Genomic DNA, 57,671 nt, shown 5'->3' on the forward strand with positions numbered 1-57,671 from the left:
CTACGTGAATTACAATTTAACACAGGTACAAAAGAAGGCTGTGCTTCTGGCGATTGTGGTGCGTGTACTGTTGTGCTAGCTGAACTAGATAGTGACAATGTTGGACAACTAAATTACAAATCAATCAATTCGTGTATTACCTTTGTTGGTAATTTACATGGTAAGCAATTGATCACGGTTGAAGACTTGAAAGACGGCGCTAAGTTGCATCATGCTCAACAAACCTTGGTTGATAATCACGGCACACAATGTGGTTTCTGTACGCCAGGATTTGTGATGTCAGCATTTGCCTTACACAAGCATAATAGAACCCCCAATCGTGCTCAGGTGCTGGAAGCGTTAGCAGGTAATTTATGCCGTTGTACTGGCTATCGTTCAATTATTGAAGCTGCTATAACATCAAGTGAGAGCGCAGAAGAAGACTCTTTTGCTAAGCACTATCAAGAAACCGTCGCTAAATTAACCGAGTTTCAACAATTACCACCTCCGAGTATAGTGGCAAATGGCCATCATTATGTTGCGCCAAAAAATATCGATGAACTTGCCATTGAATTAACGAATGAACCGACATCAACTTTAGTTGCTGGTGGTACTGATTTAGCGTTATCAGTGACGCAAAATTTAGCGGTAATTGATAAACTGGTATATGTTGGTAATGTTGCCGAACTAACAAGGATTGAAGAAACTGATAATGAGATTATTATTGGTTCGGCATTACCTTACAGCGAATTTATCGAAACCTTACATCATTACTACCCAGATCTAGGTGAGATGATAGAGCGTATAGGTTCAAAGCAAGTCCGTAATAATGGCACGTTAGGTGGCAATATTGGTAATGCATCACCTATTGGAGACATGCCGCCAGCGCTAATTGCACTTGGTGCGACTATGACCTTACATGTCAATGGCAGTGAGCGTACTATCTTAGTTGAAGACTATTTTGTTGATTACAAAAAAACCGTCTTAAAACCGTCAGAATTTATCAAGTCGGTTCAAATCCCTAAACCAAAAGCGGGTCAAAGCTTAAAGCTTTATAAAATTTCTAAGCGTATTGATGATGATATTTCCGCAGTATTAGCGGCAATATTTATTGAGCAACAAGGTCAAGATGTCAGCAATATCCGTATTGCTTTTGGCGGCATGGCAGCAATTCCGAAACGCGCTCCCGCAGCAGAAAGTGTTTTGCTAGGCCATCACTTATCCGAAGAGTTAATTGTTAAAGCAAAACTTGCTTTAACAAGAGATTTTCAACCTATGTCTGATGTTCGTGCTTCAGATAAATACCGTATGACCGTAGCTCAAAACCTGATTGAAAAATGCTATTTAGAGCTGCAAAGCGCCAAATCAAGAAACATTATTGAAACACGAGTGACAAATTATGCGTAGCCTGATCGATGTAAGTAAAGCAAATTCAAACAGCGATAAAAGCGTTGTTAACGGACAAAATAATATCGGCTTAGGCGGCGTTGGTCGCTCGAAAAAGCATGAAAGTTCCGATAAGCAAGTCGCCGGTGAAGCGATTTACGTTGATGACCGTCCTGCACTTCGTGGTGAGTTACATGCTGCAGTCGGGCAAAGTACTATTGCTCACGGCAATATCAAAAGTATGGACTTATCTGCGGTTAAAGCTGCCGAAGGCGTTATTGCGGTAATAACCGTTGAAGATGTGCCAGGACATACCGATATTGGACCGGTATTTCCAGGTGATCCGGTACTGGCTATTGGTAAAGTTGAATATGTTGGTCAACCGCTTTTTGCTGTTGCAGCAACAAGTTACGACTTAGCCCGTAAAGCGATAAAATTAGCGAAAGTCGAATATCAAGAACTAGAAGCGGTATTAACGGTAAAAGATGCGTTAGCTAAACAAAATTTTGTTCGACCGCCATTCACCATGAAACGCGGTGACTCGGCTTCTGCGATTGCCAATGCCGAGCATCAATTATCGGGTGAAATTGTTGTTGGTGGTCAAGAGCATATGTATCTTGAAGGCCAAGTATCCACTGCGGTACCAACAGAAGATGGTGGTATGGAAATTTTTACCTCATCACAACACCCTAGTGAAGTGCAAAAATTGGTTGCGGAAGTACTAGATATTCCCTTAAACAAAGTATTAGTTGATATGCGCCGTATGGGTGGTGGTTTTGGTGGCAAAGAAACTCAAGCCGCACCATGGGCATGTCTTGCGGCATTACTTGCCAATGAAACAGGTCGTCCGGTTAAGTTTAAGTTAGCGCGTATGGACGATATGATCATGACCGGCAAACGTCATCCATTTGAAAATAACTACACCGTTGGCTTTGACAAAAATGGTCAAATCAAAGGCATTAATATTGAAGTTAATGGTAACTGTGGCTATTCACCTGATTTATCTGATGCCATTGTTGATCGAGCAATGTTTCATTCAGATAATGCCTACTTCTTAGACCAAGCAACTGTGAGGGGAAATCGATGTAAGCTAAACACCGTCTCACATACCGCTTATCGTGGTTTTGGTGGTCCTCAAGGCATGATGACTATCGAACTGGTTATGGATGAAATAGCCCGCCATTTAGGTAAAGACCCGTTAGAGATCAGAAAGATAAATTTGTATGGTGACGATGGTCGCAACGAAACTCATTACCATCAACAAGTTGAGCATAATAATTTAGTTGAGATCATCGAGTCATTGGAAGAGAGTTCTGACTACCAAGCTCGACGTAAAGCGGTGACAGAATTTAATGCCAATAACCCTATCCTTAAAAAAGGCCTTGCCTTAACACCGGTTAAATTTGGTATCTCGTTTACCGTACAACATTTAAATCAGGCTGGGGCACTGGTCCATATTTATACCGATGGCACCATTCACTTAAGTCATGGTGGTAGTGAAATGGGACAGGGTTTGAATACTAAGGTCGCGCAAATTGTTGCCGAAGAATTTCAAGTAGACGTTGATACGGTTGCGATATCAGCTGCTCGAACTGATAAAGTACCAAACTCGTCACCAACCGCTGCCTCATCAGGCACAGATCTTAATGGTAAAGCCGCAGAAGCAGCGGCAAAAACGATTAAGCAGCGTTTAATTGATTTTGCATGTGAAAAATATCAAGTATCTGCCGAGCAAGTTAAATTTGAAAGTAATACTATTGTTGTTGGTGAACAAACCTTTAGTTTCGCGGAATTTTCACAAATAGCCTACATGGGGCGGGTGTCTTTATCTTCGACTGGTTTTTATAAAACACCGAAAATACATTTTGATCGGGCAACAGGTAAAGGGCGTCCGTTCTTCTATTTTGCCACGGGGGCTTGTGTATCTGAGGTGATTATTGACACCTTAACCGGTGAGTATAAAACCTTACGTACCGATATTTTACAAGATGTCGGCCACTCGATTAATCCGGCGATAGATATTGGTCAAATTGAAGGTGCCTTTATTCAAGGTATGGGTTGGCTAACCACGGAAGAATTAGTTTGGAACGAACAAGGTCGATTACTTTCTAATAACCCAGCCACTTATAAAATTCCGGCAATTAATGATGCACCAGAAGACTTTCGTGTGGCATTAGTGCCTGATGCACCAAATCGTGAACATACTATTTACAACTCAAAGGCGGTAGGTGAACCACCATTTATGTTAGGAATATCGGTTTGGTCTGCACTTAAGGACGCAATATCGAGTGTTTCTGAGTATAAGTTAAGTCCAAAGCTAGACACACCAGCAACACCAGAGCGCGTGCTTTGGGCGGTTGAAAGTATGAAGGCACAATCGTAAGCAAAGCTTAGGAGCAATGTTATGACAATGGCAACTAAAATGAATTGGAACAGCGCTTCCTATGAGTTAAGCAAAAAAGGTCAAGCTTATGTTTTGGTGACTTTAGTGGGGGTTTCCGGTTCAACGCCGAGAAACAGCGGGACTAAAATGGTGGTCAGTAAAAATGATTTATTTGACACTATTGGTGGTGGACACCTTGAACATAAAGCCGTGAAGTACGCACATAAAATGTTGCTAGAAGGTAAAAATAGTCAGCATTTAGAACACTTCCAATTAGGCAGTAATTTAGGTCAATGTTGTGGCGGTAATGCTAGCGTTTTGTTCGAGTGTTTTGCTGCGGTAGAAGTCAATATTATGTTGTTTGGTGCCGGTCATGTCGGTAAAGCACTATTACCCATTCTGGCGCAATTGCCTTGTCAGGTAACTTGGGTCGATAGCCGGGAAGAGCAGTTTCCAGCGCTTGTTGATGGTTATCATAACGTTCGAAAAGTGGTCGCTGAAGAACCCGAGCTAGAAGTTAAAACTATGCCTGAGAACAGTTACTACATAGTGATGACGCATAACCATCAAATGGACTTTGATATCTCGCAAGCGATTTTAAAGCGTGGTGATTTTTCATATTTAGGCTTAATCGCCTCTGACACTAAGTGGCGTCGCTTTCAACAGCGCTATAAGCATCGTGATATTGATACGCTGCAAGTCGCTCGAATGAACTGTCCCATAGGCCTGTCACAAGTTGGTGGTAAATTGCCGATGGAAGTTGCGGTGTCAATTGCTGGTGAAGTTATTCAGCACTATCAAGATGAAAAACAGCAAGCCGAAAGCCAAAATTGTGCTAACAAAGTTACTAACACTGCCAACACTAAAAAACGTCCGGTTTCGCAGCAGGGCATTCATTGGCAAGAATTTAAACAACTATTAACTAACGAAGAATTAAGCGTTAGTGATAAACCATAGGAGAAGCAAGGTGTCCCATTTTGCTCTACAAAGTAACAATGTCATTATCAACGGTGAGATGATTGCCGCCTGTGTTGAAATAAAAAATGAGTTTATTTTTGCCATTCATCCACACGGTCAAGCGCTATCGTGCCCGATACAAGATTTTGGCGATAAGGTGATCATGCCGGGCTTAGTTGACTCGCATGTGCATATTAATGAACCGGGCCGAACTGAGTGGGAAGGTTTTAATACCGCCACTCAAGCAGCAGCTGCCGGCGGTATTACAGCTCTCGTTGATATGCCGTTAAATTGTATTCCGGTCACAACTACGAAAGCGGCATTTCAAGAAAAACTTGATTCTGTTGATGATAAGTTGTGGGTTGATTGTGGTTTTTGGGGTGGCGTTATTCCAGAAAATATTGCTGACTTAGATGAATTATTAAATGCTGGTGTACTTGGGGTTAAATCATTTTTAATTGACTCTGGCATTGCAGAGTTTCCAAATGTTGAAGCTAAAGATATTAGAGCGGCAATGCCGATATTAGCTAAACACGATGTGCCATATTTAATCCATGCTGAATTAGATTGTGGCAGCTTTAACGATGTTGAGATCACTAAAGAATACAGTAGCTTCCTTGAATCACGGCCGAAAAAATGGGAAAACGATGCTATTTCCTTAATGGTTGATATGGCGCGTGAGTCGCAAGAAAAAGGTGATAACTGCAAAGTTCACATTGTGCATTTATCCAGTGATGAAGCCTTAGATACCATTGCTCAAGCGAAAAAAGAAGGTTTGCGCTTTAGTGCTGAAACTTGTCCTCACTATTTGACCATAGCCGCTGAAACTATCCCTGATGGCAAAACGTTATTTAAATGTTGCCCGCCTATTCGTGAGAATAAAAACCGTGAACACTTATGGCAAGCAGTTACCGATGGTCGATTAGATTTTATTGTTTCTGATCATTCTCCTTGCACGCCAGAGTTAAAACACATTGATACTGGTGATATTGAAAAAGCTTGGGGTGGCATTTCCGCCTTACAGTTTGGCATTTCATTGATTTGGACAGAAGCGAAAGACCGAGGCTTTAGCTTAGTCGATATTACTCGCTTGATGTCAACTGAAACTGCTAAGTTTGCCGGCTTAGACTCGATTAAAGGCGAAATTAAGGTAGGGAACCACGCCGACTTTTTGGTGTTCGATCCCAATGCAGAATTTGTTATTACCAATGAAATGATCAAGCACCGCCACAATATAACGCCTTATGCCGGTCGCAAAGTTACGGGGCAAGTCGAACATACCTTTGTACGTGGTCACCATGTATATCAACAAGATGAATTTATTAATGAGCCTAAAGGGCGTCCCTTGCTAAAAGGTCAACTGTAAAGGGAAAACTGTAATTATCAGTTGGCAGAGATGCTCACCAGCAATAATCGCAGTCATGACGTTAACGATAAAAATTTTGAAGTAGGACAAATTAGCTATGATGTTAGATATAGATACGCAAGAGCAGAATAAGTTAAGCGGCTCTGCGCTTGAATTAGAAAAAAAATTAAAAACTCATTGTGTCGATTTAGCCAGTGAGCGTGTTGGCGGTGAAACACTGTCATGTAGTGATGATTTCTTTGCCGAAATGGAAAACTTGATCAAGCCGGGGCGGGGTATTTTTATTGATGATAAATTTACTGACCGCGGTAAATGGATGGACGGCTGGGAATCTCGTCGCAGCTATGGTCGAGACAATGGCCGAGAATTTGATTGGTGTATTATTCGCTTAGGAATCAAAGGTATTATTCGTGGCTTTGACATCGATACCAATTACTTTCGTGGCAATGCCCCAGAGTCAGTTTCAGTCGAAGCATGTGTCAGTGAAGTAGAGCCAAATGCTGACACGGTTTGGCATACGGTTTTAGCGCAAGTGCCAGTAGAAGCCCATAGTCAAAATGTTTTTGCGGTGAGTGACGATACCGCTTGGACCCATATTCGCCTCAATATGTTTCCTGATGGTGGTGTGGCACGTATTCGTGTTTATGGTGAAGCTGATGTGAATTGGCAACACTTTATCGCTGGGGAGTTAATTGATTTAGCTTACATTAAAAATGGCGGTAAAGCATTGCTAGTTAGCGATATGTTCTTCAGTGATAAAAATAACTTAATTATGCCGGGTCGTGGTAAAGACATGGGTGATGGTTGGGAAACTAAACGTCGTCGTGATCCTGGACCCGACTGGTCAATTGTAAAGCTTGCCAGTGAAGGAAGTATTGAAAAAGTGATTGTTGATACTTGTCATTTTAAAGGTAATTTCCCTGATACTTTTACCCTAGAAGGTATGATGTCGAGCAGTGATGATTTTACCGATGGTCAACAAGAAGAGAAGTGGCAGCCAATTATTGCCAAGACTAAGCTATATGCGCATCGTGAACATTTATTCATTAATGAAATTCTTACCAGTACCAAGCAAACCTTTACTCATGTCAGGTTAAGTATCTTCCCTGACGGTGGCATCTCACGTATGCGAGTTTTTGGTAAGCGTCGCGCTTAAGAGGAAATTGAGATGAATTTAGAGCAATTAAATAATTTTACCGTAGATGAGGCGAGCCATACCTTTATGCAGTGCTGCACCTCATCGACTTGGGTGAATACTATGGTTAAGGCACGACCATTTGCCGATAAGCGCGCACTAGTAAACCAAGCTGATTTAGCCTGGCAAGACCTGGATGAGGCAGATTATTTAGAAGCCTTTGAAGGCCACCCCAAAATTGGTGACGTAAATAGTTTACGTGCTAAGTATGCCAACACCAAAGAATTAGCGGGTAACGAGCAAGGATTGGTTAAGGAAGCTAATGACGAGGTTTTACGTGTACTGGCGCAAGGCAATAGCGATTATGAGCAAAAATTCGGCTTTATTTTTATTGTTTGTGCGACCGGTAAAAGTGCCAAAGAAATGTCGGACTTATTACAAGCACGTCTGCCAAACACCAAAACGCAAGAGTTAATTAATGCAGCAGAAGAGCAGCGAAAAATTTTCCAATTGCGTATTGAAAAAGCACTAGCAGAAGGTTAAACCCGATGGGGCAAGGGCCCCAAATTTTAAGGAATTATTATGAGTCAAATCACAACTCACATACTTGATACCACACGTGGTTTACCAGCACAGAATGTGCCAATCAGCTTATACGTGCAACAAGGGGATGGCTGGCAAGAACTCGGTAGCGGTGTTACCAATGAAGATGGTCGTCTTCCAGGGCTATTAGCTGCTGATGTCAAACTGCTTGCAGGTATTTACCGTATGCATTTTCACACGAGCGACTATTTTAACGCCAATAAAGAAACCGGTTTCTATCCTTATGTCGATATTGTCTTTGAACTTGATGGCAATGGTGCTCACTACCACATTCCGTTGTTATTAACCGCGTTCGGTTATTCAACTTATCGTGGTAGCTAATTAGATCACTGAATGAGAACTTTATGACAGAGTTAAAAACTATCACGCCAAAACCATTAACTAAAGCCGATTTTAGTGCTTTTGGTGATGTGATTGAAGCTGGCGAAGACAGTAAAAAAATAGCCATAAATGATGGTTTTACCCAACGTTATCATGATTTAGCTAAAGTTGATGTCAATGACAATGACGGTCATACCCTGATCAATATTTTTCGCTCAACGCCATTAGCTCAACCCATCGCCATTAAAATGATGGAACGTCACCCGCATGGTAGCCAAGCGTTTATTCCTATAGGGGAAAATCCCTATTTAGTGGTGGTCGCGGCTGCTGGGGAATTCGATATTAACAATATTGAAGTTTTTATCGCCAGTTCAGAGCAAGGGGTCAATTATCATAAAGGCACTTGGCATCACTTCTGTTTAGCATTGGAAAGTGAGAGCGATTTTCTGGTGATCGACCGAGGTGGTAGGGGTGATAACTGTGATGTTATCGAATTGGACGGTTCGTTAGTCATTACCCCAAGTTAAGCTAGTAGCTAGGTGTTTTGGGTAAAAGCGTATGACAGCGAGCAGAAAAAATTTATTAACGGCTTGTCTCGCAGCAAGGCAAAAATGAAACGTCAGCAAGCGAGCAATAAATTAACTTGGTTTGTGAAAACAAGCCAACGAAGATCAATCAATATCGTGCTGCATAACAGTAAGCAAGGATATTAAAAAAGGTGAAAGATAATGTTAAAAGTATTTCGTGGAGAGCTACTGCATTTTTTGGCTGATCCCGCCAAAGTTGCTCTGCAAGACAGCTATCAATATATAGAAGATGGCCTGTTAATCGTTAAAAATGGCTTAGTCGAACAGGTGGGGGAAGCGAGTGAATTGCTAGCGACACTAGATGACAGTGTTAATGTTACGCACTACGAGAATGGCCTAATTATGCCGGGCTTTATTGATACCCATGTACACTATCCTCAAACTGAAATGATAGCCTCATATGGTGAGCAATTACTTGAATGGTTGGAAAATTATACTTTTCCATTTGAGCGCCAATTTTCTGATTTTGAGCATGGTAAAAAAGTAGCTGAGTTCTTTTTAAATCAGCTGCTTGAGTCCGGTACAACCACGGCGTTAGTATTTGGCACTGTGCATAAAGAATCGGTTGAGGCCTTTTTTACTGTCGCCCAGCAGAAAAAATTACGGATGATTTGTGGCAAGGTCTTAATGGATCAAAATTGTCCTGATTATTTATCTGATACCGCGCAAACCGGTTACGATGATAGCAAAGCGCTTATTGAAAAGTGGCACCAAACCGACCGTTTACAGTATGCCATCACACCAAGGTTTGCACCCACTTGTTCAACTGAGCAGTTGAATAAAGCCGGTCAATTACTGGCAGAAAACCCGAGTGTTTATTTACACACCCATTTAAGTGAAAACAAAGCGGAAATTGCTTGGGTGAAAGATCTTTTCCCTGACAGTGATGGTTACTTAGATGTTTATGATAAAAGCAAATTACTAGGGCGCCGCAGTGTTTTTGCCCATGGCGTGCACTTACACGACAGCGAGTGTCAGCGTTTAGGTGAAACCGACTCAGCAATTGCCTTTTGCCCAAGTTCAAACCTGTTTTTAGGCAGTGGTTTATTTAATCTCCAGCAAGCACAAAAGTTTGATGTCAATGTCGGTTACGGCTCTGATATCGGCGCAGGCACCACCTTTTCAATGCTAAGCACTTTAAATGAAGGTTACAAAACTCAGCAACTTCGTGCGGAAAAACTCAGCCCATTTCAATCGTTTTACCTAGCAACATTAGGTGGCGCCGTTGCTTTAGATCTAGAGGGCACTATTGGTAATTTTAGTGTTGGCGCAGAGGCTGACTTTATTGTGCTTGATTATCATGCCACACCTTTAATGGATAGACGCATGCAACATTGTCAGAATTTATCAGAGAAACTTTTTATTTTGAGTATGTTAGGTGATGAGCGTCATGTTAAAGCCACTCATATCATGGGTGAAAAAGTTTAGCTGAAAAGCAATTAAACATTATAAAAGCTTCGATTAGCAGAAGCTAAGAAATATAAAATATTGGGGAATGTTATGGATCCATATCTTAACGAATGGCTAAACCTGATCATTAGGTTTGCCCATCTTATTACCGGTATCGCTTGGATAGGTGCCTCCTTTTACTTCGTTTGGTTAGATAACCATTTGGAAAAGCCGCCACAAGAAAAGCTTGATAAAGGCATTGGCGGAGACTTATGGGCAATTCATGGTGGTGGCTTTTATGAAGTGGCAAAATACAAACTTGCACCGCCTAAAATGCCAAGCACATTACATTGGTTTAAATGGGAAGCTTATACTACTTGGATCACAGGTTTCTTATTATTGACTCTTATGTATTACGTCGGCGCCGAGTCATACTTAATTGATAAACGCGTCGCCGATTTAACACAATTTCAAGCCATAGCGCTTGGTTTAGGCGCAATTATAGTGGGTGTCGGCAGTTACGAAGCACTTGTGCGTACTAAACTAAGAAATCATGGCATTATTCTGGGTTTGATCTTAATTGCGGTTGCCACGGCTTTATCATACGGTTTAACCCAAGTGTTTAGTGCTCGCGGAGCCTACATTCATATGGGCGCCATCATAGGTACCATAATGGCTGGTAATGTATTTTTCGGTATTATGCCGTCGCAGCGAGCATTAGTTAAAGCGGTTGAAGCAGGTAAAGCGCCAGACCCCGCTTTTGGCTTAAATGCGAAAGTGCGTTCAACCCACAATACTTATACAACCTTGCCTATCATTTTTATTATGATCTCCAACCACTATCCGATGACCTACAATCATAGTGCTAACTGGTTGGTGTTAATTGCTATTATTTTAATTACTGCTGCCGTACGACAATATTTTGTTTTACGCCACTTTGGTAAGCAAAAACCACTAGTATTAGTGGCGGCAGTCGTGGCAACAATAGCCTTGGCATTTGCCATAGCGCCACGCTCGACAGAAATTAGTGCCGAGCAAAAGCAGCAAGTTGTCAGTAATGACCAAGTCGTTCAAATTATTGAACAGCGTTGTAATTCATGCCATTCAAATAACAATACCGATGATATTTTCAAGTCAGCGCAGGCCGGCGTTATTTTTAATGACATCGAGGCAATTAAACAATGGGCGCCAAGAATAAAAGCGCGGGTTATCGACGCTAAAGATATGCCATTTATGAATAAAACTGCTATGAGTGATGAAGAGCGCACTAAATTAGCTATTTGGTTAGCGCAGAGTAACTAATCATATTTATAACCAGAACGATGAAAAGCATTTTCAGCAAAGATGCTTTTTACAGTGAAATAAACAGAGTTACCCTATGAATGAACGCGTAATTAAACATGGTTATAAAGTTGCAGAATCTTTGTATAACTTGGTAGAGCATGAAATTCTGCCTGGTACTGGTATTGATGCTGAAGACTTCTGGCAATCTTTTGCCAAAGTATTTGATGAATTCACTCCCAAAAATGAAGCCTTATTAGTTAAGCGTCAATATCTGCAAGAGCAAATAGATGCTTGGCACTTAGATGTTAACAATCAACCTTTCGAGCAAAAGAAATATCAAGAATTTTTAACTGATATTGACTACCTAGTTCAAGAGCAAGAAGATTTTTCAATAAATACATCTTATGTTGATGAAGAAGTGGCAACTGTTGCCGGGCCGCAACTTGTCGTGCCGTTAATGAATGCTCGATTTGCGTTAAATGCCGCCAATGCTCGTTGGGGAAGTTTATATGATGCGCTTTATGGTACGGATGTAATTAGTGAGCATGATGGCGCAGAAATAACCAAGAATTATAATCCCGTTCGTGGTGCGCGAGTACAAGCCTACGCGCGTCAATTTCTAGATGAGATCTTACCGTTTACTCACGGCAGCCATGTCGATGTGATCAGCTATCAAGTAGCTAACGGCAAACTAGTGGTGACCTTAAAAGATAACCAACAAGTTAGTTTAGTTGAGCAAGATAAATTTGTTGCATTTACCGGTGATGAGCAAAACCCGTCTGCCATTTTGTTTAAAAATAACGGCTTGCATATTGAAATTAAAATTGATCCAAGTATGCCCGTGGCGAAAACGGATCCCGCTTCTGTCGCCGATATTATTCTCGAATCCGCATTAAGTGCGATTCAAGATTGTGAAGATTCCATTGCGGCCGTTGATGCCGAAGATAAAACTAAGGTTTATCGCAATTGGTTGGGGTTAATGAAAGGGGATTTAAAGGAAATATTGGAAAAAAATGGTGTCTCAATGACTCGCCAACTTAACCAAGATAGAACTTATAAAACCTGTGATAACCAAGAGCTGATCTTACCGGGCCGTAGTTTACTCTTTATTCGTAATGTCGGCCATTTAATGACCAATGACGCGGTGTTAACGGCTGATAATAAAGAAGTGCCGGAAGGGATTTTAGATGGCTTGATCACAACGCTTATTTCGTTACATGATTTAAAAGGTAACTCAGCATTTAAAAATTCACGCCAAGGCAGCATTTATATTGTCAAACCTAAAATGCATGGCCCAGAGGAAGTTGCCTTTAGTAACCTGTTGTTTACTCGTATTGAGTCATGTTTAGGCTTAGCGGTTAATACCATAAAAATGGGCATTATGGATGAAGAACGTCGTACCTCGGTAAATCTGAAAGAATGTATTCGTATGGCCAAAAACCGTTTGGCCTTTATTAATACTGGCTTTTTAGATAGAACTGGCGATGAAATTCACACTAGTATGCATGCAGGGCCTATTGCTCGAAAAGAGCTAATGAAAAATGAAAGTTGGATCAAAGCCTATGAAAAACGTAATGTCCGTATTGGCTTGCAGGCAGGCTTAAACGGTAAAGCACAAATAGGCAAGGGCATGTGGGCCATTCCTGATGAAATGTTGAATATGGTCAACACTAAAATTGCTCATCCTAAATCGGGAGCCAATTGTGCATGGGTACCATCACCAACTGCCGCCACTTTGCATGTTTTACATTATCATCAGGTCAATGTCGCGAAAATACAAGAGCACATGCTTACTGAGCTGTCAGCGGTTGAACATGATGATTTAACTGATTTACTCACTATCCCGTTACTCAAAAATCCGCAGGCATTGTCTGCGCAAGAGATTCAGCACGAACTTGATAATAACGTACAAGGTTTATTAGGTTATGTTGTGCGTTGGGTTGACCACGGTATTGGATGTTCAAAGGTGCCTGATATTAATAATGTTGCTCGTATGGAAGATAGAGCGACATTGCGTATTTCCAGTCAGCATATTTGTAACTGGCTGCATCACGGTATATTGACTCAATCGCAAGTCATAGAGTCATTGAAACGTATGGCAAAAGTGGTTGATTTACAAAATATAACTGATGCTATGTATCTGCCAATGGCACCAGATTTTGACAATAACATCGCCTTTCAAGCAGCGATGGATTTAATTTTTAAGGGGAAAGAGCAGCCTAGTGGCTATACCGAACCTTTATTACATCAGCGCCGTGTTGAGTTAAAAGCAAGAAATTAAGTGACGAAATAACGCTTGAAATCAAAAATTGTCGGTTGAAAAAAGCTTACATTTACTATTTAATAATCGAAAAATCAGCGACTTCTTGATATAAGTGTCAAGAAGTCGCTGATTTTAGTTTTCATAGATTGTTTCTATAGGAGTTTTTGTGGCAAATACCAAAGTATCCGAAGGTAGTATTCGACAAAGAAATAAAGCACTTATCTTCAATGCAGCGAAAAAAGAGTTTGTTACTTATGGCTTTAAAGGCGCTTCCATTAAACGTATTGCCGAACGTGCAGAAATTGCTCGTGCTAACATTCATTACTATTTTAAAGATAAGACCGACTTATATCAGCAGTTGCTGAGTAATATTATTGAAGTATGGAATAGAGATTACGATACTTTTAATACCGACAATGAGCCAAAACAAGTGCTTAGTGCCTATATTCGGGCGAAAATCATGTACTCTAAAACTGATCCTGATGCCTCAAGAATTTTCGCCAGTGAATTAATTCATGGTGCTCCGGTACTTCATGATTACCTAAATAGTGACTTTAAAGAGTGGTTAAATAGTAAAGTAGCGGTTATTGAAGCATGGATAGCGCAAGGGTTAATCGATAAAGTTAATCCACACCATTTATTATTCTTGATTTGGAGCTCAACACAACATTACGCTGATTTTAATGTGCAAGTTATTGCGGCACTGAATAAAGATGCGATGGACGATGACGATTTCGAGGCCGTTGTTGCGTCATTAACACAAATTATTCTTAAAGGTTGCGGTATTAAATAATCGCCATCTCGGTGCTATTTACTGATATATTTTAGTGTTGTTATCACCTGTGCGATTGTTGTCGCCCACGCATGGGCTGCGGCATCAACTTCCTTAAGTGCATGAATCAACTCTTCATTATGTAGGGTAATATAAGGCTTATTAAGTGCCGCGCAATAACCAGCATCAAAGGCCGCATTCCATTGTTTGTATTTGTCACCAAAACGTATAATCGCGATATCACAATGTTCGATTAATGCCTTGGTTCGCAGCGCGTTTACTTTTGCTGATTTATGATCACGCCAAAATGGTTTTTCTTCAGCACCTAAAATATCGCCGGCACTGTCACTTTCGTCGTGGTCGGTAACGGCGGAGTAAAAAGCCAAATTTAAGCCTTGTTCTTGGCAAGCTTGAATAATTTCATTACGCCAATTTGTGTGGATCTCACCTGAAAGGTAAACCTTGAATTTCATTATTGTGTCCTTAATGCTGTTGTTTGAACTATATTCGTTAATTAGCGCGAAACTATAAGAGAAAACAAGCGACTTATTTTCTCTTAATCATAGCGGCTGTTACAAATTAAAGTAAGTTGCTTGTCCTTGAGCCTCAGCCAATTCTGCAGCAACACTTGCAACGGCCAAATCTTGTAGTCCAACACCTGTACCATCAAAAAGGGTGATTTCATCGTCGCTAGTTCTGCCACTGTGAACACCATTGATGACATCGCCGATGGGAATAATGTCTGCTGCTTTAATGACATTATTGTTCACGGCATGTTGAGCCTCTCCTATGGTGATAGACTGCGCTAGCTCATCGGTGAATACGGTTGCGAGCGCAAATAGTTTCTCATCGACTTCTTGTTTGCCTTTCGTATCGGTTCCCATGCATGCGATATGCGTGCCTGGCTTAATCCAATCCTTGTCGATTAGTGCTTCAAAGGCCGAGGTTATGGTAATAATCACGTCGGCTTGTGAACAAAGTGCTTTACGACTTAATGACTCAAACGGCAGGTTTAACTCTTCACATACGGCGGCAAGATTAATCAATTTTTCAGGATGGAGATTCCAAGCAAGCACTTTTTTGAAATTACCTTGCTCAACGGCGGCTCTTAACTGAAATGTTGATTGATGACCAGCTCCTATGATACCTAAAACCTGAGAATTTTTACGTGCTAAATGCGCTATAGATACCGCAGAAGATGCTGCGGTGCGTAGCGCCGTTAGATAATTGCCACCGACAAGTGACTTTAATTTTCCGCTATCAGGGTCGAATAAAATAACCGTGGATTGATGATTAGTTAAGCCTTTGTCGATATTGCCAGGCCAGTAACCTCCTGACTTTAATCCTAATACCATACCATCGTGATCAAAGCCTGACTTAAAACCATAGAGAGCATTTTCATGGCCAATGGCTTCTCGTATAACAGGAAAATTATAAGCACTATTTTTTGCCATCGCTGAAAATACATTCTCTACGGCGGTGAAGGCACTTGCTCGTCCCATAAGGTTTTGACATACGCTTTCAGAGACAACGGACACGCCTTTATTTTCGTTGTTTGTTGAATGACTCATCTGGTTTCCTCAAGTAATGCCCGATTTTCAATAGTAAAAGAATTGGGCATAACCATAGCAACGGCTTAGGGAGAGTGAGCAAGCCTGTTGCTATAGTTAGGTTGGTTAAAAAGCCCCCAAAGGCGGCTGTAAAAGCAGATACCTCGGCATTGATGGTCGGGAGTAATTCAATATCGGATATCGTAATACTTTTAACATTCGCGCAATGGGAGCAACGTGAAACAATTTAAAGGTTAGCTTTCCTCTTTTCTATAAATGACAATAAACTTAGTACGCCTTGCCTCGTGCAGAAATAGGCCAAAGTTTTTCAACTTTACCGTTGCGAACGCCAACATAATAATCATGAACGTTACAGGTCGGGTCACAATGCCCCGGCACTAGCTTTAACTTTTGATTTATTTGCAACGCACCTGTTGGATCTGAGATGACGCCATGCTCATCTGAACATTTAATATATTCGACATCGTCGCGACCAAAAATATAAGGTAAGCCACTGTCAACCGATTGTGCTTTAAGTCCGGCGTCACAAATCGCTTTGTCTTTTTTTGTATGACTCATCACCGATGTTAAAATAAATAAGGCATTTTCGAACTCAGAAATACGCTGACCGCTTTCATCATGAATGCGTTGATAATCTGCATCCATAAATGCGTACGAACCACATTGCAATTCATTGAATACGCCAGAATTACCTTCAAAGTAATATGAACCCGTTCCGCCACCGCCAACTATGTCACACTCAAGCCCTTCGGTTTTAAGCATTGCTATGGTTCTTGCTACCATGGCTATGGCAATATCAATTTTTTCTTTGCGTTCAAGGTAGCTTTCCATATGCTGCATTGCACCTTGGTAGGCTTGAATACCAGCGAATTTTAAACCAGGCGTTGCGTCTATCGCTTTGGCAATATCAACTACCGGTTGACCTTCGCTAACGCCACAACGTCCGGCGCCACAATCGATTTCTACTAAACATTCAATTTCAGTACCGTGCTTTTTAACTGCTGCCGCTAATTCTGCGACGTTATCAAGGTCGTCAACACAGCAAAGCGTGCGAGCGCCTAATTTAGGCATACGTGCTAGTCGGTCAATTTTGGCAGGGTCACGTACTTGATTGGAAACTAAAACATCTTTAATGCCACCACGAGCAAACACTTCGGCTTCAGATACTTTCTGACAACATACCCCACAACTATCACCTAACTCTTCTTGAAGAAAAGCAATATCAACTGATTTATGCATTTTGCCGTGGACGCGATGACGAACTCCCATATCCTTAGCTAATTGTCCCATAGTGCGAATATTACGCTCTAAGGCATCTAAATCTACGACCAAACAAGGGGTTTGAATATCGGCTTCTGCCATGCCCGGCGTCGCTGGAATGTTATATCCTACTTCTAAATAATCTGATGTTGTCATTGTCTTCTCCAAAATTAAATTTTTCTTTAAATGATGTTCTTAAACACGGCTATTGCGCCTGTGCTTTATTGCTTCATCCACGGCAGTTTGTCTAAATCGACGTTGCCACCGGTCAGGATCACGCCAATTCTTTGGCCTTTAAATACGTCAGGGTTTTTTAGGATAATCGCCAAAGCCACCGCACTGCTTGGCTCTACGACTATTTTCATTCGTAGCCAAATCAGCTTCATTGCTGCAACAATTTCATCTTCCGTTGCCGTTAAAATATCGGTGACATGGTTTCTTACGAAGTGCCAAGTTAGGTTTTTCAGTGGCACTTTCAAGCCATCAGCAACCGTGTTGGGAGCATCGTCGGCAATGATATGACCGGCTTTAAATGAACGAGCGGCGTCGTCAGCATTTAGCGGCTCGGCTGCGTAAATTTTTACCTTAGGAGCAATAGTTGATAATGTCAGACAGGTACCAGAAATCATGCCACCACCACCTATTGGCGCAACAACACTGTCTAAGTCATTAACTTGAGCAACTAGCTCTTTTGAACAGGTTGCTTGGCCAGCAATGACTCTAGGATCGTTATAAGGGTGAACAAAATCCGCACCAGAGGCAGCAACAACATCGTTAAATACAGCTTCACGAGAGCTTGTTGACGGTTCACACTCGATGATAGTACCGCCATAACCTATTACCGCATCTTTCTTCGCTTGCGGTGCTGTTTTAGGCATCACAACCGTAACCGGAATCCCCCGTTGCCCTGCAGCATACGATAGTGATAATGCGTGGTTGCCAGAAGAGTGAGTGGCGACACCTATTTTGGCTTTTTCGTCGCTTAAACCAAAAACCGCATTGCAGGCGCCGCGTACTTTAAAGGCGGCCGCTTTTTGTAGATTCTCACATTTAAAAAATATCTTTGCGCCAGTTAATTCATCTAAAAAGCGCGAGGTTAATATTGGTGTTTTATGAATGTAAGGTTTAATGCGCTCATGGGCTACGATTACATCGTCGTATGTTGGGATATCCATTGCTGTAGCGGTTGAATCGTTCATTACTTCTTCCTCGTATTCGTTAAACGTCGCGAGCTTCTAGGTAGTAACTGCTGTTTGGCTGAAGGCGCGTTTATGCTATGTGGTGTTTACAGAGTGATTTCACTTTATGGAAAATCATTAAGCTGCGCAAACAAGAGGGATTCCACATTGTGAAATTTTTCTTGTTTTTGTTTGCTTGTTTAACCAGAACTTCTTGTTGTTAATAAATAAAAGCACAAGGGATGCCTGTACTATTAAAAAATATTTCACATTGTGAAATGTTTAACCTATGCTTTTAATGGCTAATTAGACGTATATTTGTTTTTGGCTCTTAGGCGCTGTTGAATCGAGGAGTCGAGTAGGGGAGTTAATGTTATGAAAAAGAATAAACCAGAATCTCGCATTCAAGTTATCGATCGAGCGGCAATGTTATTAGATGCAATATCTCGCTACACCATGCCAGTGACGTTAAAAGCATTAAGTGCTGATACTAATTTAGCGCCGTCAACGGCTTTTCGTATTTTACATTCTTTGATTGATAATCACTTTGTTGACAGAGATAGCGTAGGAAAATATCAGCTTAGTGGTCGGTTAATACGACTTACGGGTCACCAAAATGCTGGTATTGATTTTAGAAAAGTCGCTATTCCCTATATGGAAAAGCTGCGTGATCAATTTGGTGAAACCATTAACTTAACAACGCGCGAAGGTGATGTGGTGATCTATGTTGAAAAATCCATCCCTAATAGGATGATGCATGTTCAACAAATTATCGGAAGCCGCGCGCCGTTGCACGTTACTGGCGTTGGTAAAATGATGTTAGGCCGAGAAGGTGAAGAAGGTATCAAAGGTTATGCTCAGCGAACTAATTTACCGACTTATACTCGTAGCACGTTATCAAAACTACCGGAACTCGTTGATGAATGTATGACCTGTGTTGAGCAAGGTTATGCCTATGACAATGAAGAGGCGGAAGTTGGGGTGGGTTGCATTGGCGTACTTATCTTCGATAAATATGGTGAAGTTGTCGCGGGCTTGTCCGTTTCGGCGCCCATACAAAGACGCAAAGATGAATGGGTTAAAGATTTGGTAAAAGCGGGCAAGTCAATTTCAGCGGAACTTGGCTATGTGAAAAGCTCAGCTTAAGTTGGTTAGGCAAAACCAAGCTTGTTCATTAACTCTCGAGCTCATCGGCTATTGCTTCGAATATATTTAATATTAAATAGGATAAGTTATCAGTGCCGCTGCGGGTTAGTGGTGCTAAATATGTGTGTAGATGTCATTTGATAAATAGCACCTAATTTCTTGTTTAATTTAGGAATTTTAAAAACTAAAGAGAGTAAGCTATGTTAACAATAAATAGACTAAATCAAATGGAAGCTAAAATAATTATCGATGGAGCGGTCAATAAGGCAAAAGACTTAGGTATACCCATGTGTATTTCTGTGGTCGATGAATCCGGCAACTTATTAGCATTTGAACGAATGGATGGTGGAAAAATACACAGTATTACCATTTCGCAAGATAAAGCTTTTACCGCCGCTTCCGCTCGCAAAGGAACACATGAGTTCAATCAGGCCTGCATTCCGGGTCATGAAAATAATTTATTTGGTATTCATACTGCTTTAGGTGGGCGAATGTGTATTGTTGGCGGTGGTTTGCCGATCATTTGCAATGGCAACGTTGTTGGCGGCATAGGGGTTAGCTCTGGCTCACCTGAGCAAGACTTAGGTTGTGCTCAAGCAGGGGTAGATAGGTTTGCCAGCATGTCAGCGCTAAAAGCCAGTTAAAACTCTTATCAGTTTAGCAATGCGCTAATGTTGTAAATTGATAAGCAAGGATTACTGGCTAGTTGAACCTTTCCAAGTGGTTTAGGCAATAAAAGCGGTTTATCTCTTTCAGGAGATAAACCGCTTTAGTTTTTTCAGGTAAGTTGATTTATTAGTGGTAACTGTGGCGAGTCATGAGGAAGAGTACGTCGACTCTTTGCACCCAGCTAAATCATGATTTGCAATGAGTTATAAAGCCAATGCTAGGTTGAAGTTTTCTGTTTTAAATACTCTAGTGCCGCTATTCGTGTCGCGAAAATATGCTCTGCAGGCACTTTGTCGAGTAAGTTGAGTTTATTAAAGTCATTACGCACCCGTTCACATACACTCGATAATAATATGTCGCGTCCTTCATTGAGGTAGCTGACAATAATTTCTTCGATGGCTATGGTACTGGTAATGCCGACAAATCGAGCGTCGGTTAAATCTAACAGTAAAGTTTTATTTTGATCTGACTGTGAAACGCTTTGCTTCAAACCTCGCGCAACGCCAAAACCAATCGGACCAGAAATATTAAGTAATATTACACTATCGTCCATCGACGCTAATAATTGCTTTTCTGAGGCGGAAAGGTGATCAGCATCTTTGGCGGTATACAAATTGATATTATCTAATTGAATTTCTGATAAACGTCGAATGGTGACTAAGTTCGCAATAAATACACCAATTAATACCGCTGTGACTAAATCAAAAACGACCGACATTGCCATAGTCGAGAGCATTAAACTAGCACTAAAAAGTGGCACTTGATGAATACGTTTAAGAAAGTTCCAGTCGATAATACTGATGCCAACATGGGTTAATATTGCCGCTAAAACAGCGACTGGAATATAGGCGGTATATTCACCGGCCCAAAGTACAATGGCGAGAATGAATATTGCGTGGAGAATGCCAGATAGCGGTGTTGTTCCACCCGCTCTTAAATTTGTAACTGTGCGCATCGTCGCACCACCACCCGGTAAGGCACCAAATAAGCCAGCGATGATATTACCAATGCCTTGACCAACAAGCTCTTGATCCGAATCATGCAAGTCGTTGCTAATACTATCAACGGTTAAGGATGTCATTAATGAATCTAGGGTACTTAAGGTGGCAATTAATAATGCTGACTTGACCATCTCACCCGCTAAAGCGTTGTCCCAAATGGGCAAGTTAAATGACGGCAACACACTGGAAATGGCGCCAACAACTGGCACACTGCTTTCAGAAAATACGTAAAATAGCGTTGCCCCGATGACAGTGATGATACTAGCAGGTACTATGCGACTGTATTTTTTCGGCCATAAAAAAAGCACCACTAAACAAGCTAAACCAAGCAGAGTATTGGTACTAGTGAATGTGCTTAATGACATTTGCAATTCAGGTAAGGCATGGCCAAATAGTGGTTCAATTTGCGACAGTATGATCAACACGCCAATGCCTGAGGTAAAGCCTGAGATTACCGGATACGAGACTAAAATAAAGTATTTGCCGAGTTTAAAAAAACCAAATAGCAGTTGAAATACCCCCGCTAAGCTTACGACCGTGAAGGCCATCGCAACGCCATTCTCGGGAGATTGAGCAACAAAACTGGTTAATATCGCCACCATAGCAACGGTTAAGCCCGTATTCGGACCGGATATTTGTTGGTTTGTGCCACCAAATAAGGAGGCAAATAGTCCGGTGATAATGGCACAGTAAATACCCGCGCTGGCGCCAGCACCAGAGGTGACACCAAAAGCTAAGGCAAAGGGTAAAGCAACAATTGTCGATGTGAGCGCACCAAAAATGTCACCTTTAATTGTCTGTCGGTTAAAATGTGATAAAGAGAGCATAATGACCTAATGTTAAAAAAATTTAGAAATGGCATTAAATAACGTATAAATGCCTGAAAAATAAACTGGTTAAGTAAAATATAGCAAAGATGGTTACTAATCATTACCAAGCTAGAACTATAGTATACAATAAAAACTAATTTCTTGACACAGTTGACAGGTTTTCTGTTTTAGGTATAGGATGAATTGCTGATTATAAAAAAAGCAATTAAAAGGAAGGGCGCGATATTACCGAAAAATAATTACTGGTTGTTCATGATGATGGCTAGACAGCGTAGTTGTTCATTATACTATTTCGGTGTTTTCATTATGTGAAAAAAAGTATTTATATTTTGCGCTTATTGCTTGTTTACTTTGTTTTTATAGCTATTGGTCTTGGTTCTATAATTTTGATAATTTCATAATGTGAAATTTTTCAAGTGTTTTACCAGTTAACTTTGACTTTTATTTATGCTTTATTAAGTAAGCTACAAAGAATTAGGGTCCAACACAGCCTCTTTCTAATGGTTAGCTAAAGTGAATTACGTTTAGCCGTAGTTCAGCGACATACAGGTCACACTTTAAAAAATATAAAAAGTGGCCTCATTTATAAACAACGAGAGAACTGTAGTTATGGAACAAGCAAGTAAAACTTACGATAAAGAAAAAAGCGGAGTTGGGCTTTTAGAGCGTTTTTTTAAACTGTCTTCGCATAATACCACAGTAAAAACTGAGCTGATGGCGGGTCTCACCACCTTTGTCACCATGTCTTACATTATGTTTTTAAATCCTATTATCATGTCTAAAACAGGCATGCCATTTGATGGGTTATTCCTAGCTACTTGCCTTGGTGCAGCGATCGCAACTATTTTAATGGGGCTTTATGCTAATTGGCCTGTTGGTCTTGCGCCAGGTATGGGGCTGAATGCTTTTTTCACCTTTTCCGTTGTTGGTGCCATGGGCTACAGCTGGGAAATTGCATTAGGTGCTGTTTTCCTCTCTGGTGTTATATTTGTCCTGATGAGTGTCACACGTTTGCGAGAGTGGATGCTAGATAGTATTCCAATGAGTTTGCGGCTGGCAATGACGGCCGGTGTTGGTTTGTTTTTAGGTTTTATTGGACTTCGTTTTACAGGAATTGTCGTACCAAACCCGGATAATATTGTCGCGATTGCAGATCTTACACACTTTGGTTTTGGTGAATTTGGTCCTGAAGCGCCCGCGTTAGGTTTTTTAAGTTTCTTATTAATCGCTATTCTTAGCTATCGTAAGGTCTTTGGCGCTGTGCTTATCGGTATTGCGGCAACCACACTGATAGCCTTTGTCATGACCTGGGTATTACCAACAGACTTCTTTGTTGTTTCTGAAGCAGCGAAATCTTTTGCTCCTGCCTCAGGTTTTGTTACTTATAAAGGCCTGCTAGCTGTGCCTGATTTTTCTGCACTTGAACCTATATTATGGAAAGCTGATGTTGCTGGTGCTTTTCAAGTGGCACTGATTCCGGTGATTGTGACTTTTTTATTCGTTAATATTTTTGATACCGCGGGCACATTAATGGGTGTGGCTGAACGAGCAAATTTACAAGATAAAAATGGTAAAATCCATGGCTTAAGTAAGTCACTTAAAGCCGATTCTATCTCGTCTGTTATCGGTACGGCATTTGGTTGTCCACCCGTGACATCTTATGTTGAGTCTGCGGCGGGTGTTTCTGTCGGTGGTCGCACTGGATTAACGGCGCTGACGATAGGTTTATTATTCGCCGCTGGCATGTTCTTTTTACCGTTGGCGCAAATGCTACCAGGTTTCGCTGTTGATGGTGCGTTAATTTATGTCGCTATGCTAATGATGAGCTCAGTTAGAGGACTTGATTGGGATGATTTAACTGAATATGCTCCGGCTGTGTGTACAACTATCATGATGGCGTTTACATTTTCTATTGCTAACGGCATTGCTTTTGGTTTTATTACGTACACTGTGCTTAAAATTGGTGCGGGCCGCTCTAGTGAAATATCTAAAGGTGTTTGGGCGCTTACCGTTCTTTTCATTGCCAAGTTTATGTTTTTAAATTAATCAGCTTTTAAAGTGAATAGATAAAGGCCTTTCTTTTGAAAGGCCTTTTTTTTGCGTATTCATATCTGCAATGTTATCAAGTCATTATTCACTGCAATAATCAGTGATTGGTTATGGAAATTGATAGAGTCTCGGGTACCTCAATGGTGAATTTTAACGCGATGAAATCAAATGAATTTGTATAAATAATAAGTGACTTAGTGAGCCAAGGAACTCTCGAATAGCTTAACTCTCATTTCCCCCAAGCAGCCACTTGATTGATAGTGTATTCGATTATTGTTAAGGTCTTAAAATAATTAAAGAAAGTGTGATGTTTTTTTTCATTGGCATAAGGAGAGTCTGATGAAGGTTGATGATATTAGAGTTTTTATTCCCAGTAAGGATTACGAATTATCTCAGTCTTTTTATCAAGCGTTAGGTTTTGAAATGGATTATGTCACAGCTGAGTTATCTTTGTTCACCAGTGGCAAATGTACATTTTTCCTTCAAAGGTTTTATAACGAAGAATTTGCTAACAATTTAATGTTGCAACTTTCGGTGTTGGATATCAACGAGGCATTTGAGCTTATCTCTAGTCTAGATAGTTTCGACATAAAGTATGAGCCAATTAAAACAGAACATTGGGGTAAAGTTATTTATTTGTGGGGGCCATCAGGAGAGCTTTGGCACGTCACAGAATTTAGCAACTAACAGGAAAATTTTGCCCTTAAATGGGCGTAGCTTACTTAAGGATGTCTAATGTACCGTATTATAGTTTTAACCTTATCCGTTCTTTTTTCTTGCGCTGTAATAGCTGACGCGGATATTGATAATCAAAATGTAAAAAGGGCGGTGCTCGATTACATGGAGTCACAACACAAAGTTGAATCAAGCTTAATGAAAAGAGGCCTAGATAAAAAGCTCGCTAAAAGAACTTACTGGAAATCTAAAGATGGCTCAGAGTTTATATTGGAAACTGACTTTGAAACTATGGTGTGGGTGGCTGAAAACTATAACAAAGATGGTAACAAATTCCCGTCATCTCCGAAGGTTGATATCAATATACTCGATATTGATAATCGAGTTGCATCGGTAAAATTAACCGTGGATGATTGGATTGATTACCTGCATTTATACAAAAATAAAAATAATGAATGGAAAATAATTAACGTGTTGTGGCAATACCACGATACCACAAAGCATTCTAGTAAACAGTAAGTTAACAAGACAATCAAGCGGAACAAATAACACTTGCTTGTATTCCACTTCACATTTTAGCCGGTTATTATTTTCGCACCTTGATGGTGCGTTTACACTCAATTGTCAGCTGTGGACAAATTACATTATGAACCGGTATGAAATTTATCGAAAAAGAATAAAAAGTGATTTAGAAAATATCAGCACTGCTGAAAAGGCAGAATCTAGTCGTCGTTACTTTCCTAAAGGCATTAACTGTATTGGTGCCACAGCTGCAGATATTAAGTTGATCATTAGTAATTTTCAATGTGAAAATGCTGAACTTTCGGCAAGAGAAATGCTGGCTTTAACTGAATGTATTTTGCAAAAAGCTGAGTTTAGCGAAGAAGTGCTGATTGCTTTCGGCTTAATTAATAAGTTTGTAAAGAATAATTACGATGACAATTTATTATTACGTTTTGAATTTTGGTTAGAAAACTACGCATCCAATTGGTCTCATGTCGATGATTTATGTATAAAAACAATTTACCAATTTTTTGTTGCTCGTCCTCATTTAATTGAAAAAACACAGCATTGGGCATACTCGAAAGTATCTTGGTGTCGGCGGGCTAGTAACGTTGTTTGGGTAAAATTTATCAAACGAAAAATAGGTAAGTCTAGCTACTATTTAGATAAAGAATTAGTCTTTAGAAATTGTGATTTACTCCTTAGTGACGAAGATGAGTGGGTGCAAAAAAGTATAGGTTGGTTATTGAAAGTATGTTCTCTACATCACAACGAAGAGGTCATTATGTATATCGAGAAGAATGTTGAAAAAATGACTCGCCCAACTATAAGATACGCAATCGAAAAAATGGATGTCAGCACAAGAAAGTACCTATTATCTATAGGTAAGGGCATTAGTAAATAACAAACCATTAAAGCTCAAGTAAAAAGTGCTTTGAAAGGGTGGCAAGGCAAAGAAAACCTTATCAAGATTAGTCGAATCCTTAAAACAACACATCAGTAATGCGAGCCATAAATAATTCGAACAAGGGATTAAAGCCTCAGATATTCCAAGCTTTAATACAGAACCTAGACAAAGTTGCAGAATATAAAAAAACCTAAACAATAAGAGCTGTTTAGGCTTTTGGTTTATGCGCGAGCATTTTTATTTCTTTACTTAAACTTCGTCTGCTATTGGCACAACTTTTCCAATGTAGGGTAAATGGCGATATTGTTGCGCGTAATCGATACCGACACCAACAACAAACTCGTCAGGTATTTCAAAGCCAACCCATTTAACGTCTACTTTTACTTCGCGGCGGCTGGGCTTATCTAGCAATGTACAAATTGAAATAGAGTTAGGTGCCCGTAAGTTCAGCACGTCTAGCACCTTACTTAGGGTATTACCCGTATCAATGATATCTTCCACCAGTAATACGTCTTTGCCTTCAATACCGTCATCTAGATCTTTAAGAATATGTACATCTCGAGAGCTTTCAGTGCTATTGCCATAGCTTGAGGCAGTAATAAAATCTACGCTATGATTAACATTAATGGCTCTGGTTAAATCGGCCATAAATACGAACGAGCCTCGTAATAAGCCGACCATGACTAAGTTATCACTATTTTGGTAATGTTGGCTTATTTGCTGTCCTAATTGACTCACTCGCTCTTTTATTGCTTGTTCTGAAATCAAAACTTCAATTGAATGTTTCATTTTGCTCTCTGTGTCGCTTACTATTTAATTCCACATTGTGGGATCTATTATTGGTTTAATGCATCTTCAAGCGCGGTTAAGCATAAGGCAACATTTTCATTTCTTGCCGCGTAGCCCATGATACCTATGCGCCATGCTTTACCGGCAAAATCTCCTAAACCAGCCCCTATTTCAAGGTTGTAATGGTTTAATAAGTAGTTTCGTACTTTAACATCGTCTGCGCCGTCAGGGATATAAATAGCATTTAATTGTGGTAAACGCTCTTCTTCAGGAACAATAAACTTAATACCTAATTTTTTCAAACCTTTAGCAAGGTTTTGATGTTGTGTTTTATGGCGAGCCCACCTGTTTTTAATCCCTTCATTTTGTAATTGAATTAGTGATTCATGTAAGCCATACAGTGAGTTTACCGGCGCGGTATGGTGGTAGCTTCGTTTTCCGTCACCAGACCAATAGCTCATCACTAAAGATTGATCTAAAAACCAGCTTTGTATCGATGTTTTACGATTTTTAATAACATTAACTGCTTTCTCGCTAAATGAAATAGGCGATAGCCCTGGCACACAAGACAAACACTTCTGTGAGCCAGAATAAATAGCATCAATCCCCCAGTCATCTACCTTAAGCTCAATGCCGCCAAGTGTAGTTACTGCATCAACAATAGATAGACAGTTATGTTGCTGCGCTAGAGCACATATGGCTTTTGCGTCTGATACGGCACCAGTCGATGTTTCTGCATGAACAAAGGCAACAAATTTAGCCTCTGGGTTATTTATTAGTGCTTGTTCCACTTTATCAACTTCAACCGCGCGGCCCCAAGGAGAGTCTACAATAATGGCTTCGGCGCCAATTCTGGTAACGTTTTGGATCATACGATCACCAAAGACTCCGTTCCGGCAAACGATCACCTTATCACCAGCTTCTACTAAGTTAACAAAACATGCTTCCATGCCCGCAGAGCCGGGGGCCGACAGTGCAATGGTAAATTCATTTTTTGTTTGAAATGCGTATTGAAGCAAGGCTTTGACTTCATCCATCATACCAACAAATAAGGGATCTAAATGGCCAATTGCGGGTCTTGATAATGCAGCTAAAACTTCTGGACTAATGTCTGAAGGGCCAGGACCCATTAAGATTCTGCGCGGGGGATTAAATGATTGAAAGTTCATTTTGATATGCCTTTATTTGATTAAATAATAATTACTAGTACTTTGATAACAAAACCTGTCACAAGTGTCAAGTTTTGTTATTGTCAAAACCTAGTGAATTTAACAATGCAAATTGTTCATAAAAAATACAAGTTGACATACGTGTCAGGATTTGTAACTTTAATTTAGATTTAATTAATATTTAACCAATTAAAGTAATTTTCTTATCTTGCTCTTATATTGAATAAGGTGAATTGGTTTAGCTTTATGCTGGTTTTATTCATGAATCTTAGACTTCACACAAAGTTAATAATTATAAATATCACTAAATAACATGACATTTAGGAAGGGTAAATAATGAAAATCAATAGAACTCTCAATAAATTTGCTTCAGCAATGATCACAATTGGAGCATTAGCCTCAACACAGGTGTTTGCTGAAACATGGAGCAACACCGAAGTGCAGCTACAAGCATTTGGAGAATTAGAGCGAGTAGGCACAGGTGGTACCGCAGATACAACTATCATCACCTTGCAACATGCTGGGGGCTGGGAATACGGTGATAACTTTTTCTTCATCGACCATAGTCGCTACAGTGTAAATAACGACGCAAATTTTCCTGTTGAAGACAGTAGCGAATTTTATGGCGAATGGTATTCAAATTTTAGCTTAGGTGCGATTACAGGCAATGATTTCTCTTTTGGTATTGTCAAAGATATTGGCGTTGTTGCCGGTGTCAACTTCGCCCCAGAGGTTGATAGTTCATGGTTGTTACCTGGTGTTAGATTTTCATTAGACTTGCCCGGCTTTGCCTTTGCTCAGGTGGATGTGACGAGTTACATACATCAAGGTGGCGGTAGTGCTTCGTCTTCGGTTTTTACCGTTGTTGACGAAGATTCAAGCTTTATGATTGATTTTTCATGGGCTTACCCGTTTAAAATTGGCTCAACGAGTTGGAGTATCGAAGGTCATTTAGAATATATCGATGGTCGTCAGCAAACCAATAACTTTGGCAGCACTGAACTAGAATCTTGGATATTGTTTCAACCGCAAGTGCGTTTAGATTTAGGTGAAGCATTAGGGAATAAAGCTGGGCAATTATTTGTCGGAATTGAATATCAATATTGGCAAAACAAGTTAGGTGAAAAAGACACTGATGACAATACCGTGCAATTTTTAGCGGTTTGGCGTTTCTAAAGTAGGATACTCAAACCACACTTATTCCACGTTCTACACGACAGCTTATTGCGATTTAAGTTGTGCCTAAACTAGCTGTATTTGACATGCAGCTAGCATTTTATCTGATTACTTATTTATCGAGTAATTTTTATTGGTGATTTAGTCACCATCATTATTTAGCTTAACTCAACTCAATAAAGGTTACCTATGAGCGACTTTAAACAACGGGCGTTGAATTATCACGCCTACCCAACGCCTGGAAAAATAGCGGTGGAAATCACTACCCAAGCAGAAACCAGTGACGACTTATCACTAGCCTATAGTCCAGGAGTTGCCGAGCCATGTCGAGCAATTGCTGATAATATCGATGATGTATATAAATATACCGGCAAGGGCAATACCGTTGCCGTGATATCTAATGGTAGTGCCGTATTAGGTTTAGGAAATTTAGGGCCTTTGGCATCAAAACCTGTGATGGAAGGTAAGGCATTATTATTTAAACGGTTTGCCAATATAGACTCTTATGATATTGAAGTGACTCATAAAACCACTGACGAGTTTATTAATACCGTTGCCAGTATTGCCGATACGTTTGGTGGTATCAATTTAGAAGATATTAAAGCGCCAGACTGTTTTATTATTGAAAAAGCTTTACAGCAGCGCTGTAAAATCCCCATTTTTCATGATGATCAACACGGCACAGCCATTGTAACCGCAGCGGCGATGCTAAATGCCTTAGAAGTTCAAGAAAAAGATATTAATACCGCGGTTATTGTTTGCTTGGGGGCAGGTGCGGCCGCGATAGCGTGTATGGAGTTGCTTATTGAATGTGGCGCCCAACGAGAAAAAATATATATGTTAGATACCAAAGGTGTTGTGCATACGCGTCGAACGGATCTAAACGAATATAAATCGTTATTTGCCAATAATACTGATAAACGGACATTAGATGACGCCATTGCTGGCGCCGATGTTTTTGTTGGTGTTTCAGGACCAAATTTATTAACTGAGCAGCAACTATTGACTATGGCGAGTAAGCCGATTGTATTTGCCTGCTCAAATCCCGATCCTGAAATAAAGCCGGAGCTTGCTCACTCGGTGCGTGATGACTTAATCATGGCAACGGGGCGTTCTGACTACCCAAATCAAGTGAATAATGTTTTGTGCTTCCCGTTTATTTTTAGAGGTGCATTAGATGTTCGGGCGAGAAAAATAAATAGTGCTATGAAAATAGCCGCTGTGCACGCGATTGGTCAATTAGCCAAAGAACAAGTGCCAGACAGCGTTTTAAAAGCTACTGGTGAAGAGCATTTAAGCTTTGGAAAAGACTATATTATTCCACGTCCTATGGATCCTAGGTTATGCAACAATGTGGCAAAAGCCGTTGCTCAAGCGGCGGTAGACTCTGGTGTCGCGGCACTAGCAATGCCAGAGCGTTATTGTGAGTAACGATATTTAGTATTTAGCCTTGAATTTGTTTGTGAGTTTTTTGTATATCTGCATTTTATATCCTAGGCTTGAGAAAGTGATTAGGTAAATGTATTGATAATTCATAATGTTAAACTCGCTGCATTAGCAAGGCATTATACATTCATTTTAACTATGACTTGGCAAAATGAACTTTAGGTGATTATTCATGTTATTGAAACAAAAAGTATATGCTGGATTAATCCTAGCCATGCTCCTGCCCTTAACCGTATCAACTTTACTTTTCACCAATAGCATACGTAGCCATACCGAAGAAAAGCTTGCTAGAGTTGATTTACCAACGGCACTAAACGAAGTAAAAAACGGCATTGAATTAGAGCTCGCAATTCCCATCATGGTCTCTAAAGAAATCGCGCAAAATTCATTTGTTAGTAGCTGGCTTAAAAACAATGAAGAGCTAAGTCAACAAGCCGCTTTTATTGACTACTTGTCGGTTATTAAGCAAGAGAATAAAGCCATTAGTGCCTATATCGTGTCGCTTCAGTCGAGCAACTATTACACCGATGCAGGTATTACCCGGCAAGTTGATCAGCAAAATGATAGCTGGTTTTATAATTTTCTAGCATCTGATAAAACCTTTGAGCTAAGTTTGGATGTTGATAAATTGACCAATCAAGTTGTTGTCTTTATTAACTATGTTGTGGTTGTTGATAGCAAGCGAGTTGCTGTCGCTGGCATAGGACTATCTTTAGATTCGATGACCAGCTTAGTTAGTAACCATCGAATTGGTAAGTCAGGGCTAGTTTACTTAGTTTCAAATGATGGCAAGATCATGCTGCATGGTGACAAGACTAAAATAGGTCAGTCTGTTGAACTGTTAGCAATGCAAGCAGGAAAACTGGTAACTAAAAAAATAAATGCTGAAGAGTATGTGATTTCGAGCACCTCTCTCGATTCCTTAGATTGGCATTTAGTTGCCGAGATCCCTGAAGAGCAATTATCTGGGCCGCTTAATAAAGCCATTAATAAAAATATAATTTTTGGTATCGTCATAGCATTAATAGGCTTTGCATTAGTTAGGATTTTGGCGAGGCAAATATTTAAGCCACTAGAAGAAATTACCGATGCGGTAACCGCACTGACCGAAAAGGATGGTGATTTAACGGCAAGATTACCAGCCAATGAGAGTAATGAAGTTGGGATTTTAGCGACAAAATTTAATTTATTTTTACAGCAGCTTCATGAGATGTTTAAGCAAGTGTCTATTTCTGCAACACATGTGCAAGATATCGCCGAACTTGTGCAAGAGAAAGTACAAGGCGCGGCAGGTCTTGCAGAAAGGCAGTCTTCTAATACGCAAACGGTTGCAGCAGCGGTGAATGAAATGGAAGTCACCGTGCAAGATATTTCAAATAATGCCAAAGGCGCTTCTGAAATTGCAATGGCGACTGAAGCAACGACCCAAAATGGCGCTCAGTTTGTTAATGACACCATAGCGCAGATGGGCAATTTAGAGACATCAATGGCAACATCGGTTGAGTCGGTAACTGAACTGTCTGGTGAAATTAAGTCCATTACCAATGTTTTAGATGTTATTAAGGGCATATCTGAGCAGACCAATTTGTTGGCACTCAATGCTGCTATTGAAGCCGCTAGAGCAGGAGAGCAAGGGCGAGGCTTTGCTGTTGTTGCCGATGAAGTGAGAACATTAGCCAAACGCACGGCAGAATCGACAGAACAAATTAATGACATGATAGAAACACTAAATGCCAAAGCTTCTACCACAGTATCTTCGATTGAACTAGGCAGTAAAAATACTCTTGAAAGTGCGGAAAGGCTGAAAGAAACTGGCAGTACGCTGGATAATATTGCCAGCGAAATTGTTAACTTGACCGAAATGAATACCTCTGTTGCATCGGCTACAAAAGAGCAAACATTAGCCACGTCAGAAATAAGTCAAAATATCGTAATGATTGCTAATTCTGCCGATCAAACCAAAGAAAACATGGTCAAGTCAGAAGAATTATGTGATGGCTTACATCAAGAGTCTAATACTCTAAAAGATCTAATCGGCAGATTTACCTTATAAAGCTGGAGGAAAGTCATAATTTTCTTATTTTAAAAGTTAAGCAGAGGACTGACTCTGCTCAAGCTTCTAAAAGAAAATATTAACTGTCGTGAGCTACTCGACATCAAGCGGGGAAATATAACCATCTGGCTTTAATGCCAACACATCGCAGTTTAGCCGATCAATAACATGCTCAGCGGTATTACCAATCAAGGCCGCAGATAATCCCGTTCGGCCTACGGTGCCTAGAATCACTAATTCAGCGTCCAAGTCATTAGCCAGGCTTTCAATAACGTCCTCTGGTAAACCTTCTTTGATATGAGTGTTTTCTTTACTTATATTAAATGCTTTAGCATGTTCAAACATGGCATTTTCATGATGCTTTAACATCGAACGATTATAATCGCTGGCATTAAATTCAGGAATTTCAATGGCGATGTTAACGGGTGTACCAGGGAAAGAATTAACTAAGTGTAAGTTAGCTTTCATTACTTTGGTTAACTGTTTGGCTTCGGCGGTAATTTTATCGTTTAGTGAGCGATGTTCTTCTTCATCACTACCAATATTGAGTGCCGCAACAATATTGCCGTTGTCTGGCCATAAATGTTCTTTCACCAGTAACACTGGACATGGGCATTTACGTAAAATATGCCAATCAGTCGGTGTGAAGATGACTGATTTTAGTTTATCGTGTTGATGCGTGCCCTTAATAACGATGTCGTAGCCATTTTTAAGCACTTGCTCAATGATTTGTTCAAAGGGGCGGTTATGCCAAATAACTTGGCAATCAATACTGAGTTCAGCAACATCAAGCTCTGAGATAATTGACTGTAACCATTGAGTTCTGTCGTTGATCACCGATTGACGCATAGCCTCTCGCTCATCGCTTGAAAGCATGGTGGTCATTTCATAAGAAAAATCATATATGGTCAAAAATGCTGTAATGCTAGCGCCTGTTTTACGGGCCAATTCTAGTGCACGCTCTAAAGCTTTTTGATCTTCTGTTGTTGGGTCAACAATAGCGAGTATTTTTTGATACTTTTCCATATCTAATTCCTTTATCAATTGTCTACTGTAACTATAACAATAGACCACTTTGAGTCAATAATAGTTGTTTTAAATCAAATTATTATCGTCTCTAAGATAAACAACAATTCACGCTAAGCATAGCGTGAATTGTTTCAATAAGGAAATTTAGAAAAGTAAGAAGGGGTTAAAGCGCTGCGCACTCGTTTAATTTATCAATATCTAAAATGGTGATGAGTTTGCCATCAACTTGGATCAAGCCATTTTTATGGAAACGATTAAGCAAACGGCTAATGGTTTCAACCGTTAAACCAATATAGTTGCCAATATCACTGCGAGTCATCGACAAACGAAACTCTGACGCCGATAAACCACGAGCATGGTAACGAGTACTTAAGGTACTAATAAACGTTGCTAATCGTTGTTCGGCATTTTTTCGGTTCAGCAAGGTTAGCATTTCTTGATCGCCACGAATTTCCGTACTCATCATGCGTAAAATTTGTTTTTTTAGTTTCGGCATGCTGTTAGATAAGGTATCAAGTGTGTTGTAAGGGATTTCACAGACCATAGAGGTTTCTAAAGCTTTGGCAAAGCTTGGATGTTCTGCATTGGCAATGGCATCAAAACCCAATAAGTCACCTGCTAAATGAAATCCGGTAATTTGCTCTTCACCTTGCTCGTTTACCGTGTAGGTTTTAAAGGTACCTGAACGGATGGCGTACAATGCATGCATAGGCTGGCCATCATTAAATATTTGCTCACCTTTATGAATAGGTCGCTTACGATCGATAATATTATCTAAGGTATCGAGTTCTTTATCGTTTAAAGAAAACGGTATGCATAGCTCACTAATGCTACAGTTTTGACAGTGAATATGTTGCTGACCTGTACACGATTTATTACTCATAATGACCTATAGTTCATTTGCATTTTAATGATGTGGATCATATTAGATGCGTTATAGATATGCAATAAGTATAGTATAAATACCGTATAAAATCACCAGAATAGCGGCGAGTTTTCTAAAGAGCGTATTGCTCAGTAGGGACTTAATACTGATAGTGCCCAGTGAGACAGAAAGTAATGCTGGCAGGGTACCTAGGCCAAAGAAAAACATAATTAAGGCGCCGTTAATAGTATTAGCGCTGGCTAATGCCCAGGTAAGAGTTGAGTATACCAAACCACAAGGCAACCAGCCCCATAATGCCCCTAAGGCAAATGCACTACGAGTATTTTTAATCGGAATAAACTTCTTGGTATTAGGGGAAATATGGCGCCATAGTTTTTTACCAATATGCTCGACATGGCTTAACCACATTAACCACTGTCCTAGATATAAACCGAGTAAGATAAGAAAGATGCCAGCGACAGTTTTTAACGCTGCAATGGGCAAACCGACATTTTTTGCCGCCATTGAACTGGTAAACGCGACTAATGCGCCAATGAGACTGTAAGAAAAAATTCGTCCGAAATTATAGGCAAAAACAATGCGATATTTGTTATTGCTGACCTCATTCGATATTGCTGTGGTGAGCATGGTACTAATGCCACCACACATCACGATACAATGCCCAGAGCCTAATAAGCCAATAACAAATGCTGAGAAGTAATCTAGGGTCATATTAAGGGTTACTTCTGTGTATCTTGCTCGTTATTTATCGTGGAATTATCGTCGTCGTTATCAACTTGTTCGTCTTTTTTTTCGTTGGCATCGTCATATAAAATACTCATGCCTTGTTTTTCTAGATCATCGAATTGTTCTGTTTTTACCGCCCAAAAGAAGATATAAATACCAACAGCCGTTAACAGAATAGCAATAGGGATCAATACGTAAATTACACTCATTTTCTTAATAGCCTTAACGAATTACTCACCACTAAAATTGAACTGGCAGACATGCCAATAACAGCCATGTATGGTGCAATATAACCCATAACCGCCAAAGGTAATACGATGGCATTGTAACCAAATGCCCAAAGGTAGTTTTGCTTTATAATTTTTGCAGTGCGTATGGAAACATCTCTCAAGGTCTGAACTGATTTGAGTTTATTGTTGAGTAAAATGACATCAGCACCGTTTTTAGCAATGTCAGTGCCGCTGCCCATGGCAATGGATAAATGTGCCGCGCCTAATACTGGACTATCGTTGACGCCGTCACCAATCATAGCAACGGTATGAGACAATTGTTGGGCTTTAATGGCGTTGACTTTATCTTGGGCTGACAAATTTGCTTGTACGTCATTAAGCTTTAGTTGGCTTTGTAGTTTATTGCAACCGACTAAGTGATCGCCAGAAAGCATTAAGGTTTTAACTTGATTGTTATGCAGAAATTCAATCAGTGCTTTGGCGTCATCACGTAAACCGTCATGCAAATAGAATTCTGCTATTAAGGTTTCATTCTCCATCAGCACACATTGGGCGCTATGAGCTTGCTCGCTGTTATTATCAAGTAACCAAGAGTTTTTACCTATTCGGTAATGTTTTTGCTTTATTTCACCCGAAATTCCCGCTCCTGGAGCAACAACAACTTGGCTAGCTGTGTGGTTAAAGTCGCGATAATCGATAAATGCTTTGGCAAGCGGGTGTGCAGAGTGGGCTTCTAGCGCGGCGGCAATGGCCAATACTTGTTCTGGTCCCGCTGGATTATTGTCAAGTGCATAGTCACCGTATGTAACAACATTAGCAATAGTAAACTCGCCAGTGGTTAACGTACCGGTTTTATCAAATGCCATAGCATCAATTTCAGGCATAGTTTCTAAAACATGCCCGGACTTTACCATAATGCCTTCGCGATTAAGGCGAGTGGTTGCGCAGGTTAGGGCGGTTGGCGTTGCCAGTGATAATGCGCAAGGACAAGTCACGACTAATACTGATAATGTGATCCAAAATGCTTCTGTAGGTTGATGTTGCGCCCAATAAAAAGCCGTACAAGAGGCTGTAAAAAGTATCAAAGCAACGAAATACTGCGCTATTTTGTCAGACAATTTCGCTAATTTAGGCTTATGGGTTTGTGACGTTTCACTTAAACGAATTAACTGACTTAAAAATGACTTTTGATTATTGTGTTTTACTTTAGCGGTTAAATTGCCATCGCCGTTTATTGTGCCGGCGTATATAATATCTTGCGGATGCTTATGCAATGGCAATTGCTCGCCCGATAACATGGCTTCATTAATTTGGCTGCTACCTGAGATAATTTCGCTGTCAGCGGGAATAGTTTCACCGGGTTTAATTAAAATAATGTCGCCGGCATTTAAATTGGTGGCAGCGATAAAGCTTTCTTGATGATCAACCAGCTTAGTTGCGGTCATCGGCATTAGTTTTAATAGATTAGCTGAAACATCTGCTGCTCGGGTACGGGCACGAAACTCTAGGAATTTACCGATGAGCAATAAAAAGGTGAACATTGAGACTGACTCAAAATAAACTTCACCTTGTTGAGTAAAGGTTGCCCAGGCACTGGCTAAAAAGGCTAGTCCTATGGCAATCGAAACCGGCACGTCCATTGACAACTGTTTCGCTTTTAGGGCGAAAAAGGCACTTTTGTAAAATGGAAAGGCGCCATAGGTGACAATAGGTATTGTTAAAAACAAACTTGCCCAACGTAAATAAACTAAGTTGTGTGCGGCCATATCGGAAAAGGCGCCGAAATATAAGCCAAACGCGATCATCATTACCTGCATCATTAAAATGCCGGAAATGCCTAAGCGTTTGATAAAGCTCTTTGCTTGTTTTTTATTTATCTCTTCTGCTGTGCTCGCCTTAAATGGCAGGGCATGATAACCAATTTTTTCAATTAGGCTAAGAATTTCGCTAAGCTTTACGTCTTTTTCTCGCCACTGAACGGTTGCTCTTTGGGTAGTGGCGTTAACATTAATTTTGTTAATACCGCCAAGTTTGCTGATCTGCATTTCTATTAACCAGGCACAAGCTGAACAACTTATGCCTTCAACGGTTAATATGGTTTCTTTAAAGCCGTCATGATAGTAGGCAAACTCATTTTGCAAGTTTTCATCGTCGAGAATTTCGTTGCGCAGTAATTGCTCAGGAACTAATACATCACTTTTTTGGGCCGGGGCGCTGCGAAAACGATAGTAATCCGTCAAACAGTTATCGACAATAGTTTGCGCGACAGCCTGACAGCCGACACAGCACATGGGTTGTTTTTTATCATCTATGTCTGTATGCAAGTCAATGCCATTGGGCACAACTTCACCACAATGAAAACAATCTAAACTCATAAATAGATGCTCATTAATACCAGCTCATTACTTAGCGTCAGTTGGATTCGGGGTAATATCAATGAACTCTGATTGTGGCAAATGGATCACTGATTGAATTTTCCAATGGTGTTCAAACGGACTAATTGTCACGCGCCATTTACCTGAAGTATCTTGGTCAGATTCAAAAAAATGGGTGAAATTACCATTACCATCAGCAGTTAATGCTAAATAAAAATCTCGCTCGGCTAAGGTTGGGTGATAAAAATTAACATTTAACAGTGGAAATTCTTTTTCGATACCAGTGGGGCGAATCGTCAGTTGGTCACCGACAAGTTTTAAACCAAAGCGCATTCCCAACTTTTGCGCCTGTTTAACTTTACTTAGTTCAAGGTTAATAGCTTTACCTTTTTTATAATAATCGTCAATAACTAAGGTATCTGGGTCTGTATTAGCAATAATGAAAGTTGCAATACCGGCAACTACTGCGGTAAAAGGCAATATAAATACAAGCCATGCCCAGGGCTCTTGGTACCAAGATGTTTTCATAAAAATTTCTTATTTGCAGATAGTGCGCACATTATACGACCTTTCTGATATTGGCACTATTAAAAAAGCGTTAATTTGATGAAGTTTAATTTTGCTATCGGCATAAAAAAGCCTTGCTGTAATGAAACACCAAGGCTTTGTTTTTAGTAATAAACTAATTCGTTAGAATAGTGCTTTTACTTTTGCGATAAGCTATAAACATAAGCGCTGATCACGTGAACTTTTTGTTCGCCTAGGATTTTATCCCAAGCAGGCATTACACCAGCACGACCATTAGCAATTGATGTTTCAACAGCGCGTGGAGAGCCGCCGTATAACCAAGTGTTATCGGTTAAGTTTGGCGCGCCTAATGGAATACCCATTTCCGCACTACCTTTACCTTCTGCGCCGTGACAAGCCGCACACATAGCAAATTTAGCTTTACCCGCTTCAGCGGCTGTAGCGTCAACTTCACGACCACTTAAACTCAGTACGAAAGCTGCAACTTCTTTCACGCCTTGCTCACCACCTAATGCTGCACTCCATGCCATCATGCCATTAGCCTTACGGCCGTGCATAATACTTGCCTTGATCATTTCAGGTGAACCACCGTATAACCAATCTTTATCGGCTAGGTTAGGGAAGCCTGTCGTACCACGAGCATCAGAGCCATGACATTGCGAACAGTTTTGTAAAAATAGGCGTTGACCTACTTTTAATGCTTCTTCATCACCCGCTAATGTTTCAATGCTTTGCGCCGCATAAGCTTCAAATATTGGACCATATTTAGCGTCAGCCGCTGCAACTTCACGGTCATACTGAACTAGCATGCCAGCTTCTTTTGCGTCAGCAATACTTGCTTTTGACTCTGATAAATTCAAAATACCTTGGTTAGAACTTTTCCAACCTAAAAGCCCTTGGAAGTTACCTAAACCTGGGTAAAGCAATAAATAGCCGAAGCCCCAAATGATTGTTAATAAGAAGAATGTACTCCACCATTTTGGTAGTGGGTTGTTCAATTCTTCAATGCCGTCAAAGGTGTGGCCCATAGACTCACCTTCTTCAACGCCTGCAAAGTTCTTTAAACACCAGCGTAATAGTAAGTAACAACCTACTAATGTGCCTAAGGTAAGAACCGAAATCCAAATACTCCAGAAGCTAGACATTATTATTAGTCTCCTGTTTGTTATTTTTGTCAGTGTGTTTTATTTCGTCTTTTTCTTCGAAAATTGAATTTGCCGCTTCATCAAACGCGCCTTTACGTTTTTTTGAATATGACCAAACCACAATGACAATAAATAATGCCAATATTAATAGGGCAATTAACCCTCTAAGCGTGCCGTAATCCATAGTCATTATTTCAACGCATGACCAAGAGACTGTAAATATGCAATCAATGCATCCATTTCTGTTTTACCTTTAACTGCCGCTTTTGCACCAGCAATATCAGTTTCAGAGTAAAGAGGAATAGCATTACCTTGCTCGTCTTTATGGCTACGATTACGTGTTAAGAAATTAAATGTTGATAATTTCTTAGCGGTTAACTCACCGTCAAGGGTATTTTCAGCTAACCACTTAAATGAAGGCATATTTGACTCAGGAACAACTGAACGAGGGTCAAGTAAATGCGCACGGTGCCAATCGTCACTATAACGACCACCAACACGGGCTAAATCTGGCCCTGTACGTTTTGAACCCCATAAATGAGGATGTTCCCAAACTTGTTCACCGGCAACTGAGTAATGTCCGTAACGCTCAGTTTCTGCGCGGAAAGGACGAATCATTTGGCTATGACATACGTTACAACCTTCGCGAATGTAAATATCACGACCTTCCATTTCTAGGGCCGTGTATGGACGTAAGTCATCAACAGGTGTTGTTGTGGCTTTTTGGAAGAAAAGCGGCGTAATTTCAACTAAACCACCGATGCTGATAGCAAAGATAGTAAAGATAAAGAATAAGCCAACGCTTTTTTCAACTTTTTCATGTTTGTTGATCATGGTATGGCTCCTTAAGCTACTTCAACTGGCTTAAGACTTCCGTCTTTAGCACCAATAGTTTTGAACATGTTGTAAGCCATTAATACAAAGCCTGCAACCACTAACACACCACCAACAAAGCGGATGAAATAGAACGGGTAAGACGCAGTTAAACTTTCAACAAAGCTGTAAGTTAAAGTACCGTCGGTATTTACCGCGCGCCACATTAACCCTTGCATTACACCAGAAATCCACATCGCAACTATGTATAAAACGATACCAGCAGTGTGCATCCAGAAGTGAATGTTAATTAAGCGAATGCTGTACATGCGGCCTTGATTAAATAGCACAGGAATTAAGTGATACATGGCACCAATTGAAACCATAGCAACCCAACCTAACGCACCAGAGTGCACGTGACCAACGGTCCAGTCAGTGTAGTGAGAAAGTGCGTTTACAGATTTAATCGCCATCATTGGACCTTCAAAGGTAGACATACCGTAGAAAGATAATGAAACGATTAGGAAACGTAGAATTGGGTCATGACGAAGTTTATGCCACGCGCCAGATAACGTCATAATACCGTTGATCATACCACCCCAAGATGGCAAGAATAAAACGATAGACATTACCATACCAACAGATTGTGCCCAATCTGGCAGTGCAGTGTAATGTAAGTGATGCGGACCCGCCCAAATATATAGAGAAACAAGCGCCCAAAAGTGAACGATTGATAAACGGTAAGAATAAACCGGACGTTCAGCTTGTTTTGGTACAAAGTAGTACATCATACCTAAGAAACCAGCAGTAAGAAGGAAACCTACGGCATTGTGTCCGTACCACCACTGCATCATGGCATCAATCGCGCCTGAATATAGTGAGTAAGACTTCATCATGGATACTGGAATAACCATGCTGTTACCTATGTGTAATACCGCAACTGTGATAATAAAACCACCAAAGAACCAGTTGGCAACATAAATGTGTGAAGTTTTACGCTTAACTAAAGTACCAAAAAATACAATAGCGTAACTTACCCATACCACCGCGATTAAAATATCAATCGGCCATTCTAATTCAGCGTATTCTTTACTTGAGGTATAACCCAACGGCAATGTAATCGCCGCAAGAACAATAACCGCTTGCCAACCCCAAAAGGTAAATGACGCTAACTTGCCGCCAAAAAGGGCTGTTTTACATGTGCGCTGAACAACATAATATGAAGTAGCAAACAGAGCACTGGTACCAAAAGCGAAAATTACCGCATTGGTATGCAGTGGACGAAGACGAGAATATGTTAACCAAGGTGTGTCAAAGTTTAATGCCGGCCAAATTAATTGTGCCGCAATAAGAACACCTACTAGAGTACCAACGATCCCCCAAATAACTGTCATTACGGTGAATTGACGCACCACATTGAAGTTATAGGACGGATGATCAAGCGTTGTTGTCATTTTTATTGTTCCGTTACTAGGTTAGATTTTGCAATTTTTAATAAGAAAAACTACTTTTTCAGTAAAAATTGCTGAGAAGCAGTGATAAATGTCACACTCTGTTACGAGCTGTTTCAAATTCCATGTAATTTTACCTTTCGCCTATGACATAAATCAACTGCAAAGCTTGATTTAAATCAACAAAAAAAACGAAGTTACCCTAATCTTATACAATAATCCTAAGATAAAAATTGCCAGAAAAATGATTGTGTTAAAAAGTTACTCTTAAAGGTAGGCGAGTTTATGGAAAACAGCGAGTTAACTATTGTTTGAAATTTATTTTATTACTATCCGAGTGTAAATGAATTTATGCTGAGGAATTATCTCAGCATAATATTAAAATCCTTTATTATCAGTTGTATGCAACGTCTTGTAAGCCAACTAAATCTAATATTTCAATATCTTTAGCGTGAATAGAAAGTAAGCCTTTTTGTTGGAACTTGGAAAATATACGGCTTAAGGTTTCACGACGAAAACCTAAATGGTTGGCGATGACATCTCGGCCAACCGGCAAATGTAGTTTTGATTCGCTTTCTTGATACAGGGCATTTCTTTTTAGCATATTGAGAATAAATGCCGCTAATAGACTTTCAGCTGTGTGTTTAGCAACCACTGAGCTAAATTCTTCACGTAACATAGAGTTTTGTTTACTCAATAACGAAATTAGACTGAGCTGTAACTCAGGCATTAATTTACCACATTCATTTAGCTCATCTAAGTCAACTCGACATACCGTAGTATTTCCGACCGCAACGGCATTGTAATTGTAATGTTGAGTGTGAATGGCATCTTCACCAATTAACTCTCCAGGAAAACGAAAACCTATGACTTTCTCTTTACCTTCAGGAGATGTTTCAGTCAGCTTGAAACTACCAGAACATACGGCATAAATAGCACCGGCGGTTTCTTTTTCTTGGAAGAGTGGTGTAGAAATAGTGACAATATTACGTTTAGACAAGTAGCTATCCATAATTGACACTTCAGTTTTCCCTGCTTTTAAAGGCACACAAACTGGTTGCATTGAACAATTATCACAGTCTACGTATTTAGTGTTAGGTTGTTTAACCTTAATGCATGTTGTCATTTCGTTGCCTACTGTCACTTTATTAATATATTAAAAATCGGGGGTTTAATATTGAGTAAAATTATAGCAACAGCGAATGAAGCGAGTTTTGTTTCAAATCAAAAATAGTGCTTAAAAAAGTGATAAATATCACCGTGTTTTCGGTATTATAAAGAACAAGTAATTTACCTGTATGCATTGCAAATGATAAATATAAGAAAACTAACTAAGTCTATTTTACTTATAGCACTGACAACCTCGTTAGCGGCTTGTAATGGAGAAAGTACTGACGCGAGCAAGAAAAGTAAACAGCCAGAACGTAAGATGCAATGTCTTGAACAACAAAGTCAGTGCTATTTTGAGCTTGAACATGGTCGTGTAGAAGTCTTATTTGATGTTAATAAAATTCTTGCTGAGCAGGCATTTAATATTTCGGTTAGCTATACCGGCACGAACCACATTGAAGCAGTAACTGGTTATATGGAAGGGGTTGAGATGTTTATGGGAAAAATCCCATTATTTTTAGAAAATATTGCTTCCAGTGCGTCGTCATCGATTAATCAAAAACCTCAAATATTTCAAGGAGAAGTATTAGTGGGCAGTTGCTCTGCAGAAACGATGACCTGGAGAATATGGTTAACATTCACCATGGCCGATCAGCAAACACATAGTAAAATGCTTACTATTGTTAGCCATCGCAGTTAATACACTCTTTACTAGCGACAGAGTTAACTACTTGCCAGCCAAATGGCGACTAAAATCATTAAACTACCCGATACTTTGTTGAGCAATTGCACGTTATTACGTTGCGTTAATGCTTTTCCAATCGTTTTTCCGCCGGTGGCATAAATGGTCATGCAAATAAACTCTGATAGTAATATTACTGCCACTAACATGCTCAATTGTGGTGCCAATTGTAAAGTAGGGTTGATAAAGGGCGGCAATAGCGACACCATAAAGGCCCAGCCCTTAGGGTTAGCAATAGCGGTAAAAAATCCTTGTTGAAATAAACTTAACTTATTTATTCGTTGGTTATTCTCTGCCGCTGAAACGACAAGCTTACCTTTAGCTCGCCACATATTGACACCCACATACATTAGGTAAAGTGCACCCAGTATTTTAAAACCTTGAAATAGTTGTGGAAATTTATTCATTAAGGTTGCTACGCCTAATACAGCAGCGATGGCCACGGTTGCAACGCCTAGTAGTTCTCCGTACATCATCCAAAATGTTTTTCTGACGCCTATAGTAATACCTAAGCTCATGGCTAATGTCATACACATGCCTGGCGTTATACTTACGATCAAAAATGTCGGGATAAAAATGCTGAGCAGGGTAAAGTCAATCAATGTCTAAATTACCTATAAAAGGGATATATCTGTCAAGATCCTAACCTGATATATTACCTCAGTTTATATGGGATTCGTAGCAAAAATTATTTAGTCATTGCTGGGGGAAATGGATTGACTGCTGGAAAATAAAAAACGTGGTAATGACCACGTTTTTTTATCGTATTTTTGCAAATCAACTTTTATTGTTCTTGATAAAAGCCAATATGTTGATGGAAGCGTACGGTTAATTCTTCCTTATCATTAACATAAGCAAGCTTTTCAGCAATGCTATGCAAAGCATGTTCTATTTGAGTGAGAAACTTACCATAACCATGACTGGTTTTATCTTGCTCGCTAGCGACAAAAACAAATTGAACACTATCTACAAGTTGATCGGCGGCCCATTTGCAGATGTAGCCACCGCTGGTGTTTTTCGGGTTATATCCCAACATGATGAGTTCACCTTTTGCTATGGTATTTTCATCCTCGCTTTTACGAACAATTGGTACCAATCCATTAGCGATAACCGCACCATTATTTAAATGGTGCTTTTTAGCGGCACTAATAAAAGCATCGGCAATGTAATTGTATAGTGGGCTGTAGTTTTCACCTTCACTGTGATCGAGTTCAACTATATTTCGTAGGCGGCGGTTAATCGGCATGTCAACAACCGCATAGGTTAATTCATCGGTATTTTCTGGAATTGAAATGTCATCAGGAGCATAACGATTCGAAATACTACGCAGCTTATGAACCTGGTTGCCTTGAACACCTTTATCTTTAGCAAATAAATCATAAGTTAGATGTTGATGATCACAGATACGCATATCATCGGTGCTAATACCTGTTTGCTCAGCAAACTTGGCAATGGCGCTAACCACCTTTTGGTGGAAAATTGCCGAGTTGTGCCTAACTTCATCGCCGTTAGCTAAAAATACCAAGTGAATTTTGCGAGCTTGTTTCTTAGCATCATAATGGGCACTTTGGCTAAAATGATAACGGGAGTTATAAAGAAATAAAATTTGCTGTTCGGTTTGCGCGGTGATTTTTTCAGGGCTAAAGCGAATACGGGTAAATTTGTCATTGGCAACAAATTGACCACTTTCAATATCCAATTCTTCATTAATTTTAAAAAAAAATTCAGATAATTTTTTATAAAATGCTTGAAATGGTTGCTCGCTATTTAAATCGATAGCACCGGCAATTCTTTCTATTAACTGCTCAGTGATATTAAACTTGGCAAGTAAATATTGGTTTTCTCGAGCTGAAGATGGAATGTATACTTTGTGTTGAGCGCTTCTTTTACGGGAAAGTGGCATAGCAATTAACCTATTGATTGAAAACATTAGCATAGTAGCAACAATATTTGTGGTCAAATATGATTTATATCAAAGAGTAGAACATCAAGATTATTCATCAGTGATGTTATTTATAACTTTGATATTAAGCCTGAAAATAATATTCAGGCAAATGGTACAAATCGATTATAACTCGGATAAAGTGACTTTTGTTTGTCATAAATAAGTCGTTCTAATAACCACTTAACATGTCTTTGTTAGTTAACCCTACCTAAGTTAGGCCAGATTTGTTTATAATCGGGGCGTCATTCTCAACTAAAGAATAAAAACATGAAAAAAATGTTAGCTTTTACCTTACTTACCTCAGCCGTATTGTTAGGCTGTGGCGCGGAAAATGTTGTCAAAAGTAATAGTGCTTTGGATGTAACCGCGAGTTATAACAGTATTAATAAAGAACAACTTACCGAACATATCAAAGTGCTTGCTTCAGATGAATTTGAAGGCCGCGCACCGTCGAGCAAAGGGGAAGAACTTACCCTTGATTATTTAACTAAACAGTTAACCGCTATAGGCTTTAAACCAGGTAATGGCGATAGCTTTTTACAAGCTGTGCCTATGGTATCCATTGAAGCGTCGCCTGAAATGACATTATCTATTGGTGGTAAAGACTATCAATATGGCCACGATATGGTCATGGGCTCAAGTCGCATTAGTGATTTTGAGCAGCTTAAAGATTCTGAATTAGTTTTTGTTGGGTATGGTGTTAATGCACCTGAGTATCAATGGAATGATTATGAAGGACTTGACGTTAAAGGAAAAACCGTTGTTATTTTAGTGAATGACCCAGGTTTTGCGACTAAAGATCCGGCATTATTTAATGGTAACGCCATGACTTATTATGGCCGCTGGACTTATAAGTATGAAGAAGCGAGTCGTCAAGGTGCTGAGGGCGCTATTATTGTTCACGAAACTGAACCTGCATCATATGGATGGTCAGTGGTAGAGCACTCATGGACTGGACCACAATTTGGTTTTGTTCGTGAAGACATGAATAAAGGCCGAGTTGCCGTTGAAGGCTGGGTGAACACCGAAGTTGCTAAAGAGCTTTTTGCAAATGCCGGTTTGAATTTTGAGCAGGCAAAAGCCGAAGCTGCTAAAGGCAGCTACCATGTTGATATGGGAGATTTAACTGCTTCAGTTGCGGTGAAAAATACCGTGAAAAAATCAACGTCATATAACTTTATTGCCACCTTACCGGGTAGCACTAAACCAGACGAACATATTCTGTATACGGCCCATTGGGACCATTTAGGTAAAGATAGTAGTAAAGACGGCGACCAAATTTATAATGGTGCGGTTGATAATGCCTCTGGTACGGCAGCACTTATTGAAGTGGCTGAAGCTTTCTCTAAATTGCCGGTTGCACCTGAACGTTCAATCACAATTATGGCTGTTACCGCAGAAGAGCAAGGGCTATTAGGCTCTAAGTTTTATGCAGCAAACCCTGTTATTCCAGCAGCTAAAACTGTTGCTAATATTAATATGGATGCATTAAACGTTAATGGTCGTAGTAAAGATGTTTCCGTTTATGGTTTAGGGCAATCTCAACTTGACGATTACTTAACGGTAGCTGCTAAAAAGCAAGGGCGTGTTATTTCAGGAGACCCTCGTCCGGCGGCAGGTATTTACTACCGCTCAGATCACTTCGCCTTTGCTAATATTGGTATTCCAGCACTTTACGCGAAAAGTGGTAAAGAGCCAGTTGATGAAGCAACAAAAGCACTACGAGATAGCTTAAACCCTATTTTAGCTAAGTGTTATCATAATGCGTGTGATGAATATAGTGAGCAGTGGGACCTATCTGGTGCCGTTGAAGATATGCAAGCATTCTTTGAAATAGGTTACGAACTATCTAAAGAAGGTGTTTGGCCAGAGTGGAGTAAAACGTCTGAGTTTAAACGTTAATCAATTTATCTAAGCGCTAGAATCAATATTTAACGCTTATAACCTTTGATTGAACTTACCAAAGCAGCAAATAATTATTGCTGCTTTTTTTATTTTAACGATAAAGAAACCTAAGCTAAATGAGGCAGAGCTTATGCAAACGCCAGTTTTTATAAGAGTACCGTCCATTGCTCTATCAACTAAATCATTCTGAAATGTTTTGAAGATAAGCTGACATTAAATTTTAGACGAAAAAAAACCTGCTAAAAGCAGGTTTCTTAATGTGGCTCCTCAACCTGGACTTGAACCAGGGACAAACGGATTAACAGTCCGTTGCTCTACCAACTGAGCTATTGAGGAATTGTTCTTTTCTAACATAACCGCTATTAATAGCAGTTACTTATAATGTGGCTCCTCAACCTGGACTTGAACCAGGGACAAACGGATTAACAGTCCGTTGCTCTACCAACTGAGCTATTGAGGAATTGTTCTTTTTTATAACCGCTAACAATATAACTATTAGCCATTATTTAATAATTTGGCTCCTCAACCTGGACTTGAACCAGGGACAAACGGATTAACAGTCCGTTGCTCTACCAACTGAGCTATTGAGGAATTGTTTTGAAAGCCGCTATTGGCTAACGGGGCGGAATATTAAAGGGCACTCGTCGGACTGTCAACACAAAATTTAGAAAAAAATCATTTTATTGGTTGTTTGCTTAAATTGCACACAGAGTTGAGAACTTTTCTTCATATTTCGTTTGAAAATTATTCAGTATTAAGGCTTCAGCGTAAAAAGCACAGTTATCCACTTAATCTGTGGATAACTGTGTGGGTTAAAGTGTAAATTTAGGTAATCTTAACAGTAGAATGCGGCTTGTAGCTAAATGGATATTTTTTGATCTGTTATCTAAACTTATTAAATAACAATGTATTAGGCCTTGCTTGTTGTGTTTACGAACCGGGTCGTGTGTTTTTTGTTCAAGAGTGATATTTCGCACATTTGCTGTGCATTTCTACGAAGAGCAAGGTAGCTTACTTTGTAGTCAAGTGAACAATTTTCCCTAAAGTGACTTTATTATTATCTGAAATGGAATATTTACATAGCGAGTCTAATCACTATCTTTTACAATGGTGGATGCATTCAATTTATCCCAACATTTGAAAATATTAATGACCAAAGCCCAAAAAAATCGCCAATTAAATTTGCTTGAAGATCCCGTTGCGCCGACATTAAAAAATATGACTGTTCCTATGATATATGGAATGATTTTATTGATGACGTTTAACCTTGTTGATACGTTTTTTGTTGGCTTGTTGGGGACGCAACCATTAGCAGCTATTAGCTTTACCTTTCCAATAACATTTACAGTCATTAGCCTAACTATAGGTTTGGGTATAGGTACGTCAGCTGTTATCGCAAAGGCTTTGGGAAAAGGTGATAAAGAATCAGCAAAAAGTTTAGCTACCAGTGCCTTATATTTGGCAGCGGTTATTGTTGGTGTTCTTGCGGTTATTGGTTATTTGCTGATTGACTACACCTTTTTGCTATTAGGGGCGAGTGAATTACTTTTACCGTTAATTCATCAATACATGGATATTTGGTTTTTAGGCTGTATTTGTTTAATCGGCCCTATGATAGGTAATGCTGTTTTACGTGCTTCTGGTGATACCAAAACACCTAGTGTCATTATGGGCAGTGCCGGCCTTATTAACGCAATTTTAGATCCTATTTTTATTTTCGGTTTTGGCCCTATTCCCGCTATGGGAATTCAAGGAGCCGCGATAGCAACGTCTGTGTCTTGGATATTTGGCTTAGGCTACGTGCTATATATCTTAAGTGTTAAGCGTGGACTAATTCATACTAAGTTAATGCCAATTAAAGATTTTCTTATTTCGGCGCGTGGCATTTTACATATTGGCTTACCAGCCGCGGGTGCCAATATGTTAACACCTGTTGCTGCAGCGGTATTAACTGCCATTGTTGCAAAGTATGGTGAATCGGCTGTGGCTGCATTTGGCGTAGGTTCAAGAATTGAATCAATCGCATGTTTAGTCGTGTTAGCTTTGTCGATGACCTTGCCACCTTTTATCAGTCAGAACTTTGGTGCTGGCAATATGAAACGTGTTGCTGATGGCTATAAAACCTCAATTAAATTTGTTTTAGCATGGCAAGTGTTAATTTATGCCGTGTTAGTCATCTCAGCGCCTTTGATCGCGGATGCCTTCTCACAAGAGCAAGCTGTTGCTGATATCATTAAACTGTTTATTTGGATATTACCTTTAGGTTATGGTTTACAAGGGGTGATTATTTTAACTAACTCTTCTTTCAACGCACTTCATAAGCCTATGACGGCCTTAGCTTTAAGTATCATTCGTTTGTTTGTATGTTATGTGCCATCTGCTTATATTGGCAGCCTATGGTTTGGTTTAGAAGGCTTTTTTATCGGTGCTTTGATGGGGAATGTGGTGATGGCGATGATTTCTTATCATTTATTCAATAAACAATGTAAAAGTGATAGTCCAACGGCAGAGGTTACTGCTTAATGAAAGCATTGAAAATACAGTCTGATTATATTCCTAGTGGCGACCAACCGACAGCCATTGCAAAATTACTTGATGGCATTGAGTCTGGGCTTGCTCACCAAACACTGCTTGGGGTAACAGGCTCAGGTAAAACTTACACCATTGCCAATGTCATTGAAAAATTAAACCGTCCAACCATGATGTTAGCGCCGAATAAAACCTTAGCGGCACAATTGTATGGCGAAATGAAAGAATTTTTCCCTAACAATGCGGTTGAATATTTTGTTTCTTATTATGATTATTATCAGCCTGAAGCTTATGTGCCAACCACAGATACTTTTATTGAAAAAGATGCTTCAGTAAATGAGCACATTGAGCAAATGCGTTTATCTGCCACTAAATCATTATTAGAGCGCCGAGACGTTATTATTGTTGCCTCTGTGTCGGCTATTTATGGCCTAGGTGATCCAGACTCTTACCTTAAAATGATGCTACATATTAGTGTTGGCGACATCATTAATCAGCGAGATATTTTACGGCGATTAGCGGAATTACAATATACCCGCAATGATGTGGCATTTCAGCGTGCCACTTATCGTGTGCGTGGTGATGTTATCGATATATTCCCTGCTGAATCAGATCGTATGGCGCTGCGAGTCGAATTATTTGATGAAGAAATTGAGCGTATTAGCGTATTTGACCCTTTAACTGGTGAAGTAGAGCGCACGGTAGCCCGAGTGACGGTTTACCCGAAAACCCACTATGCGACTCCACGTGAAAAGATACTTGCTGCTGTTGATAAGATAAAAATTGAGTTAAAAGATAGATCAGCACAGTTAAAAGAAAATAATAAGTTGGTCGAAGAGCAGCGTATTGTTCAACGGACTCAGTTCGATATAGAAATGATGACAGAATTGGGTTATTGCTCAGGCATCGAAAACTATTCTCGTTATTTATCAGGAAGAGGAGCAGGGGAAGCGCCACCGACGCTTTTTGATTACTTACCCAATGACGGCTTGTTGATTATCGATGAATCGCATGTGACCGTGCCGCAAATTGGTGCCATGTACAAAGGTGACCGTTCACGGAAAGAAAACCTTGTTGAATATGGTTTTCGATTACCGTCAGCGCTAGATAATCGCCCGATGAAGTTTGAGGAGTTTGAAGCTTTAGCCCCACAAACCATATATGTTTCAGCAACACCAAGTCATTATGAAATTGAAAAATCAGCCGGTGAAATTGCTGAGCAGGTTGTTAGACCGACTGGACTGCTTGACCCACAAATAGAAGTACGCCCTGTTGAAACCCAGGTTGATGATTTACTTTCAGAAATTCGGAAACGAGTAAAAATTGGTGAGCGAGTTTTAGCAACCACTTTGACTAAACGTATGGCGGAAGATCTGACCGACTACCTTGATGAACACCAAGTAAAAACTCGTTACTTACATTCAGATGTCGATACCGTTGAACGGGTAGAAATTATTCGAGACTTTCGTCTCGGGAAGTTTGATGTGCTAGTTGGCATCAACTTATTGCGAGAAGGCTTAGATATGCCGGAAGTTTCTCTGGTTGCGATCCTTGATGCTGACAAAGAGGGCTTTTTACGTTCAGAGCGTTCGCTTATTCAAACTATTGGCCGCGCCGCACGTAATATTAATGGCAGAGCGATCCTTTATGCTGCTCGTATTACCGGCTCTATGCGTAAAGCTATTGATGAAACCCAAAGGCGACGCGAAAAGCAGCATCAGTACAATTTAGACAATAATATTACCCCGCGTGGTGTTAAGCGTATTATTGCCGATGTGATGGATATTGATGGTGGTAAAGCTAGAGCTGATTATGCGGCAAAAGCCGCTGAGCCTGACGCTAAATATGAGACATTAACAACGAAAGAAATTGATGTGAAAGTACAAGAATTAGAAACGCTTATGTTCAATCATGCACAAAATCTTGAATTTGAATTAGCAGCATCTGTACGAGATGAAATTAAGCTGTTACGTGATAAACAATTAACCACCTAATGATTTGTTGATAGCAATGCGACTAACACTTTAAAACATTCCCTTTGCTTATGGCAGTTTACAAGTGTTAGTTGGGGGATACGCAGAGTTTGGTCTAGGCTTGAGTTTATTTTATTTCAAACATCATATACTGGTTGATGATTTTAGCGACATCGTCGGTATTACAGTGTTTTAAATGACTGACGTCATTAATGATTTTATCTTGAATATCAACAGGAAATAGCATTAATTGCTCTAAATATAGATGAGCGTGGGTGTCGTTACTGCTGTTGATTAACTCTATTAAACGATTCGCATGGTTATTCCAAATAGCACTCATACAAGCATCCTCATAAATCTCTAAATGTTCAAGCCATAAATTTCTTGAACAAGCCAATAAACGGGCAATAGCAATGCACGTCATACCTTAAGTTTAGAGCATGGAAGGCGAGTTATTATACGTATTGGTAATTAAAAAAAGTCTTTGGGAATTAAGCAATCTAATACTGAAACATGTTCTGACAAGCACCTAATTAATCTTCATTTTTTATTGCAAATTTTTCTAGCCGATATAAAAACACTTGGTAAGACATAGTTAAGTATTTAGCTGCTTTAGTACTCTTGCTTGAATTGATGCCAGCAAAAACCTTATTTGGGTAAGTTAAATGCTGGCAGCCTTTGATTTTATTGTTGGTTTCGTTGTTGATTGAGTTGGCCGTGCAGTTTTGCGTTAGCTCGCTTTCATCATTAAATAATATGAAATGCTCAATGGGTTTGATAGCTATCGAACATTACCCGGCCAGTGGTACTCTAAAGTTGCTGATATAGCTCATTAGTTGAAGTTGGTGGCTCACATTTATATTGCTCAGCTTTGCCATCAGCGATTTATTAAATCAGCAATTATTACAGTAATGCGTCAATATCTGCTGCGATATCTGCAGGTTTTGTGGTTGGACTGTAGCGTTTAACTACTTTTCCGTCACTATTAACCAGAAATTTAGTGAAATTCCATTTAATACGTTTACTACCTAAAATGCCTGGAGCTTGAGTCTTGAGGTGCTGGAAAAGCGGGTGAGTATTGTCGCCATTAACGTCTATTTTACTAAACAGTTCGAATGAGATGTTAAAATTGAGATCACAGAATTTTTTAATTTCGCTGTTATCACCTTGTTCTTGTTTACCAAATTGATTACAGGGGAAAGCAAGTATCTCAAGCCCCTTAGCTTTATATTGTTGATAAAGTTCTTCTAAACCTGCATATTGTGGCGTAAAGCCGCAAGCGCTGGCCGTGTTTACTATCAGTAATGTTTTACCTTGGTACTTGGTAAAATCAACGGTTTCATTTTTATAGTTATTAGCGCCAAAGCTGTAAATAGTTTGAGTCATTATGTTCAACTGGTCGGATCAATATTACTGATAGAATAAGGTAATTAGGTGAAATTAACAACAATCACGCAGGGTGTTGGATTTCGTAATAGCAAGAAATCAAATCAGGTATAGTTTTTAGCCAACTTTACCTGATTTTATGCCAGCTATTTGTCGGTTATAAGCGAGTAAGTAAACTTGAGGTATCCCAGCGGTTGCCACCATTTTTTTGTACATCAGCATAGAATTGGTCGACTAACGCCGTTAGTGGCAAAGTAGAGCCATTATTTCTAGCTTCAGTAAGGGCAATGTCGAGATCTTTTCTCATCCAATCGACGGCAAAACCAAAATCATATTCGCCGTTTATCATAGTTTTATGGCGATTATCCATTTGCCAAGAACCGGCAGCGCCTTGGCTAATTACCTCAATAACTTGCTGACAGTCAAGCCCGGCATTTTGGCCAAAATGTAATGCTTCAGCTAAGCCCTGAACAACCCCGGCGATACAAATTTGATTCATCATTTTTGCCAGCTGACCACTGCCAATAGGGCCAAGTAACTTACTAAACTTGGCATATGATTTAATCACGGGCTCAATTGACTCATAAGCCGGTTGTTCGCCGCCAACCATAATTGATAGTTGACCGTTAACTGCACCTGCTTCGCCACCTGATACTGGGGCATCTAAAAAAGTTAAACCTATAGATTTTGCTTGTTGCGCTAATTTTCTAGCGACCGACGCCGATGCCGTTGTATGGTCAACAAGTATCGCATTGGCTTTCATACCTGAAAAGGCGCCATTAGCACCTAATATCACTTGTTTTAAATCTTCATCGTTTCCAACACATACGAATACTATCTCGCTATCTTTAACGGCTTTTGCTGGCGTAGTGGCCATTTCTCCGCCATATTTTTCAACCCAAGCCGCAGCTTTTCGTTGTGTGCGGTTATAAACGGTTACTTGGCAACCTGAATTTTGTAAATGACCTGCCATGGGGAAGCCCATAACACCTAAGCCGATAAATGAGACTTTTTTCATATTGTTCAAACTACTGCGGTTAATGTTGCTAATGTTTATACCATATCTTTGCTGATAAGTTTTAGCTAATTTATGGTGAATTCAATTTCGCTGGAATAACTATTTAAAAATGGCTAACCGCTTGATTAAGTGACGTTTTGAAAACTGAAAAGATTGTTTATGATCTTAAGGTAATTGGCTGCGATAACGCTCAATTATATAAAAAGTCGATACGTTAAGAACAAGGGGCCGTAAAATAAGTTGGTATGAAACTTAGGGAGCTCATCATTATTTGTTCTGTGAGTCCCTTAATATAGTTTATTGATATGCTTATTTATTAATATATTCAAATAAGGCTTTTAGTATTTGCATTTTTTCGGTGTTGTTCTCATGCTCAAAAGCTAAGTTTTCTAGCTTGATCATAAACTCATCGGCACTTAATAAACCGTTTGCACCATATTGAATACGGTTTTGACAGTGTGCTTGCCACTTTTGTTGCTCGCTATCTGTAAGGGTTAATGGAAAATTCCGTGCACGATACCTAAACAATAATGTTGCTAGCCGGTCATCTTGAAATTGAAAGGGATGCGTTGCTAATTGCTCTGGCGGTAATTGGTGCAAAATTTCCATTTGTGCCTTGTCGCTGTGCGAAAAAAATTTACCACCATAAAGCGAAAACTCAGCATCAATAGCTTCATCACCGAAATCACTACTGGCAAAAACGTCGGCTAACTTGTCTCTCAGCTCCGCCGATTGTTTAATTCTTTTTAAGTTATCTAGGCAAAGCGCTCGTGGAATGGCTAGACGTTCGGCATTTTTAGGCAATAAGGTTTTTGCTGGTGCGACAACCGGGCATTTATTCAAATGAATTAATTTGATTGGAATGGGCAGTTCGTCTTCCGCTAACTCATCATAACGGGTATATAATCGAGTTTTGATTTCTTCACTCGATAGCTCGAATAATGGTGACGGGTCTCGTGCTAAATCAACAGCGACTACTGCATTTTTATTAATTGGGTGATAACAAACGGGTGCAAACCAGCTCGTACAGCCATGTTGTGATGAAACTTTACTTGAGGTATGCACGACAGGTGTCATGTTATACACGTCAATAAGCTCAGCAACCTGTTTTTTATTTTTTAAGTTAAAAATAAATTCATATAATTTAGGTTGTTTTTCTTTTATTAACTTAGCCATGGCAATAGTGGCATAAACATCACTCATGGCATCGTGTGCCGCCTCATGGCTGATACCGTTGGCTTTTGTCAGTAGTTCTAAGCGAAAACTTACCACTTGTTCGCCATCACGATCTACGGTTGGCCATTCAATACCTTCGGGGCGCAATGCATAACAGGCACGAACCATATCGATAATATCCCAACGACTATTGCCGTTTTGCCACTCACGCGCGTATGGGTCGTAAAAATTACGGTAAAGTAAGTAGCGAGTAACTTCATCGTCAAAACGAATACTGTTATAACCTGCGACGCAGGTATTTGGCTGTGAAAATAAGCCGTGAATACGCTCGGCAAATTCCGCTTCCGTTAACCCCTCACGCAAAGCTTTTTGCGGCGTAATACCGGTTACTAAGCAAGCCTCAGGTTGTGGCAGATAATCTTGTGGTGGCTGACAATAAAACATTTCCGGCTCACCAATAATATTTAAATCTAAATCAGTGCGGATACCTGCAAACTGCGAGGGTTTGTCAAACTTAGGCGAGACACCCCAGGTTTCATAATCGTGCCAAAGAATGGTTGCTTGTTCATTATTGTTGGTCATTGTTTGCCTTGGTACGTAGTTGTTGAATTCTAAGTGTCACTTGTTTTTTCGTGAGCATTTATATTTTTTAATCCACATTTTAATTATGTATGAATCACTGAGTTGGAAATTATTTTTGTTTATCGCGACTAAAATTATACTGCCATTAGTTGAGAAACAATGTTTGAACATTCAAAAAATATATTCAGCCATGCATAAAATAGCTGATAATAACCACTAAGATATAAACTCAATAGAAATAGCGTCGTTCAATTATCGCTTTAGATGACTGGGTAAGCAACAAAGAATAGAAATGGATACAAATTTAGGTGATTAATTGCAATACCTAAACAAAGTCGTTGAATCATTTAAAAATAAATGAATTGTGGCTTATAAGACGAAAGCTTTATGAGTTTGCATTTATTAAGAGTATGGATTGTTTTATTTTACGACGACTGTCATGCATATCAAACTGTATAAAACGAACTGACATTTTCAAATTTGTGGCAGAGACTAAAGTTAAATATTAGTTGCCTACGTTAATCTAAACTTAGCAAATCTCGGGGGACCTAGTTAGTGCAATTAAAAGGCGTTTTGAATTTTTTACTAATAGGGGGCTTACGATAGAAAAGTCGAGTAATCTACTGTTTAAACAGCAAATTACTCGATTGTACAAAATTCAGTATTGAATTAAGCCGAAATAACGTTAAGGTAAGGTAATAATTACCGTTGCGCCTTTCCCTTCTTTGCTGTCTATCTTAATGTCACCAGTTAATTTTTTCTTAATCAAGTCGTAAGTTGTGCTCATACCAACACCTACGTAGCCTCGGTCGCTACGAGTGGTGAAAAATGGTTTGAATACTTGTTCTAACGTAGTTTTATTCATTCCTTTTCCATCATCAGAATAAGTGATTATTGCACCGCTTTTTATTCCATTTTCAACTTTTATTGCGATCTTACCGTTGCCATTATTATCAAAGCCGTGTTTTATCGAATTATTAATTAGGTTTAATAATATTAATGCAATATAACTTGGTACGGTTTTAATGCTTAGTTTCTTCTCACCTGAATAACTATAAACAATATTACTTTGGCTAAATTCAAAATTATAAAGCATCAACATTTTTTGGATGTAAGCGATAACATCAATATTTTGAGGTTTTGTGTCATCTTGATCTGCTGCGATTAGATTAAAATTTTCTAATAAATCTACAACAGGTTTAAGAGCTGCTGCACTTTTAGTATCGTCAACAGATTTAAGTTTTGCTTGCAAGTCTTCTAAAGATAAGCCCACA

General features: G+C 39.7%; 50 protein-coding genes and 3 tRNA genes (2 of these 53 only partly in view). 25 read left to right on the forward strand and 28 right to left on the reverse strand.

The window, feature by feature from the left end:
• From xdhA to AC27JP_RS12525, 12 genes are all read left to right on the forward strand, one after another.
• Positions 1–1,386, forward strand: partial view of a xanthine dehydrogenase small subunit gene (xdhA, locus tag AC27JP_RS12470; RefSeq protein WP_487115538.1) — the 3' portion only. 87 nt of this gene lie to the left of the window's left edge; only the last 1,386 of its 1,473 coding nucleotides appear in the window; its start codon lies off the left edge, out of view; its stop codon occupies positions 1,384–1,386.
• Positions 1,379–3,748 carry a xanthine dehydrogenase molybdopterin binding subunit gene (xdhB, locus tag AC27JP_RS12475; protein WP_487115540.1) on the forward strand — a complete coding sequence of 790 codons (2,370 nt, stop codon included), beginning with the start codon at positions 1,379–1,381 and terminating at the stop codon, positions 3,746–3,748. Before xdhA ends, xdhB begins: the two co-directional genes overlap by 8 nt.
• A gap of 21 nt (positions 3,749–3,769) precedes the next feature.
• Positions 3,770–4,705, forward strand: a complete 936-nt coding sequence (gene xdhC, locus AC27JP_RS12480; RefSeq protein WP_487115542.1) for a xanthine dehydrogenase accessory protein XdhC — start codon at positions 3,770–3,772, stop codon at positions 4,703–4,705.
• A 10-nt stretch (positions 4,706–4,715) separates the two neighbouring features.
• Positions 4,716–6,071 carry an allantoinase AllB gene (gene allB / locus AC27JP_RS12485; RefSeq protein ID WP_487115544.1) on the forward strand — a complete coding sequence of 452 codons (1,356 nt, stop codon included), beginning with the start codon at positions 4,716–4,718 and terminating at the stop codon, positions 6,069–6,071.
• A gap of 97 nt (positions 6,072–6,168) precedes the next feature.
• On the forward strand, positions 6,169–7,227 hold the full coding sequence (alc, locus tag AC27JP_RS12490) for an allantoicase (RefSeq protein ID WP_487115546.1): 1,059 nt from the start codon (positions 6,169–6,171) through the stop codon (positions 7,225–7,227).
• A 12-nt stretch (positions 7,228–7,239) separates the two neighbouring features.
• Positions 7,240–7,749, forward strand: a complete 510-nt coding sequence (gene uraD / locus AC27JP_RS12495) for a 2-oxo-4-hydroxy-4-carboxy-5-ureidoimidazoline decarboxylase (protein WP_487115548.1) — start codon at positions 7,240–7,242, stop codon at positions 7,747–7,749.
• A 39-nt stretch (positions 7,750–7,788) separates the two neighbouring features.
• Entirely contained in the window at positions 7,789–8,130 is a 342-nt protein-coding gene (uraH, locus tag AC27JP_RS12500; protein WP_487115550.1) for a hydroxyisourate hydrolase, read from the forward strand.
• A gap of 23 nt (positions 8,131–8,153) precedes the next feature.
• A complete protein-coding gene (locus tag AC27JP_RS12505; protein ID WP_487115552.1) occupies positions 8,154–8,657 on the forward strand; it encodes an ureidoglycolate lyase in 504 nt (167 codons plus the stop codon).
• A gap of 201 nt (positions 8,658–8,858) precedes the next feature.
• Positions 8,859–10,145: a guanine deaminase gene (guaD, locus tag AC27JP_RS12510; RefSeq protein ID WP_487115554.1), complete on the forward strand. Its 1,287-nt coding sequence runs from the start codon at positions 8,859–8,861 to the stop codon at positions 10,143–10,145.
• A 72-nt stretch (positions 10,146–10,217) separates the two neighbouring features.
• On the forward strand, positions 10,218–11,408 hold the full coding sequence (locus AC27JP_RS12515) for a urate hydroxylase PuuD (RefSeq protein ID WP_487115556.1): 1,191 nt from the start codon (positions 10,218–10,220) through the stop codon (positions 11,406–11,408).
• A gap of 76 nt (positions 11,409–11,484) precedes the next feature.
• The gene (locus tag AC27JP_RS12520; protein ID WP_487115558.1) at positions 11,485–13,671 is read left to right on the forward strand and encodes a malate synthase G; all 2,187 of its coding nucleotides are present in this window, start codon (positions 11,485–11,487) and stop codon (positions 13,669–13,671) included.
• 148 nt (positions 13,672–13,819) lie between these two features.
• Positions 13,820–14,446: a TetR family transcriptional regulator C-terminal domain-containing protein gene (locus AC27JP_RS12525; protein ID WP_487115560.1), complete on the forward strand. Its 627-nt coding sequence runs from the start codon at positions 13,820–13,822 to the stop codon at positions 14,444–14,446.
• A gap of 14 nt (positions 14,447–14,460) precedes the next feature.
• On the opposite strand, the gene AC27JP_RS12530 is transcribed toward AC27JP_RS12525, so the two are convergent.
• From AC27JP_RS12530 to bhcB, 4 genes are all read right to left on the reverse strand, one after another.
• Positions 14,461–14,898, reverse strand: a complete 438-nt coding sequence (locus AC27JP_RS12530) for a YtoQ family protein (protein ID WP_487115562.1) — start codon at positions 14,896–14,898, stop codon at positions 14,461–14,463.
• Between the two features lie 99 nt (positions 14,899–14,997).
• Positions 14,998–15,996, reverse strand: a complete 999-nt coding sequence (bhcD, locus tag AC27JP_RS12535; RefSeq protein WP_487115564.1) for an iminosuccinate reductase BhcD — start codon at positions 15,994–15,996, stop codon at positions 14,998–15,000.
• A 267-nt stretch (positions 15,997–16,263) separates the two neighbouring features.
• On the reverse strand, positions 16,264–17,412 hold the full coding sequence (gene bhcC / locus AC27JP_RS12540) for a 3-hydroxy-D-aspartate aldolase BhcC (protein WP_487115566.1): 1,149 nt from the start codon (positions 17,410–17,412) through the stop codon (positions 16,264–16,266).
• A gap of 65 nt (positions 17,413–17,477) precedes the next feature.
• Positions 17,478–18,455 carry a beta-hydroxyaspartate dehydratase BhcB gene (bhcB, locus tag AC27JP_RS12545; protein WP_487115568.1) on the reverse strand — a complete coding sequence of 326 codons (978 nt, stop codon included), beginning with the start codon at positions 18,453–18,455 and terminating at the stop codon, positions 17,478–17,480.
• A gap of 354 nt (positions 18,456–18,809) precedes the next feature.
• Between bhcB and AC27JP_RS12550 the strand changes: the two genes are divergently transcribed.
• Together AC27JP_RS12550 and AC27JP_RS12555 are read left to right on the forward strand one after the other, a co-directional pair.
• Positions 18,810–19,580, forward strand: a complete 771-nt coding sequence (locus tag AC27JP_RS12550) for an IclR family transcriptional regulator (RefSeq protein WP_487115570.1) — start codon at positions 18,810–18,812, stop codon at positions 19,578–19,580.
• Between the two features lie 200 nt (positions 19,581–19,780).
• Complete coding sequence (locus AC27JP_RS12555; RefSeq protein ID WP_487115572.1) at positions 19,781–20,224, forward strand: GlcG/HbpS family heme-binding protein; 444 nt, start codon at positions 19,781–19,783, stop codon at positions 20,222–20,224.
• 242 nt (positions 20,225–20,466) lie between these two features.
• Here AC27JP_RS12555 and AC27JP_RS12560 read toward each other — a convergent pair whose 3' ends face one another.
• The gene (locus tag AC27JP_RS12560) at positions 20,467–22,077 is read right to left on the reverse strand and encodes a SulP family inorganic anion transporter (protein ID WP_487115574.1); all 1,611 of its coding nucleotides are present in this window, start codon (positions 22,075–22,077) and stop codon (positions 20,467–20,469) included.
• A gap of 612 nt (positions 22,078–22,689) precedes the next feature.
• Here AC27JP_RS12560 and AC27JP_RS12565 point away from each other — a divergent pair.
• From AC27JP_RS12565 to AC27JP_RS12580, 4 genes are all read left to right on the forward strand, one after another.
• On the forward strand, positions 22,690–24,126 hold the full coding sequence (locus AC27JP_RS12565) for an NCS2 family permease (RefSeq protein ID WP_487115576.1): 1,437 nt from the start codon (positions 22,690–22,692) through the stop codon (positions 24,124–24,126).
• Between the two features lie 342 nt (positions 24,127–24,468).
• Positions 24,469–24,816, forward strand: a complete 348-nt coding sequence (locus AC27JP_RS12570; protein WP_487115578.1) for a VOC family protein — start codon at positions 24,469–24,471, stop codon at positions 24,814–24,816.
• Between the two features lie 48 nt (positions 24,817–24,864).
• The gene (locus AC27JP_RS12575) at positions 24,865–25,323 is read left to right on the forward strand and encodes a nuclear transport factor 2 family protein (protein ID WP_487115580.1); all 459 of its coding nucleotides are present in this window, start codon (positions 24,865–24,867) and stop codon (positions 25,321–25,323) included.
• Between the two features lie 127 nt (positions 25,324–25,450).
• Positions 25,451–26,212, forward strand: coding sequence for a DNA alkylation repair protein (locus tag AC27JP_RS12580; RefSeq protein ID WP_487115581.1), 762 nt, complete (start codon positions 25,451–25,453; stop codon positions 26,210–26,212).
• Between the two features lie 252 nt (positions 26,213–26,464).
• Here AC27JP_RS12580 and hpt read toward each other — a convergent pair whose 3' ends face one another.
• Positions 26,465–27,004, reverse strand: a complete 540-nt coding sequence (gene hpt, locus AC27JP_RS12585) for a hypoxanthine phosphoribosyltransferase (protein WP_487115583.1) — start codon at positions 27,002–27,004, stop codon at positions 26,465–26,467.
• A gap of 47 nt (positions 27,005–27,051) precedes the next feature.
• Positions 27,052–28,173 carry a pyridoxal-phosphate-dependent aminotransferase family protein gene (locus tag AC27JP_RS12590; protein WP_487115585.1) on the reverse strand — a complete coding sequence of 374 codons (1,122 nt, stop codon included), beginning with the start codon at positions 28,171–28,173 and terminating at the stop codon, positions 27,052–27,054.
• 336 nt (positions 28,174–28,509) lie between these two features.
• On the opposite strand from AC27JP_RS12590, the gene AC27JP_RS12595 reads away from it, so the two are divergent.
• From AC27JP_RS12595 to AC27JP_RS12605, 3 genes are all read left to right on the forward strand, one after another.
• A complete protein-coding gene (locus AC27JP_RS12595; RefSeq protein ID WP_487115587.1) occupies positions 28,510–29,349 on the forward strand; it encodes a hypothetical protein in 840 nt (279 codons plus the stop codon).
• 189 nt (positions 29,350–29,538) lie between these two features.
• On the forward strand, positions 29,539–30,780 hold the full coding sequence (locus tag AC27JP_RS12600) for a malic enzyme-like NAD(P)-binding protein (RefSeq protein ID WP_487115589.1): 1,242 nt from the start codon (positions 29,539–29,541) through the stop codon (positions 30,778–30,780).
• 187 nt (positions 30,781–30,967) lie between these two features.
• On the forward strand, positions 30,968–32,848 hold the full coding sequence (locus AC27JP_RS12605) for a methyl-accepting chemotaxis protein (protein WP_487115591.1): 1,881 nt from the start codon (positions 30,968–30,970) through the stop codon (positions 32,846–32,848).
• Positions 32,849–32,941: 93 nt separating this feature from the next.
• Here the strand turns inward: AC27JP_RS12605 and uspE are convergent, their stop codons facing one another.
• The 11 genes from uspE to AC27JP_RS12660 form a co-directional block, all read right to left on the reverse strand.
• A complete protein-coding gene (uspE, locus tag AC27JP_RS12610) occupies positions 32,942–33,874 on the reverse strand; it encodes a universal stress protein UspE (RefSeq protein WP_487115593.1) in 933 nt (310 codons plus the stop codon).
• A gap of 166 nt (positions 33,875–34,040) precedes the next feature.
• A complete protein-coding gene (fnr, locus tag AC27JP_RS12615) occupies positions 34,041–34,760 on the reverse strand; it encodes a fumarate/nitrate reduction transcriptional regulator Fnr (RefSeq protein ID WP_487115595.1) in 720 nt (239 codons plus the stop codon).
• Between the two features lie 51 nt (positions 34,761–34,811).
• Entirely contained in the window at positions 34,812–35,474 is a 663-nt protein-coding gene (locus AC27JP_RS12620; protein WP_487115597.1) for a sulfite exporter TauE/SafE family protein, read from the reverse strand.
• An 8-nt stretch (positions 35,475–35,482) separates the two neighbouring features.
• On the reverse strand, positions 35,483–35,698 hold the full coding sequence (ccoS, locus tag AC27JP_RS12625; protein ID WP_487115599.1) for a cbb3-type cytochrome oxidase assembly protein CcoS: 216 nt from the start codon (positions 35,696–35,698) through the stop codon (positions 35,483–35,485).
• Complete coding sequence (locus AC27JP_RS12630) at positions 35,695–38,094, reverse strand: heavy metal translocating P-type ATPase (RefSeq protein ID WP_487115601.1); 2,400 nt, start codon at positions 38,092–38,094, stop codon at positions 35,695–35,697. Before AC27JP_RS12630 ends, ccoS begins: the two co-directional genes overlap by 4 nt.
• Positions 38,095–38,121: 27 nt before the next feature.
• Complete coding sequence (locus tag AC27JP_RS12635; RefSeq protein ID WP_487115603.1) at positions 38,122–38,622, reverse strand: FixH family protein; 501 nt, start codon at positions 38,620–38,622, stop codon at positions 38,122–38,124.
• Between the two features lie 176 nt (positions 38,623–38,798).
• On the reverse strand, positions 38,799–39,767 hold the full coding sequence (ccoP, locus tag AC27JP_RS12640) for a cytochrome-c oxidase, cbb3-type subunit III (protein WP_487115605.1): 969 nt from the start codon (positions 39,765–39,767) through the stop codon (positions 38,799–38,801).
• Positions 39,760–39,957, reverse strand: coding sequence for a cbb3-type cytochrome oxidase subunit 3 (locus tag AC27JP_RS12645; RefSeq protein ID WP_487115607.1), 198 nt, complete (start codon positions 39,955–39,957; stop codon positions 39,760–39,762). The genes ccoP and AC27JP_RS12645 overlap by 8 nt, the downstream gene beginning before the upstream one ends.
• Positions 39,957–40,601, reverse strand: coding sequence for a cytochrome-c oxidase, cbb3-type subunit II (ccoO, locus tag AC27JP_RS12650; protein ID WP_487115609.1), 645 nt, complete (start codon positions 40,599–40,601; stop codon positions 39,957–39,959). Before ccoO ends, AC27JP_RS12645 begins: the two co-directional genes overlap by 1 nt.
• Before the next feature lie 11 nt (positions 40,602–40,612).
• On the reverse strand, positions 40,613–42,034 hold the full coding sequence (gene ccoN, locus AC27JP_RS12655) for a cytochrome-c oxidase, cbb3-type subunit I (RefSeq protein WP_487115611.1): 1,422 nt from the start codon (positions 42,032–42,034) through the stop codon (positions 40,613–40,615).
• Positions 42,035–42,425: 391 nt separating this feature from the next.
• Entirely contained in the window at positions 42,426–43,157 is a 732-nt protein-coding gene (locus tag AC27JP_RS12660; RefSeq protein WP_487115613.1) for a Crp/Fnr family transcriptional regulator, read from the reverse strand.
• 183 nt (positions 43,158–43,340) lie between these two features.
• On the opposite strand from AC27JP_RS12660, the gene AC27JP_RS12665 reads away from it, so the two are divergent.
• Positions 43,341–43,841, forward strand: coding sequence for a hypothetical protein (locus AC27JP_RS12665; protein ID WP_487115615.1), 501 nt, complete (start codon positions 43,341–43,343; stop codon positions 43,839–43,841).
• Between the two features lie 23 nt (positions 43,842–43,864).
• On the opposite strand, the gene AC27JP_RS12670 is transcribed toward AC27JP_RS12665, so the two are convergent.
• Together AC27JP_RS12670 and AC27JP_RS12675 are read right to left on the reverse strand one after the other, a co-directional pair.
• The gene (locus AC27JP_RS12670; protein ID WP_487115617.1) at positions 43,865–44,485 is read right to left on the reverse strand and encodes a LysE family translocator; all 621 of its coding nucleotides are present in this window, start codon (positions 44,483–44,485) and stop codon (positions 43,865–43,867) included.
• A gap of 182 nt (positions 44,486–44,667) precedes the next feature.
• Entirely contained in the window at positions 44,668–45,786 is a 1,119-nt protein-coding gene (locus AC27JP_RS12675; RefSeq protein ID WP_487115619.1) for a DUF3083 family protein, read from the reverse strand.
• A 309-nt stretch (positions 45,787–46,095) separates the two neighbouring features.
• Here AC27JP_RS12675 and AC27JP_RS12680 point away from each other — a divergent pair, with 309 nt between their 5' ends.
• The gene (locus AC27JP_RS12680; RefSeq protein ID WP_487115620.1) at positions 46,096–47,730 is read left to right on the forward strand and encodes a M28 family metallopeptidase; all 1,635 of its coding nucleotides are present in this window, start codon (positions 46,096–46,098) and stop codon (positions 47,728–47,730) included.
• Between the two features lie 263 nt (positions 47,731–47,993).
• Here AC27JP_RS12680 and AC27JP_RS12685 read toward each other — a convergent pair.
• From AC27JP_RS12685 to AC27JP_RS12695, 3 genes are all read right to left on the reverse strand, one after another.
• Positions 47,994–48,069: transfer RNA gene (locus tag AC27JP_RS12685), tRNA-Asn, on the reverse strand.
• A 48-nt stretch (positions 48,070–48,117) separates the two neighbouring features.
• A tRNA-Asn gene (locus AC27JP_RS12690) sits at positions 48,118–48,193 on the reverse strand.
• 55 nt (positions 48,194–48,248) lie between these two features.
• Positions 48,249–48,324, reverse strand: a tRNA-Asn gene (locus AC27JP_RS12695).
• Between the two features lie 558 nt (positions 48,325–48,882).
• On the opposite strand from AC27JP_RS12695, the gene AC27JP_RS12700 reads away from it, so the two are divergent.
• Both AC27JP_RS12700 and uvrB read left to right on the forward strand, forming a co-directional pair.
• A complete protein-coding gene (locus AC27JP_RS12700; RefSeq protein ID WP_487115622.1) occupies positions 48,883–50,256 on the forward strand; it encodes an MATE family efflux transporter in 1,374 nt (457 codons plus the stop codon).
• A complete protein-coding gene (uvrB, locus tag AC27JP_RS12705; RefSeq protein ID WP_487115624.1) occupies positions 50,256–52,256 on the forward strand; it encodes an excinuclease ABC subunit UvrB in 2,001 nt (666 codons plus the stop codon). The genes AC27JP_RS12700 and uvrB overlap by 1 nt, the downstream gene beginning before the upstream one ends.
• A gap of 106 nt (positions 52,257–52,362) precedes the next feature.
• Here the strand turns inward: uvrB and AC27JP_RS12710 are convergent, their stop codons facing one another.
• From AC27JP_RS12710 to AC27JP_RS12730, 5 genes are all read right to left on the reverse strand, one after another.
• Positions 52,363–52,575, reverse strand: coding sequence for a hypothetical protein (locus AC27JP_RS12710; protein WP_487115626.1), 213 nt, complete (start codon positions 52,573–52,575; stop codon positions 52,363–52,365).
• Positions 52,576–53,138: 563 nt separating this feature from the next.
• Positions 53,139–53,621: a glutathione peroxidase gene (locus AC27JP_RS12715; RefSeq protein WP_487115628.1), complete on the reverse strand. Its 483-nt coding sequence runs from the start codon at positions 53,619–53,621 to the stop codon at positions 53,139–53,141.
• Between the two features lie 157 nt (positions 53,622–53,778).
• Positions 53,779–54,639, reverse strand: a complete 861-nt coding sequence (locus AC27JP_RS12720; protein ID WP_487115630.1) for an NAD(P)-dependent oxidoreductase — start codon at positions 54,637–54,639, stop codon at positions 53,779–53,781.
• A 309-nt stretch (positions 54,640–54,948) separates the two neighbouring features.
• Entirely contained in the window at positions 54,949–56,397 is a 1,449-nt protein-coding gene (sbcB, locus tag AC27JP_RS12725; protein WP_487115632.1) for an exodeoxyribonuclease I, read from the reverse strand.
• 685 nt (positions 56,398–57,082) lie between these two features.
• Positions 57,083–57,671: the 3' end of a YfiR/HmsC family protein gene (locus tag AC27JP_RS12730; RefSeq protein WP_487115634.1), read on the reverse strand. Its footprint extends 1,253 nt past the window's final position; 589 of the gene's 1,842 nt are visible here — the last part of the coding sequence; its start codon lies off the right edge, out of view — the gene reads right to left on this strand; the stop codon is at positions 57,083–57,085.

It is taken from the genome of Colwellia sp. SU-HH01172, from assembly GCF_057553355.1.

Coding starts and splice junctions, on each gene's coding strand:
- xdhB (WP_487115540.1), top strand. CDS start 1,379: ATGCGTAGCCTGATCGATGTAAGTAAAGCAAATTCAAACAGCGATAAA.
- xdhC (WP_487115542.1), top strand. CDS start 3,770: ATGACAATGGCAACTAAAATGAATTGGAACAGCGCTTCCTATGAGTTA.
- alc (WP_487115546.1), top strand. CDS start 6,169: ATGATGTTAGATATAGATACGCAAGAGCAGAATAAGTTAAGCGGCTCT.
- uraD (WP_487115548.1), top strand. CDS start 7,240: ATGAATTTAGAGCAATTAAATAATTTTACCGTAGATGAGGCGAGCCAT.
- uraH (WP_487115550.1), top strand. CDS start 7,789: ATGAGTCAAATCACAACTCACATACTTGATACCACACGTGGTTTACCA.
- AC27JP_RS12505 (WP_487115552.1), top strand. CDS start 8,154: ATGACAGAGTTAAAAACTATCACGCCAAAACCATTAACTAAAGCCGAT.
- guaD (WP_487115554.1), top strand. CDS start 8,859: ATGTTAAAAGTATTTCGTGGAGAGCTACTGCATTTTTTGGCTGATCCC.
- AC27JP_RS12515 (WP_487115556.1), top strand. CDS start 10,218: ATGGATCCATATCTTAACGAATGGCTAAACCTGATCATTAGGTTTGCC.
- AC27JP_RS12520 (WP_487115558.1), top strand. CDS start 11,485: ATGAATGAACGCGTAATTAAACATGGTTATAAAGTTGCAGAATCTTTG.
- AC27JP_RS12530 (WP_487115562.1), bottom strand. CDS start 14,898: ATGAAATTCAAGGTTTACCTTTCAGGTGAGATCCACACAAATTGGCGT.
- bhcD (WP_487115564.1), bottom strand. CDS start 15,996: ATGAGTCATTCAACAAACAACGAAAATAAAGGCGTGTCCGTTGTCTCT.
- bhcC (WP_487115566.1), bottom strand. CDS start 17,412: ATGACAACATCAGATTATTTAGAAGTAGGATATAACATTCCAGCGACG.
- bhcB (WP_487115568.1), bottom strand. CDS start 18,455: ATGAACGATTCAACCGCTACAGCAATGGATATCCCAACATACGACGAT.
- AC27JP_RS12550 (WP_487115570.1), top strand. CDS start 18,810: ATGAAAAAGAATAAACCAGAATCTCGCATTCAAGTTATCGATCGAGCG.
- AC27JP_RS12555 (WP_487115572.1), top strand. CDS start 19,781: ATGTTAACAATAAATAGACTAAATCAAATGGAAGCTAAAATAATTATC.
- AC27JP_RS12560 (WP_487115574.1), bottom strand. CDS start 22,077: ATGCTCTCTTTATCACATTTTAACCGACAGACAATTAAAGGTGACATT.
- AC27JP_RS12565 (WP_487115576.1), top strand. CDS start 22,690: ATGGAACAAGCAAGTAAAACTTACGATAAAGAAAAAAGCGGAGTTGGG.
- AC27JP_RS12570 (WP_487115578.1), top strand. CDS start 24,469: ATGAAGGTTGATGATATTAGAGTTTTTATTCCCAGTAAGGATTACGAA.
- AC27JP_RS12575 (WP_487115580.1), top strand. CDS start 24,865: ATGTACCGTATTATAGTTTTAACCTTATCCGTTCTTTTTTCTTGCGCT.
- AC27JP_RS12580 (WP_487115581.1), top strand. CDS start 25,451: ATGAACCGGTATGAAATTTATCGAAAAAGAATAAAAAGTGATTTAGAA.
- hpt (WP_487115583.1), bottom strand. CDS start 27,004: ATGAAACATTCAATTGAAGTTTTGATTTCAGAACAAGCAATAAAAGAG.
- AC27JP_RS12590 (WP_487115585.1), bottom strand. CDS start 28,173: ATGAACTTTCAATCATTTAATCCCCCGCGCAGAATCTTAATGGGTCCT.
- AC27JP_RS12595 (WP_487115587.1), top strand. CDS start 28,510: ATGAAAATCAATAGAACTCTCAATAAATTTGCTTCAGCAATGATCACA.
- AC27JP_RS12600 (WP_487115589.1), top strand. CDS start 29,539: ATGAGCGACTTTAAACAACGGGCGTTGAATTATCACGCCTACCCAACG.
- AC27JP_RS12605 (WP_487115591.1), top strand. CDS start 30,968: ATGTTATTGAAACAAAAAGTATATGCTGGATTAATCCTAGCCATGCTC.
- uspE (WP_487115593.1), bottom strand. CDS start 33,874: ATGGAAAAGTATCAAAAAATACTCGCTATTGTTGACCCAACAACAGAA.
- fnr (WP_487115595.1), bottom strand. CDS start 34,760: ATGAGTAATAAATCGTGTACAGGTCAGCAACATATTCACTGTCAAAAC.
- AC27JP_RS12620 (WP_487115597.1), bottom strand. CDS start 35,474: ATGACCCTAGATTACTTCTCAGCATTTGTTATTGGCTTATTAGGCTCT.
- ccoS (WP_487115599.1), bottom strand. CDS start 35,698: ATGAGTGTAATTTACGTATTGATCCCTATTGCTATTCTGTTAACGGCT.
- AC27JP_RS12630 (WP_487115601.1), bottom strand. CDS start 38,094: ATGAGTTTAGATTGTTTTCATTGTGGTGAAGTTGTGCCCAATGGCATT.
- AC27JP_RS12635 (WP_487115603.1), bottom strand. CDS start 38,622: ATGAAAACATCTTGGTACCAAGAGCCCTGGGCATGGCTTGTATTTATA.
- ccoP (WP_487115605.1), bottom strand. CDS start 39,767: ATGTCTAGCTTCTGGAGTATTTGGATTTCGGTTCTTACCTTAGGCACA.
- AC27JP_RS12645 (WP_487115607.1), bottom strand. CDS start 39,957: ATGACTATGGATTACGGCACGCTTAGAGGGTTAATTGCCCTATTAATA.
- ccoO (WP_487115609.1), bottom strand. CDS start 40,601: ATGATCAACAAACATGAAAAAGTTGAAAAAAGCGTTGGCTTATTCTTT.
- ccoN (WP_487115611.1), bottom strand. CDS start 42,034: ATGACAACAACGCTTGATCATCCGTCCTATAACTTCAATGTGGTGCGT.
- AC27JP_RS12660 (WP_487115613.1), bottom strand. CDS start 43,157: ATGACAACATGCATTAAGGTTAAACAACCTAACACTAAATACGTAGAC.
- AC27JP_RS12665 (WP_487115615.1), top strand. CDS start 43,341: ATGATAAATATAAGAAAACTAACTAAGTCTATTTTACTTATAGCACTG.
- AC27JP_RS12675 (WP_487115619.1), bottom strand. CDS start 45,786: ATGCCACTTTCCCGTAAAAGAAGCGCTCAACACAAAGTATACATTCCA.
- AC27JP_RS12680 (WP_487115620.1), top strand. CDS start 46,096: ATGAAAAAAATGTTAGCTTTTACCTTACTTACCTCAGCCGTATTGTTA.
- AC27JP_RS12700 (WP_487115622.1), top strand. CDS start 48,883: ATGACCAAAGCCCAAAAAAATCGCCAATTAAATTTGCTTGAAGATCCC.
- uvrB (WP_487115624.1), top strand. CDS start 50,256: ATGAAAGCATTGAAAATACAGTCTGATTATATTCCTAGTGGCGACCAA.
- AC27JP_RS12710 (WP_487115626.1), bottom strand. CDS start 52,575: ATGAGTGCTATTTGGAATAACCATGCGAATCGTTTAATAGAGTTAATC.
- AC27JP_RS12715 (WP_487115628.1), bottom strand. CDS start 53,621: ATGACTCAAACTATTTACAGCTTTGGCGCTAATAACTATAAAAATGAA.
- AC27JP_RS12720 (WP_487115630.1), bottom strand. CDS start 54,639: ATGAAAAAAGTCTCATTTATCGGCTTAGGTGTTATGGGCTTCCCCATG.
- sbcB (WP_487115632.1), bottom strand. CDS start 56,397: ATGACCAACAATAATGAACAAGCAACCATTCTTTGGCACGATTATGAA.